This is a genomic window from Collimonas sp. OK307 (assembly GCF_900113705.1).
Taxonomy (GTDB): Bacteria; Pseudomonadota; Gammaproteobacteria; order Burkholderiales; family Burkholderiaceae_D; genus Collimonas.
In genome coordinates this window covers 1-57,097 of sequence record NZ_FOQI01000018.1, presented here as the reverse complement: position 1 = coordinate 57,097, position 57,097 = coordinate 1, and the positions used below count along the sequence as shown (strand labels likewise).

Annotated in this window: 56 protein-coding genes and 1 pseudogene (1 of these 57 cut by a window edge); 33 read left to right on the top strand and 24 right to left on the bottom strand. The window is 56.1% G+C overall.

Annotation, left to right across the window (positions count from 1 at the left end):
• Window positions 1–922, bottom strand: partial view of an aldo/keto reductase gene (locus tag BM205_RS20165; protein ID WP_092416656.1) — the 5' portion only. The gene continues 71 nt to the left of window position 1, outside the view; the window shows 922 of its 993 coding nt (coding positions 1–922); its start codon is at window positions 920–922; the stop codon falls past the left edge of the window.
• A gap of 101 nt (window positions 923–1,023) precedes the next feature.
• Here BM205_RS20165 and BM205_RS20160 point away from each other — a divergent pair, with 101 nt between their 5' ends.
• Entirely contained in the window at window positions 1,024–1,914 is an 891-nt protein-coding gene (locus tag BM205_RS20160) for a LysR family transcriptional regulator (RefSeq protein WP_092416655.1), read from the top strand.
• Window positions 1,915–1,934: 20 nt separating this feature from the next.
• On the opposite strand, the gene BM205_RS20155 is transcribed toward BM205_RS20160, so the two are convergent.
• Window positions 1,935–2,147, bottom strand: a complete 213-nt coding sequence (locus BM205_RS20155) for a hypothetical protein (protein ID WP_092416654.1) — start codon at window positions 2,145–2,147, stop codon at window positions 1,935–1,937.
• 121 nt (window positions 2,148–2,268) lie between these two features.
• On the opposite strand from BM205_RS20155, the gene BM205_RS20150 reads away from it, so the two are divergent.
• The 3 genes from BM205_RS20150 (at window position 2,269) to BM205_RS20135 (ending at window position 5,621) form a co-directional block, all read left to right on the top strand.
• Window positions 2,269–2,631: a transposase gene (locus BM205_RS20150; protein ID WP_092416653.1), complete on the top strand. Its 363-nt coding sequence runs from the start codon at window positions 2,269–2,271 to the stop codon at window positions 2,629–2,631.
• Window positions 2,632–3,179: 548 nt separating this feature from the next.
• Window positions 3,180–4,481 (top strand): C4-dicarboxylate transporter DctA, encoded by a 1,302-nt coding sequence (gene dctA / locus BM205_RS20140; protein ID WP_092416651.1) that lies wholly within the window; start codon window positions 3,180–3,182, stop codon window positions 4,479–4,481.
• A 96-nt stretch (window positions 4,482–4,577) separates the two neighbouring features.
• On the top strand, window positions 4,578–5,621 hold the full coding sequence (locus BM205_RS20135) for a porin (protein ID WP_092416650.1): 1,044 nt from the start codon (window positions 4,578–4,580) through the stop codon (window positions 5,619–5,621).
• A 12-nt stretch (window positions 5,622–5,633) separates the two neighbouring features.
• Here BM205_RS20135 and BM205_RS20130 read toward each other — a convergent pair whose 3' ends face one another.
• Window positions 5,634–6,557 (bottom strand): LysR substrate-binding domain-containing protein, encoded by a 924-nt coding sequence (locus BM205_RS20130; RefSeq protein ID WP_092416649.1) that lies wholly within the window; start codon window positions 6,555–6,557, stop codon window positions 5,634–5,636.
• 147 nt (window positions 6,558–6,704) lie between these two features.
• Here BM205_RS20130 and BM205_RS20125 point away from each other — a divergent pair, with 147 nt between their 5' ends.
• Window positions 6,705–7,574, top strand: coding sequence for an amidohydrolase family protein (locus tag BM205_RS20125; protein ID WP_092416648.1), 870 nt, complete (start codon window positions 6,705–6,707; stop codon window positions 7,572–7,574).
• Window positions 7,575–7,620: 46 nt separating this feature from the next.
• On the opposite strand, the gene BM205_RS20120 is transcribed toward BM205_RS20125, so the two are convergent.
• The 4 genes from BM205_RS20120 to BM205_RS20105 are packed head-to-tail and all read right to left on the bottom strand — an operon-like array spanning window position 7,621 to window position 11,419.
• The gene (locus BM205_RS20120) at window positions 7,621–8,529 is read right to left on the bottom strand and encodes an NAD(P)-dependent oxidoreductase (protein WP_092416647.1); all 909 of its coding nucleotides are present in this window, start codon (window positions 8,527–8,529) and stop codon (window positions 7,621–7,623) included.
• A gap of 15 nt (window positions 8,530–8,544) precedes the next feature.
• Window positions 8,545–9,234 (bottom strand): 4-carboxy-4-hydroxy-2-oxoadipate aldolase/oxaloacetate decarboxylase, encoded by a 690-nt coding sequence (ligK, locus tag BM205_RS20115; RefSeq protein WP_092416646.1) that lies wholly within the window; start codon window positions 9,232–9,234, stop codon window positions 8,545–8,547.
• Window positions 9,235–9,243: 9 nt separating this feature from the next.
• A complete protein-coding gene (locus BM205_RS20110; protein ID WP_092416645.1) occupies window positions 9,244–10,272 on the bottom strand; it encodes an amidohydrolase family protein in 1,029 nt (342 codons plus the stop codon).
• Window positions 10,273–10,285: 13 nt separating this feature from the next.
• A complete protein-coding gene (locus BM205_RS20105) occupies window positions 10,286–11,419 on the bottom strand; it encodes a 4-oxalomesaconate tautomerase (RefSeq protein ID WP_092416644.1) in 1,134 nt (377 codons plus the stop codon).
• Between the two features lie 138 nt (window positions 11,420–11,557).
• Here BM205_RS20105 and BM205_RS20100 point away from each other — a divergent pair, with 138 nt between their 5' ends.
• The gene (locus BM205_RS20100) at window positions 11,558–12,766 is read left to right on the top strand and encodes a LysR family transcriptional regulator (protein ID WP_092416643.1); all 1,209 of its coding nucleotides are present in this window, start codon (window positions 11,558–11,560) and stop codon (window positions 12,764–12,766) included.
• Window positions 12,767–12,789: 23 nt separating this feature from the next.
• Here the strand turns inward: BM205_RS20100 and BM205_RS20095 are convergent, their stop codons facing one another.
• From BM205_RS20095 to BM205_RS20060, 8 genes are all read right to left on the bottom strand, one after another.
• Window positions 12,790–13,707 carry a DUF2145 domain-containing protein gene (locus tag BM205_RS20095; RefSeq protein ID WP_092416642.1) on the bottom strand — a complete coding sequence of 306 codons (918 nt, stop codon included), beginning with the start codon at window positions 13,705–13,707 and terminating at the stop codon, window positions 12,790–12,792.
• Complete coding sequence (locus tag BM205_RS20090; protein ID WP_092416641.1) at window positions 13,704–14,168, bottom strand: hypothetical protein; 465 nt, start codon at window positions 14,166–14,168, stop codon at window positions 13,704–13,706. Before BM205_RS20090 ends, BM205_RS20095 begins: the two co-directional genes overlap by 4 nt.
• Before the next feature lie 123 nt (window positions 14,169–14,291).
• Complete coding sequence (locus BM205_RS20085; protein WP_092416640.1) at window positions 14,292–14,984, bottom strand: PqiC family protein; 693 nt, start codon at window positions 14,982–14,984, stop codon at window positions 14,292–14,294.
• The gene (locus tag BM205_RS20080) at window positions 14,981–16,621 is read right to left on the bottom strand and encodes a PqiB family protein (protein WP_092416639.1); all 1,641 of its coding nucleotides are present in this window, start codon (window positions 16,619–16,621) and stop codon (window positions 14,981–14,983) included. The genes BM205_RS20085 and BM205_RS20080 overlap by 4 nt, the downstream gene beginning before the upstream one ends.
• Entirely contained in the window at window positions 16,614–17,270 is a 657-nt protein-coding gene (locus BM205_RS20075) for a paraquat-inducible protein A (RefSeq protein WP_092416638.1), read from the bottom strand. Before BM205_RS20075 ends, BM205_RS20080 begins: the two co-directional genes overlap by 8 nt.
• Complete coding sequence (locus BM205_RS20070) at window positions 17,267–17,923, bottom strand: paraquat-inducible protein A (protein ID WP_254783971.1); 657 nt, start codon at window positions 17,921–17,923, stop codon at window positions 17,267–17,269. The genes BM205_RS20075 and BM205_RS20070 overlap by 4 nt, the downstream gene beginning before the upstream one ends.
• A complete protein-coding gene (locus BM205_RS20065) occupies window positions 17,920–18,585 on the bottom strand; it encodes a DUF3313 domain-containing protein (protein ID WP_092416637.1) in 666 nt (221 codons plus the stop codon). The genes BM205_RS20070 and BM205_RS20065 overlap by 4 nt, the downstream gene beginning before the upstream one ends.
• A 458-nt stretch (window positions 18,586–19,043) precedes the next feature.
• A complete protein-coding gene (locus tag BM205_RS20060; protein ID WP_092416636.1) occupies window positions 19,044–19,613 on the bottom strand; it encodes a TetR/AcrR family transcriptional regulator in 570 nt (189 codons plus the stop codon).
• A 363-nt stretch (window positions 19,614–19,976) separates the two neighbouring features.
• Between BM205_RS20060 and BM205_RS20055 the strand changes: the two genes are divergently transcribed.
• On the top strand, window positions 19,977–20,573 hold the full coding sequence (locus BM205_RS20055) for a TetR/AcrR family transcriptional regulator (RefSeq protein ID WP_092416693.1): 597 nt from the start codon (window positions 19,977–19,979) through the stop codon (window positions 20,571–20,573).
• A gap of 347 nt (window positions 20,574–20,920) precedes the next feature.
• Here BM205_RS20055 and BM205_RS20050 read toward each other — a convergent pair whose 3' ends face one another.
• On the bottom strand, window positions 20,921–21,481 hold the full coding sequence (locus BM205_RS20050) for a hypothetical protein (protein WP_092416635.1): 561 nt from the start codon (window positions 21,479–21,481) through the stop codon (window positions 20,921–20,923).
• 594 nt (window positions 21,482–22,075) lie between these two features.
• Between BM205_RS20050 and BM205_RS20045 the strand changes: the two genes are divergently transcribed.
• From BM205_RS20045 to BM205_RS19930, 24 genes are all read left to right on the top strand, one after another.
• Window positions 22,076–23,683, top strand: a complete 1,608-nt coding sequence (locus tag BM205_RS20045; protein ID WP_092416634.1) for a carbohydrate porin — start codon at window positions 22,076–22,078, stop codon at window positions 23,681–23,683.
• 159 nt (window positions 23,684–23,842) lie between these two features.
• The gene (locus BM205_RS20040) at window positions 23,843–24,619 is read left to right on the top strand and encodes an SDR family NAD(P)-dependent oxidoreductase (RefSeq protein WP_092416633.1); all 777 of its coding nucleotides are present in this window, start codon (window positions 23,843–23,845) and stop codon (window positions 24,617–24,619) included.
• Between the two features lie 79 nt (window positions 24,620–24,698).
• Window positions 24,699–25,769 (top strand): alpha/beta hydrolase fold domain-containing protein, encoded by a 1,071-nt coding sequence (locus tag BM205_RS20035; RefSeq protein ID WP_217646067.1) that lies wholly within the window; start codon window positions 24,699–24,701, stop codon window positions 25,767–25,769.
• 19 nt (window positions 25,770–25,788) lie between these two features.
• On the top strand, window positions 25,789–27,465 hold the full coding sequence (locus BM205_RS20030; RefSeq protein WP_092416632.1) for a flavin-containing monooxygenase: 1,677 nt from the start codon (window positions 25,789–25,791) through the stop codon (window positions 27,463–27,465).
• On the top strand, window positions 27,462–28,478 hold the full coding sequence (locus BM205_RS20025; RefSeq protein WP_175511334.1) for a VOC family protein: 1,017 nt from the start codon (window positions 27,462–27,464) through the stop codon (window positions 28,476–28,478). The genes BM205_RS20030 and BM205_RS20025 overlap by 4 nt, the downstream gene beginning before the upstream one ends.
• Entirely contained in the window at window positions 28,475–29,668 is a 1,194-nt protein-coding gene (locus BM205_RS20020; protein ID WP_092416631.1) for an NAD(P)/FAD-dependent oxidoreductase, read from the top strand. The genes BM205_RS20025 and BM205_RS20020 overlap by 4 nt, the downstream gene beginning before the upstream one ends.
• An 82-nt stretch (window positions 29,669–29,750) precedes the next feature.
• Window positions 29,751–29,945: a ferredoxin gene (locus BM205_RS20015; protein WP_092416630.1), complete on the top strand. Its 195-nt coding sequence runs from the start codon at window positions 29,751–29,753 to the stop codon at window positions 29,943–29,945.
• 40 nt (window positions 29,946–29,985) lie between these two features.
• Window positions 29,986–31,218 carry a cytochrome P450 gene (locus BM205_RS20010; RefSeq protein WP_092416629.1) on the top strand — a complete coding sequence of 411 codons (1,233 nt, stop codon included), beginning with the start codon at window positions 29,986–29,988 and terminating at the stop codon, window positions 31,216–31,218.
• 32 nt (window positions 31,219–31,250) lie between these two features.
• The gene (locus tag BM205_RS20005; protein WP_092416628.1) at window positions 31,251–31,658 is read left to right on the top strand and encodes a carboxymuconolactone decarboxylase family protein; all 408 of its coding nucleotides are present in this window, start codon (window positions 31,251–31,253) and stop codon (window positions 31,656–31,658) included.
• A 44-nt stretch (window positions 31,659–31,702) separates the two neighbouring features.
• A complete protein-coding gene (locus BM205_RS20000) occupies window positions 31,703–32,443 on the top strand; it encodes an SDR family NAD(P)-dependent oxidoreductase (protein WP_092416627.1) in 741 nt (246 codons plus the stop codon).
• A gap of 11 nt (window positions 32,444–32,454) precedes the next feature.
• Entirely contained in the window at window positions 32,455–33,438 is a 984-nt protein-coding gene (locus BM205_RS19995) for a thiamine pyrophosphate-dependent dehydrogenase E1 component subunit alpha (protein WP_092416626.1), read from the top strand.
• Entirely contained in the window at window positions 33,431–34,402 is a 972-nt protein-coding gene (locus BM205_RS19990; RefSeq protein WP_092416625.1) for an alpha-ketoacid dehydrogenase subunit beta, read from the top strand. The genes BM205_RS19995 and BM205_RS19990 overlap by 8 nt, the downstream gene beginning before the upstream one ends.
• A 58-nt stretch (window positions 34,403–34,460) precedes the next feature.
• Window positions 34,461–35,252, top strand: a complete 792-nt coding sequence (locus BM205_RS19985; protein ID WP_092416624.1) for an enoyl-CoA hydratase/isomerase family protein — start codon at window positions 34,461–34,463, stop codon at window positions 35,250–35,252.
• A 3-nt stretch (window positions 35,253–35,255) separates the two neighbouring features.
• A complete protein-coding gene (locus BM205_RS19980) occupies window positions 35,256–36,533 on the top strand; it encodes a dihydrolipoamide acetyltransferase family protein (RefSeq protein WP_092416623.1) in 1,278 nt (425 codons plus the stop codon).
• Window positions 36,534–36,536: 3 nt separating this feature from the next.
• Entirely contained in the window at window positions 36,537–37,709 is a 1,173-nt protein-coding gene (locus BM205_RS19975) for an acyl-CoA dehydrogenase family protein (RefSeq protein ID WP_092416622.1), read from the top strand.
• Between the two features lie 35 nt (window positions 37,710–37,744).
• On the top strand, window positions 37,745–39,244 hold the full coding sequence (locus tag BM205_RS19970) for an AMP-binding protein (protein ID WP_092416621.1): 1,500 nt from the start codon (window positions 37,745–37,747) through the stop codon (window positions 39,242–39,244).
• Window positions 39,245–39,261: 17 nt separating this feature from the next.
• On the top strand, window positions 39,262–40,695 hold the full coding sequence (gene lpdA, locus BM205_RS19965) for a dihydrolipoyl dehydrogenase (protein ID WP_092416620.1): 1,434 nt from the start codon (window positions 39,262–39,264) through the stop codon (window positions 40,693–40,695).
• A 21-nt stretch (window positions 40,696–40,716) separates the two neighbouring features.
• Window positions 40,717–41,445, top strand: a complete 729-nt coding sequence (locus BM205_RS19960; RefSeq protein WP_092416619.1) for a TetR/AcrR family transcriptional regulator — start codon at window positions 40,717–40,719, stop codon at window positions 41,443–41,445.
• A gap of 43 nt (window positions 41,446–41,488) precedes the next feature.
• The gene (locus BM205_RS19955) at window positions 41,489–42,241 is read left to right on the top strand and encodes an electron transfer flavoprotein subunit beta/FixA family protein (RefSeq protein WP_092416618.1); all 753 of its coding nucleotides are present in this window, start codon (window positions 41,489–41,491) and stop codon (window positions 42,239–42,241) included.
• Window positions 42,242–42,260: 19 nt separating this feature from the next.
• A complete protein-coding gene (locus BM205_RS19950; RefSeq protein ID WP_092416617.1) occupies window positions 42,261–43,190 on the top strand; it encodes an electron transfer flavoprotein subunit alpha/FixB family protein in 930 nt (309 codons plus the stop codon).
• Between the two features lie 110 nt (window positions 43,191–43,300).
• Window positions 43,301–43,606, top strand: a complete 306-nt coding sequence (locus BM205_RS19945; RefSeq protein WP_092416616.1) for a hypothetical protein — start codon at window positions 43,301–43,303, stop codon at window positions 43,604–43,606.
• A gap of 992 nt (window positions 43,607–44,598) precedes the next feature.
• A complete protein-coding gene (locus BM205_RS19940; protein WP_092416615.1) occupies window positions 44,599–45,582 on the top strand; it encodes a DUF1852 domain-containing protein in 984 nt (327 codons plus the stop codon).
• Between the two features lie 27 nt (window positions 45,583–45,609).
• Entirely contained in the window at window positions 45,610–46,638 is a 1,029-nt protein-coding gene (locus BM205_RS19935; protein WP_092416614.1) for a methionine synthase, read from the top strand.
• Between the two features lie 191 nt (window positions 46,639–46,829).
• Window positions 46,830–47,339: a flavin reductase family protein gene (locus BM205_RS19930; RefSeq protein ID WP_092416613.1), complete on the top strand. Its 510-nt coding sequence runs from the start codon at window positions 46,830–46,832 to the stop codon at window positions 47,337–47,339.
• A 209-nt stretch (window positions 47,340–47,548) separates the two neighbouring features.
• Here BM205_RS19930 and BM205_RS19925 read toward each other — a convergent pair whose 3' ends face one another.
• The 7 genes from BM205_RS19925 to BM205_RS19895 form a co-directional block, all read right to left on the bottom strand.
• Window positions 47,549–49,003 (bottom strand): methylenetetrahydrofolate reductase C-terminal domain-containing protein, encoded by a 1,455-nt coding sequence (locus tag BM205_RS19925; RefSeq protein WP_092416612.1) that lies wholly within the window; start codon window positions 49,001–49,003, stop codon window positions 47,549–47,551.
• Between the two features lie 21 nt (window positions 49,004–49,024).
• Window positions 49,025–49,279 (bottom strand): hypothetical protein, encoded by a 255-nt coding sequence (locus BM205_RS19920; RefSeq protein WP_139227339.1) that lies wholly within the window; start codon window positions 49,277–49,279, stop codon window positions 49,025–49,027.
• A gap of 9 nt (window positions 49,280–49,288) precedes the next feature.
• Window positions 49,289–49,960, bottom strand: coding sequence for an epoxyqueuosine reductase QueH (locus BM205_RS19915; protein ID WP_092416610.1), 672 nt, complete (start codon window positions 49,958–49,960; stop codon window positions 49,289–49,291).
• 137 nt (window positions 49,961–50,097) lie between these two features.
• Window positions 50,098–50,988: a LysR family transcriptional regulator gene (locus BM205_RS19910; protein WP_092416609.1), complete on the bottom strand. Its 891-nt coding sequence runs from the start codon at window positions 50,986–50,988 to the stop codon at window positions 50,098–50,100.
• A gap of 786 nt (window positions 50,989–51,774) precedes the next feature.
• The gene (locus tag BM205_RS19905; RefSeq protein WP_217646066.1) at window positions 51,775–52,704 is read right to left on the bottom strand and encodes a diacylglycerol kinase catalytic domain-containing protein; all 930 of its coding nucleotides are present in this window, start codon (window positions 52,702–52,704) and stop codon (window positions 51,775–51,777) included.
• 5 nt (window positions 52,705–52,709) lie between these two features.
• Window positions 52,710–53,729: an SPFH domain-containing protein gene (locus tag BM205_RS19900; RefSeq protein WP_092416607.1), complete on the bottom strand. Its 1,020-nt coding sequence runs from the start codon at window positions 53,727–53,729 to the stop codon at window positions 52,710–52,712.
• Window positions 53,730–53,783: 54 nt separating this feature from the next.
• Window positions 53,784–54,449, bottom strand: a complete 666-nt coding sequence (locus BM205_RS19895; protein WP_092416606.1) for an NUDIX hydrolase — start codon at window positions 54,447–54,449, stop codon at window positions 53,784–53,786.
• A 278-nt stretch (window positions 54,450–54,727) separates the two neighbouring features.
• Here BM205_RS19895 and BM205_RS19890 point away from each other — a divergent pair, with 278 nt between their 5' ends.
• Complete coding sequence (locus tag BM205_RS19890) at window positions 54,728–55,639, top strand: ADP-ribosylglycohydrolase family protein (protein WP_254783970.1); 912 nt, start codon at window positions 54,728–54,730, stop codon at window positions 55,637–55,639.
• 164 nt (window positions 55,640–55,803) lie between these two features.
• On the opposite strand, the gene BM205_RS19885 is transcribed toward BM205_RS19890, so the two are convergent.
• A complete protein-coding gene (locus BM205_RS19885; RefSeq protein WP_092416604.1) occupies window positions 55,804–56,520 on the bottom strand; it encodes a hypothetical protein in 717 nt (238 codons plus the stop codon).
• Window positions 56,521–56,899: 379 nt separating this feature from the next.
• Between BM205_RS19885 and BM205_RS19880 the strand changes: the two are divergent.
• A pseudogene (locus tag BM205_RS19880) lies at window positions 56,900–57,097 on the top strand (IS21 family transposase); the annotation flags it as partial.

Sequence of the window (57,097 nt, the reverse complement as noted above, 5' to 3'; positions counted from 1 at the left end):
CGTCGATGTGCCGCAAGTCTTCGGGGGTGAGAGTCAGATCGGATGCGGGTAGGTTGTCATCGAGATGCGCAAGCTTTGTTGCGCCTGGGATCGGCACGACCCATGGCTTTTGAGCAAGCAGCCAAGCGAGCGCGATCTGTGCGGGCGACGCGTCCTTGCTGGCAGCCATCGTCCGGAGAAAATCAACCACAGCAAAATTTGCCTTAAGCGCCTCCGGCGTGAAACGCGGGAAGGTAGCACGCAAATCCGTCGCGTCGTCGAATTTGGTATCCGGGGTGATCTGGCCGGTCAGAAAGCCCTGGCCGAGCGGCCCCCAAGAGACGAAGCCGATGCCGAGCTCTTCGCAGAGCGTTAGCAGTTCAATTTCGGGTTCGCGCATCCAAAGTGAGTAGTGGTTCTGAATCGCCGCAACGGCCTGAACCGCGTGCGCACGCCGTACGGTCTTAGCGCTTGCTTCAGAAAGGCCAAAATGTTTGACCTTGCCCTCGGCGATCAGTTGCTTGACCGCACCGGCCACGTCCTCAATTGGCACGGCCGGATCAACTCGATGCTGGTACAGCAGGTCAATACGGTCGGTGCGCAGTCGCTTCAGTGAAGCTTCAACGACTTCACGAATGTGTTCAGGGCGACTGTCGAGACCGACCATCGCGCCATTCTCGTCAAGCTTGAACCCGAACTTGGTCGCTATGACGATCTGATCACGGATTGGCTGGATTGCCTCCCCGACGAGGAGTTCGTTGGTAAATGGGCCATATCCTTCGGCCGTGTCAAAAAATGTCACACCGCGCTCAAAAGCTCCGCGGATCATGGTGATGCCTTCCGCCTTATCGGAGGCGGGGCCGAGGCCGAAGCTCAGGCCCATGCAGCCAAGGCCAAGTTCAGAAACGGTCAGGCCGTTGTGGCCCAGTTGACGTGTTTTCATGATGTTTTTCCTGTCTTGCGTTGATTTCATCTAGGTTAGGCCAGTTGACATTCAATGACTAGACTGCTAAAACGACATTCAATTATTAGGAGATCTAATCAATGGCGGTTTTCGACGACCTTGCAGCCTTTGCGGCCGTGGTGCGAGCGAGGAGCTTTACCCGCGCAGCCGCTCAGATCGGTGTCACACAGTCCGCTCTCAGCCAAACAGTCCGATCACTGGAGCACAGGCTTGATCTAAAGCTGCTCAACCGCACGACGCGAAGCGTTGCACCTACGGAGGCGGGCGAGCAGTTGTTCCGAATTGTCGAACCCCGGCTGGCCGAGATCGAAGCGGAACTAGCAGTCCTCGGCAACATGCGAGGCAAGCCAGTTGGCACTGTTCGCATCACTGCGACCGAACACGCGGTACGGTCAATCGTTTGGCCGAGACTTTTGCCGTGGTTGCCAAACTATCCCGAAATCAAGATTGAGATCAGCAGTGACAACCGATTTGTCGATATCGTGGCGGAGCGCTTCGACATTGGCATCCGCCTTGGCGGCGACGTTGCCAAAAACATGATTGCGTTGCGCATTGCGCCGGACATGCGCATGGTTGTCGTGGGAAGCCCTGCTTATTTCAAACGCAATTCGCCGCCGCAGACGCCGCAGGAACTGAGCGAGCACGACTGTATCGGTTTGCGTCTACCGACATACGGTGGTTTGCTGGCCTGGGAATTCAAGCATGGCGAGCGAATCACTACCGCCAATGTCGAGGGTCGCCTCATGTTTAATCGGAGCGACTTAATGGCCGATGCCGCAGTGGCCGGGAATGGGCTGGCCTGGCTGCCGGAAGATATGGTCCGTGAGCATATCGCAGCAGGGCGGCTCGTGACGACTCTCGATGAGTGGGAGATCACCTTTCCCGGATATCACCTCTACTATGCAAGTCGTCGCTCCTCATCAGCGCTGTCACTTGTTGTCGATGCCTTGCGACTTCCAAAGTCGCGCTGATCCAAACTTAAGATGACAGGTCACGCAGGGCATTTGATTTTTGGTATTTGTGTGGAATAAAGCAGCTGCTGTTTTTCCCCGGCAGTTAAAACGTGCACTGCCTTGACATCCATGATGGCGGTAAATTTATCCGATCGATCCAAAAGTAGACCGTCGACGATGCTTCCATCGATAAGCTTTGCTGTCGTGATCAGAGATTTTCCTGCTCTCAATTCGCATATTTGTGTCTTCATGCGGCTGGTATGTTAATTTGCATCGAAAATTGACACCAGATTGGAGTGAACCCCTCGGGCTGGACCAAGGCTATGGGAGGAAGTGATACGCTTGTCGAGCCCTCTCAGGAGGAGCGACACCATGTCAGCAAGAGGACATTATCGGCGGCATAGCCCGCAATTTAAAATCCAGCTTTGCACGGATATTCGCACTGGAAAACTTGGGCGCCGTGAGGCGCTCAAGACCTCTAACCTGTCAGCCAACCTCGTGCAGATGTGGCTGACGCAGTTTGATCGCGGTGAACTGGATAAAGAGGATGCCGCCGCTTCGACAGTTGCAGAGTACGAAGCACAGATTGCGGCCTTGGAGCGCAAAGTCGGCCTGCTCATCATGGAGCTTGATCTCCTTAAAAAAACACCTTGGCTACGACTCGTCAGCGACAGCGAGAACTCATCGATCATCAGCGGCCCGAAGCCTGCTCCATTCGACGGGGATGCCAAATGATCAATTTGCCGCGTAGCACTTACTACTATCGATCAGGCGAGACAAAGAAACAGATCGACGACCTTGCTCTGATTGCGTTGATTGACGACATTCATGACGTATTTCCTGATTATACGCAGCATGTTGCCAAAGTGATGCGGCCCCGCTTTTGTGAATCAATCGATAGTGAAATAGGGGAATTCAATCTCAGTTAATGGTGTTCAGGTGATTGAAGATCCGCGCTACTGTCCTAGCTCCCAGGACGCGCCATCACCTCGCACTGTCGCAGTCATCACCGGCCAACCCGCTGCCCAACTATCGGCTTCCACGGCAGGGACAACTCCGAAGTCACTCCGTTATTCAATATGCGCATAACAGCTAGTGAGATATTGGTATTGTATGTTTCCGGGGCTATGCCAGAATGAAATCCGGTGACTTGCATTTTAATCAGCCACCATCGGAGCCAGCAGCGATCCGCACCCGCGCATGCAGCCCGTCACGCTTCATCCGTAGAGCGCCCCTGTAGCAGCCTGTCTGCCGCAGCCCGAAGAAATCAGGAGACAATAGCAATGGCAATAACCACGTCAAGCACCGATGCTCCGGTGCTGCCCGCCCCACGCCGCTGGTACAAACAGCTCTGGATACAGGTGCTGATCGCCATGGCGCTCGGTATCTCAATCGGTCACTTCTACCCGAACGCGGGTACCAGCCTGCAACCGCTGGGCGACGGTTTCATCAAGCTGATCCGCATGCTGATCGCTCCCATCATTTTCTGCACCGTGATTCTCGGCATCGCCAAGATGGACGATATGTCGCGTGTCGGCCGGGTCGCCATCAAGGGCCTGATCTATTTCGAAGTGATGACCACGCTGGCCCTGATTGTGGCGCTGGTAGTAGTCAACCTGTGGCAGCCGGGTGCCGGTATGAACATCAACGCCTCCCAGCTGGACGCCAGCAGCATCAAGGGCTATGTCGGGCAGCCGCATGACCATGGCATGATTCCCTTTCTGATGAATATCATCCCCTCTACCTTGGTTGGCTCGCTGGCGGAGGGCCAGATTTTGCAGGTGTTACTGGTTTCTGTGATCCTGGGCAGCGCGCTGATCAAGCTGGGCGACTACGGTAAGCCAATGATCGAGGTGCTGGAAGTGGCCTCGAAGATGTTGTTCGGCGCGGTGGGCATCGTGATGTGGGCGGCGCCGTTGGGAGCATTCGGCGCGATCGCCTTCACCGTCGGCAAATACGGCGCCGGCGCGCTGCTGTCGCTGGGTAATTTGCTAGCCTGTTTCTATGTCACCTGCCTGATTTTCATCTTTGGAGTGCTGGGGCCGGTGTCGCGCTTGTGCGGTTTCAGCCTTTTCAAGCTGATGCGTTATCTGCGCGAGGAAATCCTGGTCTGCCTGGCGACCACTTCATCCGAAGTCGTGCTGCCGCGTACACTGATCAAGCTGGAAAACCTGGGATGTAAACCCAGCGTCGTGGGCCTGATCATCCCGACTGGCTACTCGTTCAACCTTGACGGTACCTGCCTGTATCTCGCTACCGTCACCGTGTTCCTGGCGCAGGCCACCAATACGCCGCTGGACCTGTACCAGCAATTGGTACTGCTGGCCGTGTTGTTGCTGACTTCGAAGGGAGCAGCCGGTGTCGCCGGCGCCGCTTTCGTGGTGCTGGCTGCGACGCTGTCGACGGTGGGTGGCATCCCGGTTGCCAGCGTGGCGCTGATCCTCGGCGTGCACCGCCTTCTGTCCGAAGGACTGACGCCGACCAACCTGATCGGCAACGCAGTGGCGACCATCGCCATTTCGAAATGGGAAGGCGCGCTCGATACGGAAAAAATGCATCGCGTGCTGAATCGAGAATCCGCCTAACCCTTAGTCAGACATTCCCCAGTATGACCAATCAGGCTGGACCGGCCAGGATAGCGCTCGGCCAGAAAATTTAATAAAAATCAAAGGAGACTGAATATGTACTATGTTGAACAACGCACTGTCGGCCGGCTGGTCGTGGGTATGCTGCTGGCCGGATGCGGCAGCGGTATCGCGGCCGATGCTGCTGCAGAAGATCAGGTGCAGGTCTACGGTCTGATCGGCACCTATGTCGGCAGCATGAAACGCAGCGACAACGTGGCTCGCACTGTGCAGCTCGGCTCTGGCGGGCTGAACACATCCTACTGGGGCTTCCGCGGCGGCGAAGATCTGGGCAACGGGCTGAGCGCCATCTTCCAGTTGGAGTCTTTTTTCCAGCCCGATACCGGCGGCGCCGGCCGCAACGCCAGCGATCCGACTGGATTCTCGCGCAGCGGCTGGGTCGGCCTGAAGGGCGCTTTTGGTCAACTGACGCTCGGACGAATGATGTCGCCGTTTTACGCTTCGATGCAGATCGTCAATCCATTTCAAGCGTCGGTGGTGTTTTCGCCGCTTGTGGTGCAGTCCTATGTGGCGTCGTTCAACAACACCATCATCGGCGACACGGTATGGAACAACGCAATCCAGTACGTCACGCCGCAGATGGGTGATCTGAGCGTAACGGCCATCTATGCACCGGGCGAGGTGGCGGGCGACAGTGCTGTCAGCAACTACGGATTGCACCTGCGCTACCAGCACGGGCCGTTGGCTGCGGTGCTGTCTGCGCAACGCTTCCGTAGCGGCGCGGTGGCGCCGTCGACCGGACAGTACGCTTATCTGACCGGCTTCAGCTACGACTTCGGTCCCGTGAAGCTGTACGGCTCGGCCCAGGCCACCGACAGCGCGGTGACTGCGATCAGGTCGCACACCTACCAAACTGGCGTCTCGGTCCCGGTCACGACAACCGGCTCCTTGCAGTTTTCCTGGGCTCGCACTAACGTCGATAATCCCAAGGCTGTTACCGGGACTCGCAATACGGCCGGACTTGGCTACGATTACTTTCTGTCGCGCCGTACCGACATCTACGTCAATTATCTGTACGATCACGTCGCCGGCCACGAGGTCGGCAATAGCTACGCACTTGGCATCCGGCATCTGTTCTGAGGCTGCGGCCGTTCAGGACAGATAGTCGTCGATGTTCTTCTGGCGAGCCTGATACAGCGGCAGGATTTCACTTTCCAGCATCTGCACTGCCAGCGTAGCCAGCTTCGACATCGGATGCTGGTTGCTGGTGGCGATCGCCAGCCTGCTGTGAATCACCGGATCCTCGATGCGCGTGATGCGGAACTGGCGCTGCATCGGGTCGGCGATGATGGCATTTAGCGGCAGCACCGCGTGGCCATAAGCCTCATGCACCAAGTCCAGCACGGACGGCACGGCATCGACTTCCAGCGTAATGTTGAGCTTGATGTTGCGCTCGGCCGCCTGGCTTTCCACTAGTGTGCGGATGGCGTGCGGCCGGCCCGGAATGATGAGCGGGTATCGCACCAGATCCTTGACCCGTATCGACGATGGCGTCGGCGCGTCCAATTTGCTGATCAAAAATAGTTCTTCAGTGAACAGTGGGCGCTTGTCCACTAGCGGCGTATCAGCGGTGTCATACAGGATCGCTGCATCGATGCGACCCATCATCAGCCATTCGGCCAGATTGGTCGACAAGCCTTCCGAAACCGTGATACGGGCCTGGGGAAACTGCTCCTGGAAGCTACGCACCAGAGCCAGCGTGGCAAAGCGCGAGACGCTGGGCGCCAGCCCGATCTTGAATTGCCCATCCAGCGTCCCCTGCAAATTATTCAGCGCGTGCTTGGCGCTGTCCACTTGATGCAAGATGCCCTTGCTGTATTCCAGCAGCACCTTGCCGGCTTCGGTGAGCGCCACGCCGCGGCCGTTGCGCCACAACAAATTCTGCCGTAGATCCACTTCCAGTTGCCGCACCAGGCGGCTCAGGGCCGGCTGATTGCGCCCAAGGATAGCCGACGCCCGGGTAAAGCTATTTAGTTCGGCAACGTGTACAAATGCTTCCAGCTGATCGAGATTCATAGCGAGCCCGTTATGTGAAAACCGCATATTAGGTAGTCTGGTATTGCCATTGTATAGCTCCGTAGCAGTGGGCACAATTGATCTAACGATGGCCCGCAGCACCCGCAGCGGGCGCCGATGGACTTACACATCAAAGGAAGCCGTTCCATGAAATCCTGTTTGCCTCCGGACCCTGATCCCGTAAAACCCAAGCACATTCTGCCACTCGGCGCCTGCGACGCACACTGCCACGTGTTCGGCCCGGCTGCGGTATTTCCGTACGCCGCCGACCGCACCTATACGCCGTCCGATGCACCGGTGGCCATGCTGCGCGAACTGCATGCGCACTTAGGCGTATCGCGCGCCGTCATCGTGCACGCCAGCTGCCACGGCACCGACAACACAGTCACGCTGGATGCCATCGCCTCCAGCAACGGCGCCTATCGCGGCGTGGCCAACGTCGAAGCGAGTATCAGCGACAGCGCATTGGCTGATCTGCATGCCGGCGGCATTCGCGGCATCCGCTACAATTTCGTCAAGCATCTGGGCGGCGTGCCGGACCTCGCCGTCATCGACACCATGGTACGTCGCATCGCGCCGTTAGGCTGGCACGTCGTGCTGCACCTTGATGCGGAAAATTTGCTTGACCACCAAGATCTGCTTCGCAAGATCGACGTACCCTTCATTATCGACCACATGGGGCGCGTGAAAGCGGAGCAGGGCCTGGAACAAAAGTCGTTTCAGCTGCTACTGCAACTGATGCGCGACAATCCGCTGGCCTGGGTTAAGATCTGCGGCGCCGAGCGTGTGTCGGCCGGCAGGAGGCCGTTCGCAGATGCGATTCCGTTTGCGCAAGCACTGATCGCCACCGCGCCGGAGCGCCTGTTGTGGGGTACCGACTGGCCACATCCGAACATTTCCAAGGACATGCCGAACGACGGTGAATTGGTCGACCTGTTTTACGCCTACACGGAAGATGCCGCGATCCAGCAGCAGATCCTGGTCGATAATCCGGCACGCTTGTACGGCTTCGAGTAGTTGGAGGCAAGGCATCGCCGCACGGCGATGCCTTGAGATACCATTTTCAATCAGGGCTGAACTGCGCCAGCAGCCGGTCTGCATAGTCCTGCCACGGCGCCTTGGGAGAGATGTCCGCAAACAAGCCTTGCGCGGCCAGGGTAGCCATCCAATCTTGTTTGTCGGCGATGGCAGACGCCATCAGCGGTGCCACGCCGGCCTCGCGCACGGTGCGTGCCGCTTCGCGCATTTCCTCGGCGCGCCGCTTGCCATGCTGGACTACGCGGCTGAAAAAATAGGCACCCTGTGCAGACCAGTCGATCTGCGGAAAAGTTTCGGCCAGCGTCGGTAGCACCAACTGCTCGACGCCATAGTGGCGTGCCGTGGCATAGCTTTCGACCACCAAAGCTTCCAGACCCTTGATCATGATGCTGCGACACATCTTGACCGCCGATGCCACGCCGATCCGCTGCGCCACCGGCTGTACGTTCATGCCCCAGCCGCGCAAGGTCTGCGCCAGTGCTTCGGCCTGCGCGCCGCCCAGCAGCATCGGTACCGCGATGCCATATGGGGGCACGGACGTCATGACGCCGGCCTCCACATAGTGTGCACCCGCCGCCTCGATGACGGCGGCGGCCTGCTGCTTGGTGCCGGGCGAGGCCGAGTTCAAATCCAGAAACACGCTGCCAGGTCTTATGTACAGCGCTGCCTGCTGCGCCACCTCTAGCGTACTGGAGGCGGTGACGGCGGAAATGATCAGCGTGGCCTGGTCGCACAGGGCAACGATACCGTCGCCCAGCGTCACACCGGCGTGGCCGGCTGCCGCCCGCAATACGTCGGCGTCGGCACTGGCCGGATCTGTCAGCTTGCGATCCCAGGCCGTTAGCGCCCCGACACCAGACACCGACTGCAAACCTGCGGCAAAGATACGGCCGACTTCACCATAGCCCAGTATGCCGATATGGATAGTTTCCATGGTTGTCTCCTGATCTCAGTCGATGTAGCGCAGGCCAGCCTTGGCCAACGTCTCGCGCATGTTGTAGATGTCCAGTCCAAGCAGGCCGGCGGCCAGTTTGGTGCGCTTGGCGTGCTCGTTCGCTTCGCGCTCAGTGGCGGCAGCGGCCACTTGCGGGGCGAGCGCGGCCGGCACTACCACCACGCCGTCGTCGTCAGCCAGGACCACGTCGCCCGGATTGACCAGGGCTCCGGCGCATACCACAGGCACATTGACCGAGCCGACGGTGGCCTTGATGGTGCCCTTGGCGCTGATGGTCTTGGAAAACACAGGGAACTGCATCGCCGTCAGGTCCCGTACGTCGCGCACACCGGCGTCGATCACCAGGCCATGAGCGCCGCGTGCCTGGAACGAGGTCGCGAGCAGGTCGCCGAAATAGCCGTCGCTGCATTCGGCCGTAATGGCGGCCACCACCACGTCGCCGGGCTGGATTTGCTCCGCGACAACGTGCATCATCCAGTTGTCACCGGGATGCAGTAGCACGGTGACTGCGGTGCCGCACAGCCGGGCGCCGGCATACACCGGCCGCATAGTTGGTTGCATCAGGCCGAGGCGTCCCAGCGCCTCGTGCACGGTGGCCACGCCGAACTGGCTCAGGGCATCTACTGCGGCGCGGTCGGCGCGCACGATATGGCGTTTTACTACGCCCAGATTGTTGTCGATCATGTTATCTCCTTATTTGCCTTTGGCGGTTAGTGCGGCATCGAGGCGCGGGAACACGTGCCGCGCATTGCCTTCGTAGATCTGGTAGCGTTGTTCGGCGCTAAGCTGGGTGGATGCTTCGATGTAGCGTTTGGTGTCGTCATAAAAATTACCGGTCTCTGGATCTATGCCGCGTACTGCGCCTATCATTTCGGAGGCGAACAGGATATTTTCGACTGGGATCACCTTGGTCAACAGGTCGATACCCGGTTGATGGTAGACGCAGGTATCGAAGAAGATGTTTTTCAGCAGGTGCTCCTGCAACAGCGGCTTTTTCATCTCCTGCGCCAAGCCACGGAAACGGCCCCAGTGATACGGCACGGCGCCGCCGCCATGCGGGATCAAGAATTTTAGCGTCGGGAAATCGGTGAACAGCTCGCTGGTCAGGCACTGCATGAAGGCGGTGGTGTCGGCGTTCAGGTAATGCGCGCCAGTGGTGTGGAAACACGCGTTGCAGCTGGTGCTGACGTGTATCATCGCCGGGATGTCCAGCTCTACCATTTTTTCGTAGATCGGATACCAGTGGCGGTCCGACAGCGGCGGCGAATTCCACATTCCGCCCGACGGATCGGGATTCAGGTTGATGCCGACGAAGCCGTATTCGCGGACGCATGTTTCCAGCTCCGGAATGCAGCTGGCCGGATCGACGCCTGGCGATTGCGGCAGCATGGCGGCGCCGATGAAATGGTCGGGAAACAGCTGCGCCACGCGGTGGCATAGTTCGTTGCAGATGGCGGCCCAGGTGGCGCTGGCATTGAAGTCGCCGATGTGGTGCGCCATGAAGCTGGCGCGCGGCGAGAAGATTGTCAGGTCGGAGCCGCGCTCCTTCATCAGGCGCAACTGGTTGGTTTCGATTGACTCGCGTAGTTCGTCGTCGCTGATCTTCAGCGAGGCTACCTTGGGGCCGAGTTCGGGGGTGTTGAGATTAGCGATCTGTTGTTTGCGCCACTCTTCCAGCGCCTTGGGCGCGGTGGTGTAGTGGCCGTGGCAATCGATGATCATGGGGTCTCGCATTTTATTGTCCTTTCCAGGCGGTTTCGGGGATCATGACTTCGCCGCGCATGATGAGGCGGGCGGTGCGCAGCAGTGCGGCGCGAGTGACTTGCTGCGGGTTTTCGGGATCGAGTCCCAACTCGACGCTGAATTCCCCGCTCGGATGTTCTACCGACACGGCCTTTTGAAGTCCGGCCGACAGTGCGGCCATCCCTTGGGTAACCGCGCCTTCCAGCACGCAGGCGGTGGCGACTGTCACCGCAGCCAGTACGCCGATCGAGTCGTGGCACACGTGCGGAATAAAGCAACGGGTAGCAATGCTGCCGCCGTCGCGCGGCGCCGCCACCAGGCACATCTTCGGATAATTTTTTTTTGTCACGTCGCCCAACCCCATCATCGGGCCGACCGCCAGACGGAGCACCTCGAGGCGGGTTTTCAGGTCGGCGTCGACGTTCAGTTCGGCCACCGTTTCGTAACCGGTGCGTCCAAGATCGGCGGCGCGCACCAGCACCATCGGCATACCGTTGTCGATTAGCGTGGTGTCGATGGTGAAGGGCGCGATGCCGGCGCCTTCTACCTGTACCCGGTCCAGCACGCGCCCGGTGGGCAGCAGGGCGGGGCAGACCGAGCCTGCCGTGTCGAGGAAGTTGATGGTGATCGGTGCCGCCGTGCCCGGCACCCCGTCTATCCTGGCGCCCCCGCCGTATTGCAAGCGGCCGCCAGGCGTCGGCACGGTGATGTCGCACTGCATGCCGGTGTTCAACGTCAGCACGCGTGCAGTGGTGGTGTCGCCCTGTGGAGCGATCAGGCCTCGTTCCAGCGCAAACGGCACCACCGCAGCCAGCATATTGCCGCAGTTGGGCGTGGTGTCGACAGTGTCGCTGTCTGGCTGCAACTGGGCGAACAAGAAGTCCAGCGCTACGCCAGGCGTACTGCTGGTACGCACGATGCCGGCCTTGCTGGTGAGCGGATGGGCGCCGCCCAGGCCGTCAATCTGGCGGCGGTCCGGCGAACCCATCGCCGCCAGCAATACCCGGTCGCGCGCGGTCTGGTCGGCTGGCAGGTCCGATTCGAGGAAAATTGGGCCGCGCGAGGTGCCGCCGCGCATCAGCAAGCACGGCACAGGGCGCAGGTCGGAATTGATTTCAGTGAACATGGCAAGCTCATTCAGGTTGTGAACGTGCCATAAGTATCGCCACCGGCGCCGCTGCGTGGGTTGCTTTCTGTCGCTAAGACTGTTCTAATTTACTTATTAATGATATTAAACGGCAGCGCCGGAAAGGTGCGTTCTCATATGTCCGGCATCAGTCTTCACCACCTGCACGCCTTTATCTCCGTGGCCGCCACCGGCGGCGTCCGGCGCTCCGCCGAGGTCCTGTATCGGGCCTCCTCCGCAGTGGCGCGCTCGGTGACGTCACTGGAACAGCAACTGGACGTGGCATTGTTCGAGCGTAAGGGCCGCGGCATGCTGCCGACCGCGGCCGGCGCCACCGTGTTGGTGCGCGCCCGGCGCATCGAGGTGGAATTGCAGCAGTTGCGCGACGAGGCCTTGCGCTCCGGGAGTCGTGTAGGGCAGGTCGGTGCGCTGGATCTGTTGTTTAGCGAGCGCCGGCTGCAGGCGGCGGCACTGCTGGCCGACCTGCATCACATGCCCAGCGTGGCGCGTGCTACCGGCGTATCGCAGCCAGCGCTGAGCCAGGCCATCGCACGACTGGAGGATACGCTCGGCCAGCCGCTGTTCCAACGCAGCGCGCGTGGCATGATGCCGACCGAGACTTGCCTGCGCTGGGCAGTGCGCTTCGAACGTGTGTTGGCGGAACTGCGGCATATCGAAGCCGATGTTGCCGCCCTCAACGGCGTGCTGCAGGGCAGCGTAACGGTGGGCGCGCTACCGTTGGCGCGGACGCTGCTGTTGCCGAAGGCCATCGGCACGGTGCTGGCAAGCCATCCGAAACTGCAGGTGCATTCGTTGGAAAGTCCTTACGAAGAACTGTGTGCCGGGCTGCTTAGCGGTCGTATCGATTTCATCCTTGGCGCCTTGCGGCCGGCTGCCGGCAGCAACTTGACTGTGCAACCCCTGTTCGAGGACCAGACGGTGCTGATCGCCGGCGCCACACATCCGCTGGCCGGCAGAACTACGCTGACGCTGGCCGACCTGGCGCCGTATCCATGGGTGCTGTCGCGCGCCGGAACGCCCCTGCGCGACGCGCTGGAACGGTTTTTCCATGGCAGGGGACACACTCCGCCGGCGCCTGCCGTGGAGACTGGCGACTTGGCGCTGTTGCGCGGTCTGCTGATTGATGGCCGAATGCTGACGGTACTATCGGCCCATCAGCTGCATTACGAGATTGCGGCAGGCTTGCTGGTGGTGCTGCCGCTGGCGATGCCGGGCATGGAGCGGCAGATCGGCATCACTGTGCGAGAAGGAGCGCATCTTGCACCAGGCGCCCGGCTGTTGCTGGACGAAATACGCCGCCTGTGCCGAGCGCAGGAAGTGGCATAGCCATTTGTTCAGCAACCCGATTGTCAGCCTAGCGGATAGACGCGATCGCCTTCGCCTGGCCGACAGCCGTCGGCGATCGGTGCCCAGCCACGGTGTACGACGATCTGCCGATCGTCATGACACACCTCGATGCGCTCACTGCCGGGCAGGCGCTCCCGAACGAAGGTCTCTACCGTTGATGGCAGGCTGATCTTCAGTTTCATTGCGAAGAGATCGTCGTCCGGATGATCGTCGAGATGCAGCAATGGTACAAATGTCGACGCGAACATCAGCGCGTGCGAGCCGACGTCCACCGGTTCGGGCGCGTAGTTTTCTTCTTGAAGCCAATGTTGCGCGCGCCCGCGCAAATCGTCGCCGTCGCCCAGATCACCCCAGGCTACCGCGAGCATTTCCACCACCCACTGATTGCAATTCTGGTAGCGAGTGCTGAACGGATAGGCGTTGGCACTGTAGCTCGTAGCCAACAGGTGCTGGACGCGCGATGTGTCGAGCGATGCATACCGCAACGACTGGGCAGCACCTGCCGGCAGCCGCACGATCGAGATGTAGCCGAGCGCAGGATCGTCGGTACCCATGACGAAACCGGCGAGGCCTTGATCGTAGATCCGGGGTCGCGCTTCATCGCAGGCGTAGTAGAGCTGACGCGCTGACCATGTACCGGTTTCGTCACGCCGGGCCACGGCGGCGTGCGAGTAACGGATGTGGAAGCGCGAGAGATCGAGTCCTGAGCGACTGATCAACGCAGTGTCGCCGTCCATTGCATCAAGCTCATTGCGAACCACGGCGGCAAAGCGCAGCAATCGATCTTGCTGGCTAGCTGTAAGCTGCTGCGGGCTGTCGCAGAAGGCTGAAGAAGTCGAGTAACCGGACGAACCGGGCTGCGCCTGGGCGGTACCCGTTGCGATTGTCGCTGCTACAGCCAACGCGAAGAAGGCCTTCAAAGAGTCACCGGCCGCGCTGCAAGTTCGTTGTACCACTCGTCGGCGAGCACGAGATAGAACGCTTCTCGCGTGTCGGCGCGAGCGAACTCAAAACCGTACTCACGGTGTTGTGCGAGCACGGTATCGCCTAAGCCAAGTTTCTGCTTCTCGACAATGGCCTGTGGCAGGTCGAGCACGATGCGCTGCCGCGATTCCTCGATTTGCATCGTGACGCGCGTGACGCGCGTGACGCCAGCGCGATCGGGTGCCGCGGCTACCTCGATGACGCGATAGTTACCATCGGCAGTCTTTTCGTCACCGGTCGAACTGTTGCTCGAACCATGCAGGGATGCAGACATGCTGCCGCTAGACGCCGAACCGGTGCTGACGGCCGAGGACGTGAAACTTTCTGCGTGCGCGTGCAACGTGACACTGGCGACTGCGGCGAGACAGATGAGACGAAAGGTGGTGGGGAAGATCATTGAATGCTCCTTGGTAGTGTGAGATGGGTTGATGTGCGGTGCAGCCAGCGTTCTGTCTGTATGCAAACTGCATGTGTTGAATAACCGTCCTACTAGCTGGGGCCGGCCGAAGCTGTATTAATGTCAAGGAATTCCCTGCTTCTCGGGAGAGGCGTGATATTGGTTGTAGCGTGCCAATGGGGTCTCCGTTTCCGAGGGAGCAGGTGATACTTGTTGCAGCGCGCGTATGGCCGTTGCGATATCGTCGGCGGCGCTGATGACAATGTGCTGATATGCGGCCACAACGCTACCCACCCCGCCCGGCGTCGGTAACTTTACCTGCGTGCGGCCCGACGTCGCTTTGCGGTCTGGCAATCGCTGCACTATCCAGTTGATGATGGCGTCAGCGTTTCCGCCGAGTTCGGCATTTATGCGCACCACTTCGACGGTAACGCGATACAACGGTGCTGCGCCAGACGTGCCCTGGCGGTAGGTGTCGACGGCGCCCAGACTGGTTTGCAGCCGCTGCGACAGCGCGTCGCGCAATTCATCGGGAAGCGGCGCTGACCAGCGATCAAGTTCCATCAGTCTCAGCCGGCCGCCCCCCATGTCCAGAAGTAAATTGGTGCGGTTGAGACCTTCTGGTACATGAACGGAAGATATTTCGATCAATGCCGGGTCTTTTATCCGGATCACGGTTGGCGCGGTGGCAGTATCGATGACTGCCGCCTGTGCCAGTGTGTAATAACGTGGCTCGGGCGACGCGCATCCAGCCAATATGGCAGCAACGAGTATCAGTTCGGCAGACAGAACAGACAGATTGGGAGAGGTGTTCATGGTTTCTCCGAATTCACTTTCCCGCGCACCAATGCTTCGGGATGGCGCCCCAGGTAATCGGTCAAGGCGCGCAGGGAGGCGGCGCTGCGCGTCAATTCTTGCATCATGCGACGCGCGTCCTGTTGCATTGGCGCATTTGGGGCAAGCGTATCGTTAGCCGCCTGCAGTGTCTTGTGTGCATCCTGCAACGCGGTGGTGAATTGCGGCACCACGTCGCCGTTGATTTTGGCCACCAGCTTGTCGGCGTTATTCAGCATCGTGTCCAGCGCCGCCATCGAGGTACGCATTTCCTGGCCAATTTGCTCGAACGGCACCTTGTCGATTTTGTTAACGATGCTGCCTAGCTTGGCCTGCAGCTCGTCAAGCGTGCCGGGCGTGGTGGCCAGTTCGGGCATGGGGCCGTCGACGTTGATCTTTACCGGCGGCGCCTTGGGGAAGAAATCAAATGCGACGTAGAGCTGGCCGGTCAACAGGTTGCCGTTGCGCAGCTGCGCACGCATGCCACGCTTGTTCATCGTTTCAGCGATATCGTATGCTTGCTGTTTATCCTCCAGGTCGCGTGGACTGAAGCCCATGCGGGATGGATAGAGTTCCACTATCACGGGAAACCGGAAGGTTTTTTTGTCGCGCTGATACTCGATCCCGATCGAGCGCACCTGCCCTACCACTATGCCGCGAAAATCTAGCGGTGCACCCGGCGCCAGGCCGCGCACGGACTGGTCGAAATTGAGTACGGCAAGGGCTGGCTTCAATTCTTCAGGAGCCTTCATGGCTTCGGTCTGGTCGCTGGCAAGCATGAATTGTGTGTTCTCGCTGGCCGTGGCAACGGGTTTGGAATCATCAGGATCCTGGAAGGCCACGCCGCCAAGCAGCATGGTGGCAAGCGCCTGCGTATTGACCTTGAGGCCGCCGGCGTCCAGCTTGATGTCTATACCGCTTGCGTGCCAGAAACGCGTGTTGGCAGTAACCAGCTTGTCGTAAGGTTTATCGACAAACACGCGCAAGGAGAGATCCCGGCCGTTTGGCGCGAGCTGGTAAGCCACTACTTGCCCTACCCGCACGCGCCGGTAGTAAACCGGGGAACCAATGTCGAGTGAGCCGAGATCCGCTGCCCGCAGTACGAATTGCTTGCCGGAGGCATCAGTGGCTACCGCCGGCGGTACTTCCAGTCCGGTAAAGGTGTGGATGCGAGTTTCCGACATACCGGCGTCTACGCCGATATAGGTGCCGGACAGTAGTGTCTCCAGGCCTGAAATGCCGGAGAAGGCAAAACGCGGACGCACTACCCAAAAGCGCGTGTCCTTAGCCAGGAAACTTCCCGCATCGTTGGTCAGCGCTATGGTGGCGATCACGTGCGAACGATCCGGCGCAAGGCGCAAGGACTTGACCATACCGATATCCACGGCCTTATAGCGTACCGGAGTCCTCCCGGGTGCGAGCCCATCCGCGGTACGGAAGGTCACGGTGATTTCCGGGCCACGTTCGGACAGCGTGTGTACCAGCAGCGATAAGCCGACGACTGCGGCGACGATAGGGATCAACCATACGAGCGAAGGCAACCAGCGCGCCTGGTGACGGAGTTCCGGACGCGGTGGCGAAGGCGGTGCAGAAGGATGTGGCGAGTTCAGGTCAGTCATTGTTTGCGTCCAGCGAATCCCACAGCAAGCGGGGATCGAAACTCAGGGAAGCGAGCATGGTGAGTACGACCACAGAGGAAAAAGCCAGGGCCCCCGATCCGAGGCTGATAGTGGCCAGCTTGCCGGCGCGTACCAGCGCGGCCAGTATGGCTACGACGAAGATATCGAGCATGGACCAGCGTCCGATCACTTCCAGCAGACGGTACAGCCGGGTCTGCTGCCGGATACGCCAGGTGGAGCGGAAATGTACCGAGAGCAGCAGGACCGTCAAGGCCATCATCTTTAATAGCGGCACCACCACGCTGGCAATCAGCACCAGGATGGACAGCGCCTTGGAACCCGAAATCCACAAATAGACGATGCCGGTGAGAATGGTGTCGTGTGAGATCTCGAAAACAGACTGCGTGGTCATCATCGCAGACTGCGTGATCATCATTGGCAGCAGGTTAGCGGGGATGTAGAAGATCGCGGCAGCGATCAGAAAGGCCCAGGTACGCGCCAGACTATTTGGCTTTCGACGGTGCAAAACGGCGCCGCAGCGTGGGCAGGGAAAGCCATCAAGCAAGCGCGGGTTAAGCAGGCTGCAGGCGTGGCAAGGCGTCAGCCGCATTGACGCAGTTGTCGGCCCGGCAGGCAGCGACACGTTCATCGCGGCTGCCCCTTCTTTACGTATTGCCACAGGTCGCGCGAATCGAACGACAGCATGGTCGCCAGCACGATCACTAGTACGCTAAACGACCATAGGGCGACGCCCGGCAGTATATCGGCTACGCTGGACAGCTTGACCAGCGTCACTACCACGCCGAGCAAATAGACCTCGATCATGCCCCAAGGCCGGGTCATCTGGATACTGCGCACGATGTGCGCAAAGCCAGTCGGAAAACGATGTCGTCTCACCTGCACAAGCAAGTAGAGCATCATCAGCATCTCTGCCAGAGGGAACAGGATGGTGGTTGCAAACACCAGCAAGGCAACCAGCGACATTTGATCTGCGTACAATGCCGCCACTGCTCCCCATAATGTGGTCTGGGTACGGATGCCCTTGAGATCCATCTCGACGATTGGAAAGACGTTGGAGATTAAAAACAGGATGAGCGCGGTCACGACTAGAGGCAGCAGTCGACGATAGGCGCGACTGCTCTCGCGGTATAGCGTGCCACCGCAGCGCAGGCACAGTGCTTGCTCACCTTCGGCAAGACCGGCGCGCTGGTAAACGGTGTCGCAATATTCGCAAGCGATCAGGTGCTGACCGTCAGCACCTGACGTCGACGTATCCCGCGCAACGTCCTGGTTTGGCATCATTTCAGCTGTTCAACCAGCGCATCTGCTCCTTTTTCGATGCCGGCTTTCGATGCCGCCAGCGATCCCATGCTGGCCCCCAGGTTCCAGGGGCGAGGATACTGCTTCGTAATAAAGGCGCTGAGAAGGCGATCGCTCGCCGCGTCGTAGACCTCGACAGCATAGATGACAGAACCTGTCAGCGTTCCTTCTCGATTACGTGCATTCTGCACCCCGTTGTAGATACCTCCAGCAATGTCAAATCGTGAAAGAGTGGCAAGGACCGGAGTGTTCGTTTCCGCACCGGTCAGTGTCAATTTCAGGCGCAGCGTGTTTGGAGCCTGATCGCGGGAGAGCGTGAAACGGGTCGTCAATTTTTCTGCGAACTGAGTTTGCATGTAGCTGGCAAGAGCAGTCTTGTCTTTTTCTGACATGTCCCCGAACTGTTGATCCGGTCCCCGGTAAACCACGACCGGATCAATGATGATCGCGTTATATTTTTTCCAGTTGGCAGAAGTCGAATAACTGTACGGAACACGTCCGGTATCATTGTTCTGATTTGGCATTAGCTTAGATGACGACGAGATTCCCGAATACGAATTCGGTTGCGTGGTCCCACATGCGGCAAGCGCCATGCAGAACGCCGCAATGGCCGCCAGCCGGCCTGTCTTGATGGATATGTACATTTCAATTCCTCTTCAGATTTTCCAAGGGATGACTGTCATCGCCTGGCACAACTTGGTAGACGAGCGGGGCATGACCGTGACGGAGATCAATACCTGGCGGTTTGGACGGACCTGGATACGACATTCAACTGATAACGAGATCAACTCCCGGCCGCCCCTTTCGCACTAGCTCAGGGAGCGAATATAGCATTGAATATTGAATTGGCAAACCGGTTGGTCGGTTTTCTTTTGATTTATAAAATCTGCTGAAATTTTGCAACAGAGGAAAAAGGGCAGGTCATTTATAGCAAAGGAGCGAGCCTAACCCCGTTCAGCGGGCTATGCTCTGTGGCGCTGCGTCAGCTATCGAACAACCTTTGAGGAGTGTCCGATATGTGGAGATCAAAGCAGAAGATGGTCGGGCTATCACCACCGAGCACACGGCCTCCTGCGAGAGGGCGTGTACGAGGAGCGTTCTTCTAGGTCTTGCTATGAGCCAGCCATTGCTGGCTGTCGAGCAGGCGCTCAAAAAGGCGCTGGCGCTCATCCTCCGAAAGGGAGCATTGCCCGAGCAGGGCACTCAGAAGCATTCCCCTGGCGGCATACCAGCGCAGGGTCGCTAATTCAGGATCAACGGCCTCTGTCTTGATGGATGCAATTTTCTTGGCATCAATCTCTTTAAACATGGACAAGAGCCCGGGTTCTTCACTGATGGCGCCGAGCATTGCAAACGCAACCGATTTTTGTGTGGTGACGGCTTCGCGGGCCACCGCGATCTGTGTCGACAAGTTGGCTTCGGGCGATGTAGCACCTGCTTTGGTCATGTAGTGCTGAGAAAATGCATCGAAGTATTCGGCTTGATATTCCAACATCGCCCTTAGCACAGCCTCTTTCGACCGGAATTGATGCATTAGCCCGCCTTTACTGACGCCGGCTTCGCGTGCAATGGCATCAAGCGTCAATCGACGAGGGCCATCGCGTCCGATGATGGTCAGGGCCGCCTGAATGATGGCGTTGCGTGATAGCTTCGATCGAGTAGTGTTATCCATTATCTATTTCCATTGCGGGATGGAGAGCTCCCAAACCAGTGAAGATAGCTCGGAATGACGGAAAAAACAATCTTTCTGGTCTGTTTTTGAATTGCCATGGTATCCATCTGCCGTTTACGTTATGGCGAGACTTTGAATAGCGCGATGAGGATCTAGGCTTCCATCGTTGCATCCAAATGCCACAGCAATCCTTGATCCAATTGAGTTGGTTTTTCGACTAAATCCAATGCAGAAATGATAAGGGGTATCTTCGCACCGAAAGTAATGTACTCTATCGATTCTGATAACTCACTAGAGCTTGCCGTCATGTGTGTAGCACCGACGGCCCATAGCCAGCTTCTACGTCACACAAAAGTATTTACAATGGACAATCCGACCCGTTCCGAGACAACCCGTAGAAAAGCAATCGACGCCGCATTTGCAATCCTTACCAGAGAGGGCGTGAAAGGGTTAACTTTCGATTCATTGGCGCAGGAAAGCGGTATAAGCAAGGGCGGGCTTATGCACCAGTTCCGTACGAAGAACGGGGTGCTGAAGGCCTTGCTCGACTTTCAGAGACAGGACTTCGATCGCATTGCACGAAACCATCTGGCTAGTGAGGGAGCATCAAAAACTGAGCAGGTCCTCTCTATGCAGATCGCTATGTATAGGGCCGCCTCCAACCAGTCACACTCGGTGGCGCGCGCTATATTGGCAGCTCTGGTCGAAAATCCAGAATTACTGACTGAATCCCGGGAATCGGAGATCGCCAAGATGAAGAAGCTGCAAGACGACGCAGTCGATCCGGAGCTTGCTCTGGTTCGTTATTTTGCCGCTAGCGGTATTGCGTTCAACGTTTTACTCGGACTATCACCGATTTCAAAAGCGGCGCGCGAACGTTTGTTCGCGAGGCTGATGGACGACAATAGCTGGAAAAGAGAATCGCAACAGGAGCAGCCGAGGAAGCGGTCAGCCCGCTGATGGCCGAAACTGAGGCATGGTGACACCCGTGTCTTGAGTGTGGGTCAAAGGCAGCGACACGGTAATAAGCCCCTCATGCCCGACTGTTTTGGATCCAAGAACCGCTACTCCGCACGACGTTGCTTTACTGCAACTTGTTGAATGAAGGGGGCAGCGCTGCTGCTTCTCCGCCTCACGCCATGCTGTAGATCCCCGAAATTTTCCTCTAATTCGACCGTATGAATGGTCGCTGACCACGCCCGGCGACGTCTTGCGACGCTCCCATGTTTCTAACGAAATCGCCGAGATGCACTGGCTGTTTCGTATACACGGGTTTCTTCGATAAGGCGTGGTCAAGCTTGATCCTTTCAGTGAGTAGATGAGGTCAAACGGGTTGTATTCGCAAGGCGGCGTGAAATTTGATTAGCGATCCAGACGACGATCGAAAAATACAATGCGCCGAGTGCCATGGAGATCATTAGCTGCGGGTATTGGCTACTTGCCTGGATCGAGGGGATCGTCGCAACCGTCAAGAAGAGCATGGTGGTCATATTGATCGCCACCACGAACCAACCCATGATCTGGAAAAATACCAAAACAATCACGCCGGCAATGCACGGCGCCAGTGCAGCTGCTCCAAAAGCCAAGGGCAGTGCATGCAAGAAATAGGCTGCCGTCAAGCCAACGGCGGCGCCTACGATGCAATTAGGTAGCTTCTTGAAATTGGAACGCTCAAGTCCGCCCCAATAGAGCGCAAAGAGAAACCCGACCCACATATCAGCGATTGCCAACGCATAGTTCAAAGCTATAAACGATCCCACTACGACGACCGCGGTGATGAGGGTAAACAGCCCCTTGCCAACCGAAGCTCTGCCGACATGGTCGTTCGTCCGGGCATCCTTGTGTGCCGTATCTTGCTGCTGTGACATTTTGTCTCCTTTATTTGTTTGCACATCAAAAATTTTTTTGTGGACTGCTGATGTGTGAGGTGCAGCGTAGCATTGAATTTTAATAAGGTAAACCGCCTATACGGATTGTTTTGTGTTAGCTTTGCATGAATCACAGCTGTGCAAAACATGTTGACTGAAATTTTCTCGAGAAACTTGTATCAGTGCTTGACGCCGCCGGGTTTCAGCATTTATATTAAATGAACGCTGGTTCATGAATCATAGTTCATTAACGGCCTTGCCCTATTTTGTCATTTGATTTCCTCGAAAAAAAGAAGCGTCGTCAACGGCGCACAAGACGGAGACACTGAATGATTCGACTGCCTGGAACAGCCGCCATTTATCCAGTTTCTGGCAATGGGGCGACAGAAGCAGTTCTGAATCTATCGAGAGTGAAAGCCACGTATTCATTCTCATCGAAACATCACCACGCCAGCGTGGAGCAGAACATCGCGGTCTCCGGGTACGTCGAATCCGAAGGCAAACCGCGGTTGCAGATCTTAGAAACCTAAGCCTGCGGAAGTCTAGAGATTCGACGGAAATAATAGAAAACAAAATAATTTAGGAGACGAGCAAATGAGTTTCAATACTATTGGTATCGCCCATAAGATCCGCTTATCCGGGCGGAGTTCTGTCGATGTGATTTCTGGGCGAAAGAAAGTCGAACGCTTTCGATGTCGATCTCTCGCGTATTCCGGAGTCGCGCTGAGTGCACTTGCCATCAGCGCGTGGCCGGCCAAGGCTGCTGAACAATCTGTCACAACGCAGGTTTCCGAGCTTCAGTCACCTGTCGTCGTGGTACCGGAGTCGCCTGTTGCAATGAGCATGTCGACGCCGCCGACCTCTGCTGAGCGAGGACGTGCTTTGGACGCGAAGTATGGATACAAAGGATGGAATGTGATGTTTCCATCCTACGGCGACAGCTTGGTGGCCGATGATGGAAATTGGCGGACTAACCTGGCTTCGCATGGCTTTGGTTTTTCGGTGCAAGGTTCAGCAATATTTCAGAACAATCTTCTCGATACGCCTGGCCGGATTCCTTCATCGGGCTATGCGCCTTGCGGGCCGAATAGTCTCAACTACAACTGCGCGGGCGGCCGTTCGTATTTTGGTCAACGCCCCAGCATCATGGTGGCGAACTCCGCATTTTTGACGTACGACATGAGTCAGTACGGGGTGCCTGATGGGCAGATCGCGGTTGGAGCGAATTTCGGTGCAAGTACAGACCAACAGTACAACCCAAATACATTTCGTTTCAACGGTATATCGTGGTACCAGACGTTTCTCGACAAAAAGCTGGAAATCAAGGCAGGCTATTTTGCAAACCTACCGGAATTCGCTGGGACCTTCGTCGGTGGGATGGTCGTCAATCCATTCGGCCCGTCGGCGTCTATCCCAATTGTTTTGGGCATGTCGCCAAACAGCATAAGCACGCCAAACTTGCGTATTAAATGGAACATCACAGACAAGCTGTATGCGCAGGCAGCAGTTCAACGCAGTCTGCCGGTCCTTGGACCTACGGGGAACTCAATTTATGACGAGGTGCATGCGAATCCCTCCGGCCTTGCCTTCAATTCGTCAGTTCCAGGAACGCGCGATTTGTATCTCAGCGAGATTGGCTATAAGCGGCCATCTGCGACGAATACACCATTTACCTGGCTTCGCGCCGGGTATATGTACAACACATCGACGTTCGCGGATTACAGCCGCATGCTGCAGGATCCCCACGCAACGAAGAACGGAGCGTATGGACTTTATGCTCTCGCTGATTATCAGTTGACCCAGTCAGCTCCTGCGTCACCATACACAGCGTACAGAGGCCTGTATGTAGGTGGAAGTTTTATGTATGGCGATCAAAAATCAACCCCTTTTACTCAGTACGTTGAGGCGCGCACCTACTTGGTCGGGCCATCTGCGAGTCGGCCAAGCGATATGCTTTCGTTCGTCTATAGCCACAACAAGGCAAACAAATATCTTCAGAAAGCCTTGAACGTCTATTCCACCTTTACAAACTTCTATCCCATTGGCGAATCCAACAGCATCACTGCCGCCTATACGTATCACGTCATGCCGGGCCTTTATGCCACTGCGGGACTGGGCTATACGGACAAGCCAAGCTTGTCGCAATTTAAAGGAGAGGGAAGTTCGTTCAGTGCCCTGCTCAGTTTGTATTGGATCTTTTGAGAAAGGAAGCTCCGTTGCTTCGAGACCGAAGCAACGGAGCACTGCACTATCGCTTCATATGACTACCCGCTTAGCTCAGAAATTGGAAAAACAACATGAGCTAAGCAACGAAATTCGCGGTCAAGCATGAATGGTTGAGTATCAAAAAGGAGAAGATTTATGACTAACACGTTCGACAAAAACATATCGCTCGCCGGGAGAACTGCCCTGATCACCGGGGGGGCTTCCGGGATGGGCCTTGCGTCAGCGCTGCTCTTCGCTGTTCAAGGCGCACATGTCGTCATCGTCGATAGAAATGGTTTGGCTGCAGATGAGGCGGTCGCCGAGATTCGACGTGCGGGAGGTTCGGCTGAGTCGCATCATGTGGATCTGATCAACCAGGCCGCCCTCAATGATTTCGTTGACGCATTCCTGCGTGAGCACGATGTTTTGGACATCTTGTTCAACCATGCCGGATTGCCGGCGCCGGCCGGCTTCGACTACGACGCACAGAGCTTTAATACCTGCATGACGATCAATGTCTGGGTTCCGATGATCTTGACCAAGCGGTTTTTGCCGCTGCTACGCAAGTCACGTTCAGCGTCGGTCATTTGTACTTCGTCGATTGCGGGTCTGAAGGCGGTGTCGTTCTTCCCGACGTATTCAGCGAGCAAGGCCGCCCTGATTCAGTACGTTAAGTCGATCGCTCAACTGCTAGCTCCCGAGGGTATACGGGTGAATGCGATCTGTCCGGGCGCGACAGACACACCTGCGTTAAGACGTGACATTTCAGACGGAATTGTGAGGGCGACGATGGAGGAGATCTCGGCCTCCGTTCCGCTACGGCGAATGGGGACTCCAGAAGACATGGCGCATATGGCGCTGTTCCTGGCATCTGACGCGTCGAGTTTCATGACAGGAGTCGCGGTGCCTGTGGACGGCGGTGCGACTGCTTGATACCACCTTGAATTCGTGCGGAGGACGGGCTTACCCACTTCCGCAGAGTAATGAGAAACCAATATTAGAGGATAACAACATGGCCGATATTCAATTACAGCGCCCGGGAAAGCTGGGCAACCCGGATCTCGTAATCAAGGACGACCCGCGCGCAGACAGGCGTCTCGTCGCCGCGCTGGACGCAATGCAAATGGGTGGAGATCCGCCGGTCTATATCAACGCAAGTACGCCGCTTGACGGTATTCGCCAGTATCTCAAAGCGGCCGAGGAGGGTTCTGTCGAGTTTTTCGCGTTCTCGGTCGCTGGCATGCCGCCGGTACAAGGCGTCACTACCACGGTCGAGAAGATCATCGGCGTTGACGGAAACGAAATTACCCTGTTCATCCATCATCCGGCCGGTGTCGACGGTCCGGTGCCCGGCGTGCTGCATTTGCACGGCGGCGGTATGTGCATCCTCGATGCCGAAGGCCCGCTTTACACCCGTTGGCGCAATGACCTCGCTGCCAAAAAGATGGTTGTCATTGGCGTCGAATTCCGTAATGCCACGGGGCGATTGGGCGTACACCCATTTCCGGCTGGTCTCAACGACGTCTCCTCCGCGCTCCGGTGGGTGAGCAAACACAAGGCGAGGCTTGGCATCACAAAACTGGTCATGTCGGGCGACTCCGGCGGGGCCAATCTCGGCCTGGCAGCCACCCTCAAGGCCAAGCGTGACGACAGGCTGCATGAGATCGACGGCGTCTATGCCCTTTGCCCGTACATTTCGAACTCCTACGTCAACAAGCGTCCCGAACTGCAGTCGCTCTTCGAGAATGATGGTCTTTATACGCCGTTGGCCGTGGTCGCCGCGACTGCCATCGCGTATGACCCGGACGGTGAAAATGCCACCAATCCGCTGGCATGGCCCTATCACGCAAGCCAAGCCGACCTGGAAGGGCTTCCGCCCCATGCTATATCGGTAAACGAACTGGATCCGTTTCGCGACGAAGGCCTCGCTTATTACCGCAAGCTCCAAGCCGCCGGCGTTCCATCCAGAGCGAGGATGGTCATTGGTACTTGCCACGCTGCCGAAATCAATTTCATGAAGGCGATCCCGGACGTGTACCACGCTACGCTCAGCGACATCGCCGTTTTCGCCCACTCACTCTGACAGTCAAAAAGGAAAAATCATGACATCACTAGTTACTCATGACTCTTTTGCCCCGCCTCGCGTAGAAATGCTGATCGTCGGAGCAGGCATTACCGGACTCTACCAGTTGTATCGGGCGCTTGAAGCCGGCCTCAGCGCCGTGCTGCTGGAAGCCGGCGAGGGTGTTGGCGGCACGTGGTTTTGGAATCGTTATCCGGAGGCCCGGTTCGATTCGGAGAGCTATACCTACGCCTACCTCTTCTCGAAGGAACTCTACGACGAGTGGCGCTGGTCGGAGCATTTTGCAGGGCAACCCGAGATTGAACGTTATCTTAATCATGTCGCTGACCGATTCGACCTGCGGCGTCACATCCGGTTGGGTACGCGCGTCACTTCCGCGGTGTTTGACGAAAAAAGTGGAAGCTATACCGTCCAGGTCAGCGATGGAACGAACTATCAAGCCCGCTACCTGGTGGCCGCGACCGGAGTGCTGTCGGTGCCGTATTACCCTGCCGTCCCGGGTCGCGAGGACTTCACCGGAGAGTCTTACCACACCGGGCTATGGCCTACAACGCCTGTGGACTTCAAGGGCAAACGCGTTGCCGTGATCGGTACTGGATCCAGCGGAGGCCAGATCATTCCCGCGATCGCGGACGAGGTAGCTTCGCTGACCGTCTACCAACGCTCGCCGAACTGGTGCACACCGCTCAACAATCGACCCATCACTGAAGAAGAACAGCAGGAATTGCGCGCCAATTTCGATGCGATCAAGCAGACACTGGACACCAGCCTCAGTGGTTTTTTGCATCAGCCGTACGACCGAGCCTCCACCGACGACAGTGTTGAAGATCGTCAGGCTTTCTATGAAAAATTATGGAACAGTCCCGGTTTTTCGAAGATGACTGCCAATTACAGTGACTTCTTCACCAATCCGGACCTCAGAAAGGAGTTCTCAGACTTCATCGCCGGCAAGATTCGCAGCATCGTCACGGATCCGGTAACGGCAGACAGACTGATCCCCAAAAGTCATATTTACGCCCAGAAACGCCCGCCCTATGCCACCGGGTTCTACGAGGCGTTTAACAAGCCCAACGTCAAGCTGATCTCACTCAAGGAAACGCCGATTCAGAAGGTGACGGCAAAGGGCATTGAGACCGAGGATGGTTTCCAGGAATTCGACATCATCGTATGGGCAACCGGCTTCGATTTCGCGCGTGCGCTTCAGCGCATGGGTATTCGCGGCAATAACGGCGTCGCGTTGGAGAATGCATGGAAGGACGGGCCGCACACGTTCATGGGGATTCAGGCCGCTGGCTTTCCCAATCTTTTCTTCCCCGGCGGGCCGCATGGCGCCGCAGCCAACAACCCTCGCTATAACGGCGACCAGGTCGACTTCACCATGGAATTGCTCGCCTACATGCGCGAGCATGGCCACAACGTCGTCGAACCGAGTCGGGCCGCAGAGGATGAGTGGAGCAACATGGTCAGTGCCATGGCCGCCTATTCGCCCTTTAGCCCGGAGCACAGCTATTACTTTGGCAGCAACATCCCGGGAAAACCGCGCACGTTCTTGATTAATCCGGCAGGGCGGGGCGTACTGTTCGACGTCATGACGAAGAGTCGGAGCAGTCAATTCAGTAATTTCACCATGTCGCAAGCTGGTCATGATGGTGCCGACGATAAAGTGGCGCTGCGCACCGGAGAGTATTCGTTATGAACAATTCTGCCGGCAAAGAGCCAACCGATTTTCGCGTCGCGCGGCTGTTCCATCCGACGGCGCAAACGCCTGACCTGGCACAAACCGAACAATGGTTTGCACGTGCCTTCGGGCGCAAGAGTACGCCGCTAACGGCGATCCTGCCCTCAAAGCCCGAGTATCCCACTGAGTACTCGAACTTTACGGTGATCCGCGACGTTTTTTTTGACAGCATCGACCCGAAGCTGCACTTCATTAACGGCCGACAGCGCTATCCGACTGTACAGACGCCTGGCCTCAGGGGACTGGGCTGGTACATCGACGGCATGGAAAATTTCTATCACACGCTGCGGCGCAATGGCATCCGCTGCATGGATCTGTCGGATAAGGTCGCAGAAGGCGACGAACCGCCGCTCTCACCGGGCGGAGGCGTCGTGACCTTCTTCACGGTTCCAGAGGACGCCGGGATGCAATACCAGTTCTTCCGCGAAGGTCCGTTCCCGCTTGATCCGCGGGCGACTCCAGGCTGGACGTTGGGTCCGGTTGAAGCGGAAGATCCGCTGGCTATAGAGCACTGTTCGCACCATACTATTTTGACTAGTCAGCCCGAGCGCGCGCTACGCTTTGCAGTGGACGCACTTGGCGGCACAGTCGTGCATCGAGGCCGCAACGAACTTCTTGGCACCGCAAGCATTTTTATCACTGTCGCTGACGTGTTACTCGAATACGCCGTACCTGATCCAGGAACCCCCGCCCATGCGGATCTGGCAAAGCACGCGCCGAACGATTCTTACTATGCCATTACCTGGAAGGTGTCAGACCTAGGTCGGGTAGAGCGTCATCTCGCCACATTGGGTGTCGGCATCCGCGAGCGATCTGAGCGGACCATTGTCACCCGTCCGGACAGCAGCCACGGCATCCCATGGGGATTCACCACAGCGCTGCAACCGGGCGATCCCCGGGGAACCCCTTCCGGAGCGAGCGCGTTCAGCCCGGTAGGCGATGCATCCGAAGGCGGTGAGGTGAGCCAATGAGTGCACCTGATAGCGTACTGATCGTCGGCGCGTCGGCCGGCGGCCTCTGCACTGCAGAGGCGTTACGACGTGGAGGCTACAAAGGGAAGATCACCCTGATAGGCGATGAGCCACATGCGCCCTACGACCGTCCGCCTTTGTCAAAACAAGTCCTTCATGGCGCCTGGGAGCCGGAACGGGCAGCACTACGGCCCTCGCAGGCTTTGTCCGCGCTCGATGCGGACTTCGTCTTGGGTGACGCGGCGGTGGCGCTTGACGTAGATACCCGAACCGTACGTACGGTGTCGGGACGTCTTTTTGAGGCGGATGCGATTGTGATTGCGACTGGTGCCCGCGCGCGACATTTACCGGGACAGGAGCCTCTTGTCGGCGTGCATGTTCTTCGCTCGCTCGACGATACGCTAGCGCTTCGTGCCGAACTGCTTTCGGCCTTGCGGGTTGTTGTGGTGGGAGAAGGTGTGCTCGGTTCGGAAATCGCCGCCACGGCGCGCACGTTGGGGTTGGATGTGACTCTCGTAGGGCCGCTCGCCGCGCCGATGGCACACCAGATTGGGCCACTTGCTTCAGGGTTGCTTGCACAGGTGCACCAGGAACACGGCGTGCGGCTGCGCATGGGCTCAAGCATCACGGGCCTGACCAGTCATCGCGGGCGTGTCACCGGCGTATGTTTGGCAAACGGTGAGGAATTGCCTGCCGATGTGGTGGTCGTCGCGATCGGAGCGTCGCCCGCGACCGGTTGGCTCGAGGGTAGCGGGTTGCGCATCGATAACGGCATCGTATGCGATTCCCGCTGCCGGGCGGCTGACGGAATTTATGCGGTTGGGGACGTCGCGCGTTGGCATCACGAGAAGCTGGGCCGTCTGACTCGCTTCGAGAATCGGACTAATGCCACTGAGCAGGCTGAAGCCGTCGCGGCAGGGATCCTTGGCAACGACGCGCCATATGCTCCGGTGTCCTATTTTTGGACGGATCAGTTCGACGTCAAGATTCAGGTGTTCGGTGTTATCACGGCTGGGGTTGAGGTGGAAGCAGAAATTATCGGGGGCGACCTGTCAGCGCGCCGGTTCGTCGCGCGATACACGAGCGCCGGAGTCGTGACAGGCGTCTTGGGTTGGAACATGCCAAAGCAAGTTCGTCAGCACCGGCAGGATGTGATTAACGCGATGGACGCAAATCGAATCAGTCATTGAGCATGTTCGCAGGAGGGCAGGGCTGGTTCAGCATGCGAAATTTTTTTCGAGCAGTTTAAAGCAACTATAAAAGGAGTTTGAAATGAAGATTTTCATCGACCAGGAAAAATGTGTCGCAGCAGGGCAATGCGTGCTCTACGCGCCTAATGTTTTCGACCAACGCGAGGAAGACGGCATTGTCTTTTTTGTGAACGAGAACCCTCCGCCGGAAGAAGCTGCGAACGTTCGTCAGGCTGCCGCAGCATGCCCGGCGCTCGCAATTCGCATCGAGGAATGACCGTCGCTGGCTGAATTTATCAAGTAAATAGGGAGACAACATGAGTGCCACCGTAAGCAATTCATCCGAGAAAATTCTCGACTATCCGACTCCGAGGGATCCGGCTGCCCCTTTTATGCCGTCGCCTGAACTGCGCGCGCTGCAAAATGCCGGGGTCGAGATTACCCGGGTCCGCATTTGGGACGGCAGCACGCCGTGGATTATTCTGTCGCATGCGGCACAGCGTACGATCATGTCTGATCCACGGGTCAGTGCCAACGATCATCTGCCCAACTTTCCCTTCATGAACCGGGCGATCGCAGAAACCATCCACGACCGGCCGAAGACGATATTCGATACCGATGGCGAGGAACATTCGCGCCTGCGCCGGATGATGACAAACTCGTTCACGCGCCACCGGATGGAAAAGATCCGCCCAAAGATCCAGCAGACTACCGACGATCTGATCGACAAAATGCTCGCGGGGCCGAATCCGACCGACCTGGTCCAGGCGTTATCGCTCCCGTTACCGTCGCTGATGATATGCGATCTGCTCGGTGTTCCTTACGAGGACCATGATTTCTTCGAGAAACATTCGAGAGTTGCCAATGCCCGTGACCAATCTCCGGATGACAACCGCGCCGCGACGCAGGCCCTTGGGACATATATTGGCAAGCTGATTCAAGAGAAGATGAATAGTCCCGAAGAAGACGTGGTTTCCGATCTTGGGCAACGTGTGAAAGACGGCGATCTTGAGATGGCGGATGCGGTGCAGCTAGGTGTCATTCTTCTCATCGCAGGACATGAAACCAGCGCCAACATGATCTCGCTGGGGACGGCGCTGCTGCTCGATAATCCCGACCAGATGAAGCTGCTGCGCGAAACCGACGATCCGAAGATCGTAGCCAGCACTGTCGAGGAGCTGTTGCGCTATCTGACCATTCCTCATCTGCTGCAACGACGTATCGCACTTGAAGATATTGAATTCAATGGCGAGGTCATCCGCGCCGGCGAGGGTATCGTATCGTCGCTGCCCGCAGCCAATTTCGACCCCGAGGCGTTTCCCAACCCGACCAAGGTCGATATTACGCGTGACGCGCGTCATCACCATGCCTTCGGCTGGGGACCGCACCAATGCATCGGGCAGCAGCTTGCGCGCATCGAGCTTCAGGTCGTTTATCCAACCCTTTTACGTCGTATTCCTACACTGAAGTTCGCTGTTCCGTTTTCCGAGCTGCGGTTTAAGCACGATTCGCTGGCATACGGCATCGAAGAACTACCAGTGACCTGGTGAGACGGAAGCGTCTCTAGCATAGGAGAAGAAAGATGACCATTAAAAAGGACGCGATTTCAGGCGTCAAAGCAACCTCCGATCTGCGCGCGGAGGGAATTGCGGCGCTACGTGCGGCATTGCCGGGTGTTTTCCCGGACGGCGACATTGATCTGCGCGACGGCAAGTTCGGAGAAGACCTCGTCGAGATCGGCCTCGTGAGTGTCTGGGGGGCGTTATGGGCACGGGATGGACTGAGCGCCCGTGACCGTAGCCTGGTCACGCTGGGGATCCTTATTGCCCTGCATGCTGACGTAGAACTGCGCACGCACGTCAAGATTGCCCTTACGAATGGCCTGACCGAGGATGAAATCGCCGAAGTGATTTACCACTCATCTGGCTATGTCGGCTTTCCCGCCGCGGTCGCCGCCCGCACTGCAGCTCGCGAAGCACTGGGCTCCTGACCAGAGCGCATGCCCGAGCATCATCATTAAATGGAAAAATAAAAATGCTACTTAACGGAAAAAATGTTGTTGTTACTGGCGGCGGTCGTGGAATTGGTCGCGGAATCGCGACAGTGCTCGCCGCTCGAGGCGCAGCTGTTGCCGTCTGGGATCTCAATGCAGAGGGTGCCGAACAAACGGTCGACATCATTCGTAAAGCGGGCGGCAAGGCTATCGCCGTAGTGGGAGACGCTGCGGACGCTGGCGCCATCGCCACCTCCGCGGCGCGCACTCGCACAGAACTCGGTGCGGTCTCGATTCTTGTCAACAATGCGGGAATCAGCAGCTACGTGCCCTTTACCAGCCTTACCGAGGATGTGTGGGATCGGATCATGGGCGTCAATCTGAAGGGACCATTCCTGGTGACGAAGGAATTTATTCCCGACATGCTGGAGGCTGGTTGGGGCCGAATTGTCAACATTTCATCGTCTTCCGCGCAGACCGGCGCACCCGCGATGGCGCATTACGCAGCGTCCAAGGGCGGGGTGATCGGGCTCACCAAGGCTCTTGCGATCGAATTCGCCGACAAGGGAATCACTGTCAATCACGTTCCGCCTGGCTTCGTCGACACGCCGCTGGTACGCGAGGGTCCCATCGACGTGGACGCAGTGGCCAAGGGGATGCCAATGAAGCGTGCCGGGCAGCCGAACGATATTGCCTACGCGGTAGCTTATCTCGTGTCCGAAGAGGCTGGCTATGTGACCGGACAGACACTCAGTGTCAACGGTGGGCGTTACCTTTTTTAACCGGAAACACAATGACAAAACGTATCAAACAAGACGGACTGTTGCAGCGCTATCGCACCATGCGCCTGATTCGCACGGTCGAGACTCAGCTGTCACGACTGTTCGCAGACAGTGAAGTGCCGGGCTTCATTCACCTGAGTATCGGCCAGGAAGCGATTGCAGCCGGAGTCATGGCGGCGCTCGACGAGAGGGATTCGATGGCCACTAATCATCGCGGCCATGGCCACGTGCTGGCACGCGGAATCGATCTCGATATGTTCTTCATGGAAATCATGGGCAAGGCCGGCGGCATCTGCGGCGGACGCGGAGGTTCCATGCATGTGGCCGACATGGCGCTGGGCATCATCGGCGCCAACGGCATCGTCGGCGCCGGCATCCCGATTGCACTGGGCAGCGCGATCGCGCATTCGGTGCGCAAGACCGGTGGCGTGGCGGTCGTGTTCTTCGGCGACGGCGCGATGGCGGAAGGGGTATTGCACGAAAGCCTGAACATGGCTTCGCTGTGGGCGCTGCCGATCCTGTTCGTGTGCGAAAACAATGGCTGGTCGGAATTCTCGCCGACCAAGGACCAGTTCGCTGCCGAGCTCGGCAAGCTGGCACAGGCATTCAAGCTGGAGCACGTTTTAGTCGACGGTAACGATGTCGAAGCGGTCGCAGCGGCCGCACGGAAGGCGGCGAACCTGGCCCGGACCGGGCAGCCGCAGGTACTCGAATGCAAAACACATCGTGTGCGCGGTCACTACGAAGGCGACCCGCAAAAGTACCGTCCGCAAGATGAAGTGGCGGCGACCGGTGATGTCGATCCGCTCAAACGCGCTGAACAGCTTCTTCTCAAAGGCGGACTTGGCGAGACCGAGCTGCAGCAAGTCATCGATGAAATCGAACAACGTGTGGCGGCATCAATTGAAATCGCCAGGGCCGCGCCGCAACCTGATTTCGAGCTGGCGCTGCAAGATGTTTATACCGTAGCAGAAAAGGAGTTGCAGCATGTCTGAGTTACGTTTTGCCCAAGCCGTCAATCTGGCGTTGACCGATGCGATGCGCAGCGATGAGAGCGTGATCGTGCTGGGCGAGGATGTTGCTGCTGCCGGCGGCTCCTTTAAAGCTACCCGCGGCCTGGTCGAGCAATTCGGCGTTGCACGCGTTCGCGACACCCCGATTTCCGAATCGAGCATCGTATCGGCCGCCGTCGGCGCCGCCATGGGCGGTCTCAAGCCGGTGGTCGAAATCATGTTCATGGATTTCATTACATTGGCCATGGATGCATTGGTCAATCAGGCAGCCAAGGCGCGTTTCATGTTCGGCGGCCGCAGCCATGTGCCGATGGTATTGCGCACCCCGCATGGCGGCGGCTTGAGCGCTGGCCCGCAACATTCGCAATGTCTGGAAGCGTGGCTGGCGCATGTGCCGGGCTTGAAAGTGGTTTGCCCGTCGACACCGCAGGACGCCTATTCACTGCTGCGCGCCGCTATCGACGATCCCGATCCGGTGATCTTCGTCGAGCACAAAGGTATGTACGGCAAGAAAGGCGAAGTCGACCCGAGCCAGAGCGCAACCATTGGCAGCGCCCGCATCGCGCGTGCCGGCACCGATGTCAGCATTGTTACTTACGGCTCGACGGTTGATCACGCATTGGCGGCGGCAGCGCAGTTGGATAGTGATGGCATCAGTGTCGAAGTGCTTGATCTGCGCTCGATTCAACCCTGGGATCAGGCTGCCGTGCTGGCCTCGGTAGCACGTACGCATCGGGTGGTGGTGGCGCATGAGGCGGTACAAGCGTTCGGCGTCGGCGCCGAGATTGCAGCCTGGATTGCGGAGCATGGCTTTGATGAACTGGACGCGCCAGTCGTACGGGTGGCAGCGCCATTCATGCCGGTACCGTTTTCCGGCGCATTGGAACAGCACTACATGGTTACCCCGGCGCGACTGGTAGCGGCGGTACAGAAGACGCTGGCCTGAGCGCATCGGCTCAGCGCTGCAGTTTAGCTATTCAACTTAGTCTGGAACGGATACTCACATGACCCTGCATACCGACAACATATTGACTGAAATAAAACAACGTATCGGCATCATCACCATCAATCGGCCGGGCCAGCTCAACGCCCTCGACGTCGCCACGCTGGAACAAATGGAACAGGCATTGACCACGCTGGAACGCGATCCGGGCGTGCACGTGATCATGATCACCGGCGCCGGCGACAAGGCCTTTGTAGCCGGCGGCGATATCGTCGATCTCAACAGCCGTCAGGGGCTGGCGCACTACAACGAATTCGCTGAAGTGATACATCGCGTGTTCCGTCGTTTTGAAAACAGCGATAAGCCGACCATCGGTGTGATCAATGGATGGGCGCTTGGCGGCGGCACTGAATTGCTGCTGACACTGGACATTCGCCTGATTGCCGAAGAGGCGCGTATTGGCTTGCCGGAAATCACACTGGGCCTGTTTCCCGGCGCGGGCGGCACACAACGCGTGATTCGGCAGATGCCACTGTGCCGGGCCAAGGAACTGATGTTTACCGGCGATCAGATCACGGCCCAGGAAGCAGTGGCGCTGGGTTTATGCAATCGCAGTGTGCCGCGTGCCGCTCTGATGGATGAGGCCTTGGCAATGGCAGCCCGGATTGCCGACAAATCGCCGCTGGTTCTGAAACTGCTCAAGCGCAATTTGCGGCACGGCGCTGAAATGCCGCTAGGCGCGGCGCTGGCGCATGAGCAGGCGATGATCGGATTAGTGCTCGATACCCGTGATGCGCATGAAGGTTGCAGCGCATTTCTGGAAAAGCGCAAAGCCGATTTCAAAGGAGCCTGAGCGATGACCAATGCATTGCTCATGCCCAAACTCGGCCTGACCATGACCGAAGGGTTTTTGGCGGAATGGAGCGTCAAGCCGGGCCAGGCGTTCAAGGCCGGCGACAGCCTGTTCGTGGTGGAAACCGACAAAGTCGCCACCGAAATGCCAGCCGAAGCCGATGGCGTGCTGGACAGCATAGCAGTAGAAACCGGAGCTACTGTGGCCGTCGGCGTGATCGTTGGTTATTGGCGCGGCACCGGCGTTGCTGCTGATGCGTCCGCAGCAACGCCGCCACCGACGAAATCTGTTGCGACCGTTGAGGCGAAGCCGGCAACGAGTGCAGGTATTGCCGGCGCGCGGGCGCAGCTATCGCAGCATGTCGTGGTGGTACCGGCAGCCGCAGGCCGGATCATATCGACTCCGTTGGCGCGTCGCATCGCGGCTGAACGCGGCATCGCTATCGCTAGCGTAACGGGATCGGGACCACGCGGCCGCATCAAGGCCGCTGATATACCGGCACAGGCCAGCGCACCGAAGCTAGTGGCGGTCCCCGCAGTTGCAAGCGCGGCGGCTGGTCGCGATATGGGAATCAGCAGCAGCCCGGATTCGATCCAGCAAACCACCGCACGGCGCCTGACCGAAGTTAAACAACAAGTGCCACATTTCTATCTGGCGGTCGATGTCGAGGTTGACGCCTTGCTGCAGTTACGCAAGGAGCTCAATGTCGTGCAACAGGCCGCATCGCGCCTGCCATTCACGCTCAATCACTTTGTGCTGGCGGCAGTCGGGCGCGCGTTGGCAGATTTGCCGCAAGCGAACCGGATTTGGGCCGATGGCAAGATCGTCAGTTTCCGCAGCACAGACGTTGGTGTTGCCGTCAATACCGACCGCGGTCTGCTGGTGCCGGTGCTGCGCGATGCCGGTCGCCAGAGTCTGGATCAGCTCGGAGACCAGGCGCGGCGGTTGGTTGATGGCGCCCGTAACGGCAAGCTGACGCTGGCCGACACTGGCGGCGGCGCTGTCACGGTATCGAATGCCGGCATGCATCAGGTGCGTTACATGACACCCATCATCAATCCTGGCCAGGCCATGATCCTCGGCGTCGGCGCTATTGGCGGCGTGTTTCGTCCCGACGCCGAAGGGCGGCCGTCGCTACGGCAGGAAATGGGGCTGGTGCTGGCGGCCGACCATCGCATTCTAGATGGCGTATCCGGTCTTACTTTTCTTAGTCGCGTCACTGCTTACCTGGCGCAACCGATGACGCTGCTGGTCGGTGTTTCACATCCAAACGGAGAATAAAAAATGGATTTTTCTTTATCAGACGAACAGCAGATGATGGTCGAAACCGCACGTCGTATCGGCACCGAATTCGGCGTCGAATATTGGCGTGAACAAGATGCTGCGAAGGCCTTTCCGCATGCCATCTGGAAGGCCATCTGCGATGCTGGCCTGTGCGGCGTAGCATTGCCGGAACAATATGGCGGCAGTGGTCTCGGCATGTTCGACATGGCGCTCATTGTCGAGGCGCTGTCGGAAGCCGGGGGCGGGGCCACTTTGGGCCAGTTGTTCATGGTCAACCCGATTTTCGGCGGCGTTTCGGTCTCGCGTTTCGGTTCCGAGGCACAAAAGAGCGAATGGCTGCCGCAAATTATTGCCGGCAAGATGCATTGCTGCATGGCGCTGACGGAACCGGACGCAGGCAGCAATACGCTGGAGATCCGTACTTTCGCGAGCCCCGACGGCGATGGCTGGCGCCTCAACGGTCAGAAGATCTGGATCACGGCGGTACCGACTTCTCACAAGATGCTGGTGGTAGCGCGTACGCTCAAACAAGATCAGATCAAGCGCCGCACCGAGGGCATCAGCATGTTCATGATCGACACCGACCGCGCCGGCATTAGCCATACGGCCATCGACAAGCTGGGTACCCATACCTTGCCGTCGAGTTCTGTGTTTTTTGATAACGTCAGAATCAAGCCGGATGAATTGCTCGGTACCCTGGACCACGGCTGGAATGAATTATTGGATGTCCTCAATACCGAACGCATCGTGACCACCGCCGGTCTGGTGGGGGCGGGCAGGCTGGCAATTAATCTCGCGGTGGAATATGCCAATCAGCGCAAAGTATTCGGCGGCAAACCGATCAGTTCCTATCAGGGACTGCAGTTTCCGTTGGCGCAGGCGTATGCCGAACTGGAATGTGCACGTCTCATGAACCGTCGCGCAGCCACCTTTTGCGATGAGGGAAAACCGTATGGCAGCGACGCCAATATTGCCAAGCTGATCGCAGCGCAAGCCGCCGCCGACGCCACCGAACGTTCCATGCAAACCATGGGCGGCATGGGATATTCCAAGGAATTCCACGTTGAACGACTGTGGCGCGACGCGCGCTTGTTCCGGTTTGCACCGGTGGCGGAAGAGATGGTGCTCAATTTCATCGCCATCCATGATCTGGGCATGCCAAAGTCATATTAATAAAAAAATAATAATTCGGAGACAAAGACACTGTCATGGTTAATCTCAGCGCCCATATTCTGTATCACGCCAGCCGCACGCCGGATCGGCTGGCGATCATTTACGAGCGGCAACGCGTCAGTTATGCCGATCTGGCCGATCGGGTATTGCGCATGGCGGGCTGGCTACAAGCACGCGGCGTAGCGCCTGATCAGGTCGTGGCCGTGGCGATGAAAAACAGTACGGCTTTCATCGAGATCGCTTTGGCCGTCAGCCATATCGGAGCCATTTTCCTGCCGATCAATTTCCGGCTGTCCGCCGGGGAAATCGAATACATCGCCGACAACGCCGAAACAGTGTTGCTGTTTGCCGACGAAGAATATGCCGCGGTCGTTGCGGGCATCACAGCGGCCGTGCTGGTCGATGCGGCGGCACAGAGCGACAGCCGGGTCCTGTCGCAGGACGCTGCCACGGCGCCGATGGTGATACGCGGTTCGCAAGATCTGTTTCGCCTGATGTATACCTCGGGGACGACCGATCGTCCCAAGGGCGTGATGCATACCTATGACAACTACTACTGGAAATCGCTGGATCACATCGCGGCGCTGTCTCTGACCGCCGAGGAGCGCTTGCTGGTGGTGGGGCCGCTTTACCATGTGGGCGCTTTCGATCTGCCCGGCACGGCGGTGCTCCACCTCGGCGGCATGATACTGATCCAGCGCAATTTCGATGAGGCGGATGTTTTTTCCGCCATCGAGACGGAGCGGCTTACCGGCGCATGGTTTGCACCGGTAATGGTCGGGCGTTTGCTGGCGCACGAAAAATCTGGCGACTACGATCTGAGTAGTTTTCGCTGGGCGATCGGCGGTGGCGAGAAAACTCCCGAAAAACGCATTCTGGCGTTCAGCGAACTGTTCCGTAGCGGCCGTTACGTCGACGCCTATGGACTGACAGAAACCTGCAGCGGCGACACCATGATGGAAGCCGGCCGCGAAATAGAAAAAATCGGATCGACAGGTCGGGCCATGCCACATACGGCTATCCGTATCTGCGACGAGAGCGGCAATCCGGTAGTCAGCGGCGAGGATGGTGAAATCTGCTTGCGGGGCCCTAAAGTCACCCCGGGGTACTGGAAGGAAGAGGCCAAAACGCGTCAAAGTTTCTTCGGTGACTGGTTCCGCACCGGCGACCTTGGCCATCTGGACGAAGAAGGATTTCTCTACCTGACGGATCGCAAGAAGGACATGATCATCAGCGGCGGTGAAAATGTCGCCTCGTCAGAAGTCGAACGCGTGATTTTCATGTTACCGGAAGTTGCCGACGTCGCAGTTATCGGTTTACCCGACCCTCGATGGGGAGAATGCGTGGCGGCAGTCGTGGTGCTGCAAAGCGGGCGCAGCCTGGATCTGCCGACGTTGGCAGCGTTCTGCCGTACGCACATGGCAAGCTTCAAAGTGCCTAAACATCTGATCCTGCGCGAGCTGCTGCCGCGCAATCCGAGCGGCAAGATTCTCAAGCGCGTCTTGCGCGATGAGCTGGCCACCACCGCGACATGAAAAGTAAGGAATACAACATGAGTTTGACTACGCAACTGGCTGGGCAGTTTGATCTGATTGTGCTGGGCGGTGGACCGGGTGGCTATGTCGCCGCGATTCGGGCTGCGCAACTGGGATTGAAGACGGCGCTTGTCGAACGTGAGCATCTAGGCGGCATATGTCTCAACTGGGGATGCATCCCGACCAAGGCATTGTTGCACACCGCGAGCGTGTACCGTCAAATGCAGCATGCAGAGGACTTGGGCCTGCGCGCCAGCGGCGTGTCGTTCGATTTCAAGCGCGTGATCGGGCGTTCTCGCGAGGTTGCTGCGCGCCTCAATACAGGCGTTGGTCATCTGCTGAAGAAAAACAAGGTTCAGGTTTTCATGGGACAGGGGCGTCTTCTTTCGGCCGGCGTACTGGAGGTCAGCCAAGTCGACTCGTCGGGTGTCGCCGGTGGTAAACCGCTGATGCTGCATGCATCTCATATCATTCTGGCGACGGGAGCGCGAGCACGTGATCTGCCGGGCATGGCCGCCGACGGCGATCGCCTCTGGAATTACCGGCATGCATTAGCTGCCGATACGCTCCCCGAATCTTTGCTGGTCGTGGGCGGCGGCGCCATAGGTATGGAATTTGCCAGTTTCTATAGCCATATGGGCAGCAAGGTAACGGTAATTGAGGCAAAAGATAGAATTCTGCCGATTGAGGACGAAGATATTTCCGTCTTTGTGCAGAAGGCGTTTGAAGGGCAGGGCATGCGTATCTTGAATAACGCCACAATGACCAGGCTGACGTCGCATGCGAATGGGGTTCAGGTATTATTGCAACACGACAAAGAGCATATCGAGATTGACGTTGAGCGGGTGTTGCTGTCGGTCGGCATTGTCGGCAACACTGAGGGATTGAATCTCGCAGATGTTGGCGTGAAGGTGGAAGCCGGGCATATCGTTACCGACGCCTGGGGTTTTACCGGTGTTCCGGGGCTGTATGCTATCGGTGATGTTGCCGGGGGGCCGTGGCTTGCGCACAAAGCCAGTCACGAAGCTGTGGTCTGTATCGAACGTATTGCAGGGTATGGAAATGCCCATCCATTGCAGGCGACGCAGATTCCGTCTTGTACATATTGCCATCCGCAAGTCGCCAGTATTGGTCTGACCGAAGCGCAAGCCAGACTTCGTGGCGGCAAGCTGCGGATAGGACGGTTTCCGTTCGTGGCGAACGGCAAGGCGATTGCGCTGGGAGAAGCAAACGGCTTTGTCAAAACCGTGTTCGACGACGCAACCGGTGAACTGTTAGGGGCGCATATGTGCGGTCCGGACGTCACCGAACTGATTCACGGTTTTAGCATCGCTCAGACGCTGGAAGCGACAGAAGCGGAATTGATGGAAACAGTGTTTCCGCATCCAACCTTATCGGAAGCAATGCATGAAGCGGTATTGGCCTCTTATGACCGTCCTTTGCATTTTTAAATAAACTGATCGTGAATAATAATGGAAACAAAAAAGAAGCCAGGCCGTAAATCAACCGCCAGTTCCGCCGTCCCGGATCAGACACCGGAACATTGGAGCAAGGGGCGCAACCGCATTGAAAAATCAGAGTTGATTCGCAATGCCTTGTTGCAGGCGGCCGCTGAAGTAGTGGGCGAGCTGGGCTATGCTGAAGCATCAATTACGCGCATTACGCAAAAGGCTGGTGTGGCGCAAGGCACCTTCTACAATTATTTTGAAACTCGCCAGGATATTCTGGACGAGCTGCTGCCCGCCCTGGGCGCCAAGATGCAGCGGCACGTCAAAGATTGCGCATTAGGTGGACATAATTTTGCGGAGCTGGAAGAGCGCGGGTTTCTCGGATTCTTTTCTTTCCTCGAGCAAGAACCGCATTTTTTTCGCATCCTCAACGAAGCCGAAAGTTTCGCTCCAGTCGGCCATAAATCTCACTTCGATTCCGTGGTCAAGCAATACACGCATTTTTTGCAACATTCGCAAGAAGCGGGCGAATTTGCCAATTACGAATCCAAGGAATTTGAGGTCATCGTATTCATGTTGATGGCTGCACGCAGCTATCTCGCGATGCGCTATTTCTATGACGACACAAAGAAGCCGGGCTTGCCTGCGTGGGTCACGGAGACGTACATGAAGTTTGTCCGTTATGGACTGGAAGGCGTTCCGCAAAGCAGTGAAACCAAGCCAGCCGTGAGCAAAAAGAAAACGCGCAGCTGAGGTCTGGTTTCCAATTTCCCTTTTTTTTCTGAATGAGACTGACATGAAAGTATTGGTCCCCGTCAAGCGGGTAGTAGATTACAACGTCAAAGTACGCGTCAAATCCGACGGTAGCGGTGTGGACATCGCTAACGTCAAGATGTCGATGAATCCGTTTGATGAAATCGCGGTTGAAGAAGCTACGCGCCTGAAAGAGGGCGGTAAAGTCAGTGAAGTGATCGCTGTTTCCTGTGGCGTGACCCAATGCCAGGAAACGCTGCGCACCGCGATGGCGATTGGCGCCGACCGCGGCGTGTTGGTCGATACCGGGGACACCGATCTGCAACCGCTGGCGGTGGCCAAGTTGTTGGCGGCCGTAGCTGATAAAGAGCAACCGCAATTGATCATCCTCGGCAAGCAGGCGATCGACGACGATTGCAACCAGACCGGCCAGATGCTGGCTGCGCTTCTGGGCTGGCCGCAAGCGACCTTTGCTTCCAAGGTGGTGTTGGAAGAAGGCAAGGTTACAGTCACGCGTGAAGTGGACGGAGGCCTAGAAACCATCGCCCTGACGCTGCCAGCGATCATCACCACCGATTTGCGCCTGAACGAGCCGCGCTACGTGACGCTGCCGAACATCATGAAGGCCAAGAAGAAAAGCCTGAACGTGTTCAAACCGGCCGATCTGGGTGTGGATGTCGCGCCGCGCCTGAAGACGTTGAAAGTGGTGGAGCCAGCCAAGCGCAGCGCCGGCATCAAAGTACCGGACGTGGCGACGCTGGTAGCGAAGCTGAAGAACGAAGCCAAAGTAATCTAAGAGAGACTGGGGAACACACATGACCGCACTCGTCATCGCAGAACACGACAATGCCAGCCTCAAGGGCAGCACACTGAATACCGTCACCGCAGCCGCACAAGCAGGCGGTGACGTCCACATCCTGATTGCAGGCCACAATGCCAAGGCGGCTGCAGATGCAGCTGCCCAAATCGCGGGCGTGTCGAAAGTCTTGCTGGCCGACGCGCCGCAATTCGCCGACGGCCTCGCCGAGAACGTTGCAGAACAAGCGCTGGCTATCGCTAAGGACTACAGCCACATCCTGGCCCCGGCAACCGCCTACGGCAAGAACATCCTGCCGCGCGTGGCCGCCAAGCTGGATGTGGCGCAGATTTCGGAAATTACCAAGGTCGACAGCGCCGATACGTTCGAGCGTCCGATCTATGCCGGCAATGCTATCGCTACGGTGCAATCGACCGACAGCATCAAGGTCATCACCGTGCGTTCTACCGGTTTTGACGCTGCAGCGACCGGCGGCAGCGCAGCAGTTGAATCGCTGACCGCCGTGGCTAATTCCGGCAAGTCCAGCTTCGTCTCGCGTGAAGTGGCCAAGTCGGATCGTCCTGAACTGACTGCTGCGAAGATCATCGTCTCCGGCGGCCGCGGCATGGGTTCGTCGGAAAGCTTCAAGATTCTGGAGCCGCTGGCAGACAAGCTCAACGCCGCCATGGGCGCATCGCGCGCTGCAGTCGACGCAGGCTATGTGCCGAACGACTGGCAGGTCGGCCAGACCGGCAAGATCGTTGCGCCACAGCTGTACTTCGCCGTCGGTATCTCCGGCGCGATCCAGCATTTGGCCGGCATGAAGGATTCCAAGGTGATCGTGGCGATTAACAAGGATGAAGAAGCGCCGATCTTCTCGGTAGCTGACTACGGCATCGTCGGCGACTTGTTCGAAGTTGTCCCAGAGCTGGTCAAGCAATTGGGATAAGTTAAAAATACTGAACTCTTTGATTGACGGCGCCATTGAGCGCTGTCCGGTCATAGTGCAGCCTTGTAATAGTTTTCCCTTTAGATGGATTGATCCGAGGAGATCTCGTCATGTTCGCAGTCAACGCAATTGGATGGTTTATGTCAGGAGTATTTCTTGTTAACGTGCTGCCCCATTTAATTCGAGGCATATCTGGAGACAGATTTCCGTCCCCCTTCTCTAAGCCGCACGGAAAGAAACTTTCCCACCCAACACTAAACGTCATATGGGCGTTCATCAATTTGTCAATTTTTTTGACGATTTTCTATTTTAATCATTTTTCATTTACGGCGATTTACGGTTTAGTTATGTTGATCGGTGGATTTGCTATGGCAATCTATCTTTCTAGATACTTTGCAGGGAAAGACAAAGAATAGAGTGTGTTGATTTGCGGAGATGGGCCCGACACCTCCAGTGGGATCAAACGGTGTTTCATCCAATTTATGTGTGAAGGTTTGTCTGGACTGCCCCCTCGGGGGGGGGGCAGTCCACGATTTGGTTCGCGCTTTCAACGAACTTATCCGTAACCGCATTATCCTATGTGACCTAATGGCGCAAAAATGGCGCAAGAGCCGTAAACGGAAAAGGGCCAGCACGTAGCTGGCCCTTTTGTATTCTGGCTCTTCGCCCTGGACTCTAGCCAGAGATCTGCGGATTAACAGTTTTCCAACAGACATTATTGTTTCGGTTGGTAATGCCGATCGTTTGTTTTCGACTTTAATGACCTGTTTTCGACTTTAATTGTAAGGAATAACTGCCGCCGTAGTTAGCATCTTTGTTCTACGAGTCGGCGCGCAGTTAGCAACTTTGTTGGCCAGTTAGTATCTTTGTTCTGAAGGACCAAAGATGAAAGCGAACAATAAAGTCTGTCGGAAACGCGTTTCATAAGTATCTGATTTTTCTAGAAAAGAAAAATCAAGAAATCGACCGCAAAGTCTGTCGGGGCAACCTCGATTTTCAAGTTTTTAGTCGAAACGGACAACATAGTCTGTCGAGCCCTTTGTGGGCGCGGCTGACAGGGGTATTGCGCACAACTGCATTTTGAGCAGATTGCGTATGCCCGACTGGACTTCAAGGAGTTTTGTTAGCTGCTCTTGAATGAAGCTGCCTTCACGACAGCCAAGAGATTCAGAGAATCCTGCGGGACAGAGATTTCTGCAGCCGACCGCACATTGTATTATGAGCATAACTAATGATTCTATGAGATCAAATCATTTTTATTCATCGATGGCGCAGCATAAAATTCGTCTCCGCTCTCGACAATGTCAAGACTGCTGAATCAAAAAACCAGAAAAGAACACTGGAAAGTACTGAAAAAAACAAGAAATAACCGCAGGTTTTATCTCAGAAATTAGGGCGCCAGATCACAATGAGTAAAGAGTTTACATTTGCCATCAAGAGCATTTGTTTCGATGAAGATTATCGTCCTTCAGACAATACGCGTATCACAACCAACTTTGCTAATTTGGCTAGGGGAGAGAGTCGCCAAGAGAACTTGTGCAACACCTTCAGGATGATTGACAATCGTTTCAATGCCTTGGCGCATTGGGATAATCCCAATGGCGATCGCTATACCGTCAAACTTGAAATCATTTCCGTTGAGATGAATATTGATGGTGAAAGCAGTGGCAATGCCCTTCCTTTGATTGAAATATTGAAGACGAATATTGTTGATCGAAAAACCAACGAACGCATTGATGGCATCGTAGGGAATAATTTTTCCTCTTACGTACGAGATTATGACTTTAGCGTGCTGTTACTGGAGCACGCCAAGAATCAGCCCGAATTCAGCACGCCAGATAATTTTGGAGGCCTGCATGGAAAGCTGTTCAAGTGCTTCGTGAATTCAGACACTTACAAAGATCATTTCAATAAGCCGCCCGTGATATGTCTGAGTGTTTCGAGTAGCAAGACTTATCATCGGACTGAAAATCGGCATCCTGTATTGGGCGTTGAATACCAGCAAGATGAATATTCTTTAACTGACGAATATTTCAAAAAAATGGGGCTGAAGGTTCGCTACTTCATGCCTCCGAATAGTGCCGCGCCCTTGGCTTTTTATTTTGCTGGTGATTTGCTGGGTGATTACACCAATCTTGAGCTTATCAGCACCATCAGCACAATGGATACCTTCCAAAAGATTTACCGGCCTGAGATTTACAACGCGAATTCTCCAGCAGGAAAATCCTATCGACCAAGTTTGAAGCACCAGGATTATTCATTAACTCGCATTGTCTATGATCGGGAAGAGCGTAGCCGGCTGGCGATTGAGCAGGGAAGGTTTGTTGAGGAGAACTTTATCAAACCATACCAAGCTAGTCTTGAGCAGTGGTCCGTTAATTACGCTCTTTGAAGAATCAAAAACATAAGGTCATCTACTGTGAAAAAATTGTTACCCACATCAACTGCTGGCAGCTTGCCTAAACCCTCTTGGCTTGCACAACCCGAGACACTTTGGTCACCTTGGAAATTGCAAGATGAGGGATTGATCGAGGGCAAACAAGATGCTTTGCGTTTGTCACTGCAGGAACAGCAACACGCAGGTATTGATATCGTCAGTGATGGCGAACAATCGCGCCAGCATTTTGTTACTACGTTTATTGAACACCTCAGCGGCGTTGATTTTGAGAAGCGTGAAACCGTTAGAATTCGTGATCGCTATGATGCGAGCGTACCGACGGTCGTTGGTGCTGTTGCTCGCCAAAAGCCGGTCTTTGTTGAAGATGCCAAGTTCTTACGCCAGCAAACCAGGCAGCCCATCAAATGGGCTTTGCCGGGTCCCATGACGATGATCGATACGCTTTATGACAGCCATTATAAAAGTCGCGAAAAACTGGCTTGGGAATTCGCCAAAATCCTCAATCAAGAAGCCAGGGAGTTGGAGGCTGCTGGTGTCGATATCATCCAATTTGATGAGCCCGCATTCAATGTGTTCTTTGACGAGGTGAATGATTGGGGTGTGGCCACCTTAGAAAGGGCCATTGAAGGACTGAAGTGTGAAACTGCTGTCCATATTTGCTATGGCTATGGCATCAAAGCCAATACGGATTGGAAAAAGACGCTGGGGTCAGAGTGGCGACAGTATGAAGAAGCTTTCCCCAAGCTGCAAAAATCCAGTATCAATATAGTCTCACTGGAATGTCACAACTCTCATGTTCCAATGGATCTGATTGAACTCATTCGAGGTAAAAAAGTGATGGTAGGGGCCATTGATGTGGCAAACGACACCGTTGAAACACCCGAGGAAGTGGCCAATACCCTAAGAAAAGCACTTCAATTTGTAGATGCCGACAAGCTCTATCCTTGCACCAACTGTGGCATGGCTCCCTTATCTCGCGAAGTGGCAAGAGGCAAGCTAAATGCTTTAAGTGCAGGCGCAGAAATCGTCCGCAGAGAACTCTCGAACTAATTCTGAGGCGGGAAATGGCCGTCGTGAGCTGCTCGCGACGGCCAAACGCGGAGAATGGCGTGGGCGATTTGGCCGGCTTTGATCGATGGCTCGCTTTCAACATTGGCCAAGGCTGAAGTCAGGAAAAACTACCGGACTACTTTAGGCCTTCCTTAACACTTTCGAGCTGCACTCAGTATTTAGTACCTACTATGCCACTTTCTAGTTCTGCTATCGAGCCATTGCGCTTTCGCGAAGCGCTGGGGCACTACGCATCCGGTATCACGGTGATTACATCACACATGGATGGCGAGCCGATTGGCTTCACCTGCCAGTCGTTCCATAGCGTGTCGATGAGTCCGCCGCTGGTGTCATTTAGCGTAATGACCAGTTCGGTCAGCTATCCCAAAATTCGCCAGGCAGGTCGATTCGCAGTGAATATCCTGTCAGATGAGCAAGTCAGGATTTCCAACCAATTCGCTCGGCGAGGCACGGACAAGTGGCTCGGAATCGAATGGCAGGAATCGCCGCTGGGGAATCCGATCATTGTCGGTAGCCTGCACTGGCTTGATTGCGAAATTCATGCCGAACACGCCGCAGGCGATCACCTGATCGTGATTGGTGAAGTGAAAGCGTTAAACCTGCAAGAAGCTGCTGCTACGCAGCCATTGCTGTATTACAAAGGACAATATTGCAACCTCGCCGCGCATAGCTCGGTTTGAGCACTTATGTCCGCGCCCTCTTTTGGGCTTCAATCCATCGAGAGCCTTACCATCTCCGTGATTACTCCTGGCGCCGAAGCCGAAGTGCCACTACCTAGATGGGACGAGGTGGCGATCACCTTTAGTATTCCGGCGGCCTTATTTATCAGTCCGGGCTACTCGGTGGAGGTCATTGGTACCTGGCCAGCTATCATTCTCTGGAGCTCGATTCAGCGCCCTGCCGTCGAATCTTCCGGCTCGAACCATTCAGGCCAGGAACTGCGGTGCCTGTTGCCCGCTTCGATGCAAGGAATCAAGGTCTGCGCCAGCACAGGTAACTGATTGGCAGATTTGGCAATCCGGTATTTGACACTGTGCACGCACTCGCGGTCGGCAAATTCGCAACGGTTGAGCCGGGTACCGCCACAGGGGCCGTTCGCCAGGCCTTTAGGGCATGTCTCGGGGCACACGTAGAGGGTCTCCTGCAAGCGGCAGCTGCCGCAGGTATCACAGCCGACCAGCGGCCGTTTGACCGTCCGTTCGACAGCATGTAGCGCATCCGCAGCCACGCCGACCTTCCAGATCGGTCGCGTCATACCCCAGCCCAAAGCTCTGCTGAGCCATCCCGTGCGGCTGAAGAACTGGCCATGTACCATAGAGAGTAGCGCGTATCGCAGGCGCTCCCGGGGCGTGGCGGCGACATTGGATTGCCCCATTTCCCAGGCGCCGATTGCGGGGACGAAGCATACCTCGGGCGCCCCAGGCATCTGCCAACTTGCATGCCATCGTTCGATCCAATCGGTCAGTGAGGTCATGCTCTCCCGCTGCTCGGCGATCGCCTGCTCCAACGACAGCAGTTCGTCCAGCGTATGCACACCGCACACATGAACACCGGCATAGCCCATCAATTGCAGGCCCACTATCTGCAGAGCCAGGCGCTCGAGGCTTCGTGCGCTGGCATAGGCCTGGGATACCTGCTGCTCCCTGCCCAGCAGCTTGCGCATGGATTCGGTGATGACGATGCCGGGCACGGCCTGCAGAACGGCCGCGCGCTTGTCGCTCAGGCGCATCACGCAGGCCAGCATGGGTTTCATACGTACCTGAGCACGCATCCAGGTCTGGGCTTCAATATGCTTGGCGGCGTCGAAATCCAGTTGCAGGGTAAAGAAATCAGCGCCAGCCAGAAGTTTTTTCTGCCCCTTCAGATACTGTGCGCCGCCTTCTTCTTCGCGGTATTTGAACGGGTTCAATGCGGCGCCCAACAGCCAGTCCGGGCAGTGCTCGCGGGCGATCTGCAGCGCGGGTACCGACTCCAGATAGCGCACTGGCGCCTGATCAGGATGATGGCCTGGCAAGCGATCGCCACTGAGCAGCAACAATTGCTCCAGGCCACGAGCCTTCATCGACTCCATCTGGAGCAGCAAGTCTGCACGCTCGCGATCCTTGCCTGAAAAGTGCAGCAAGGATGAGGCTGGATCCCCCAATGCCCCAGCGCCTTCGAAGGGGCTCAAGTCCGAATGCAGGCCGACACGATCGGCGAAGGCTGGCAGTAACGGCCAGCCTGCCAGGTGCCCGCGTTGCACGATTTGCTCAAGCGCGACCAAGCGCACAGGGGACTGTTGAGGAACGACCTCTAGCACGCAGACGAAGCGTCTTTCGTTCAGCGCCTGTTTTAATTTACTCAAGACAGCTCGATACCTTGTAAATCAGAGGGGCGTCGTTGCCGCGACCTCTTGGCGACAGTACCGAGCAACGACGGCGATGATAGCCAGCAGCAGGCTGGCGGCATAGAAGAGGAGCAGCTGCGAGGCTGCCTCCATCTCAGCGCGGGAGCTCGCAGTACGGACACGCCCATAGCGACGTGCAATGCGGTAGCGGATAATTTTGACCCGTTGAATGATTTCCGGAGGCTGCGCGGGTAGCAAATCCATCTCGACTACGCAGACGTTTCCTGAAGACATGGCCGAAACTCAGTCTTCGGCCGCAGCATCTTCATCGCCGTAAAACTTGACGCCCAGCTGGATGCGTTCACGGCCGCTTTCCAGACGGTGCCGATTTGTGTCGCGCAAGGAGTAGACGCAACCGCAATATTCCTGTTGATAGAAGTTCTCGCGTTTGCTGATCTCGATCATGCGCGCCGACCCGCCGCCTTTGCGCCAGTTGTATTCCCAATAAAGCATGTCCGGATAGTGCGAAGCTGCACGCACGCCGCAATCATTGATCTGCTGCATGTCCTTCCAGCGCGAGATACCCAGCGAGCTGGTGATGATCGGGAAACCATGTTCATGGGCATATAGCGCCGTGCGCTCGAAACGCATGTCGAAACACATGGTGCAGCGGATACCGCGCTCCGGTTCATTTTCCATGCCTTTGGCGCGTTCAAACCAATTGTCGCGATCATAATCGGCGTCGATGAAGGGAATACCAAATTCTTCGGCAAAGCGGATGTTTTCCTGCTTGCGCAGTTCGTATTCCTTCAGCGGATGGATGTTGGGGTTGTAAAAGAAGACCGCGAAGTCGATGCCGGACGCCTGAATGGCTTCCATTACTTCGCCCGAACAGGGAGCGCAGCAGGAATGCAGCAGCACCTTCTTGTGCCCGCCGGGCAAGGTCAGCGGCTTGCGTTCGGTTGTGGATGCCATGAGAACTCTCCATGAAATTCGCCCGCCATCGCCGGACTGCGTAACCCAGCATTATCGCCCGTGGTTTGTCCTCATGAAAATGGATATGTTTTCATGGTTTTATGAGTAATATTCATAGAGCTTGCCACCAGGACGGATCAAGCGACGACGGGCCTCTTCGCCTGCTCGATGAAAGCCCGCAGATAATCGATGCTCACATCAGCCTCGCGCGCACCCAGGTAGATGTTCTTGGCAATGCCGTTCTTGCCGAGCCGAACCGGAACCACATCCATCGTGTCCGCGTATTCCTGCACCAGCCAGCGCGGCAGCGCTGCCACGCCGCGTCCGCTGGCGACCATCTGCAACATGATGTCGGTGGTCTCGATGGCTTTATGGCGCTTGGGCGTGATGCCTGCTGGCGTGAGGAACATGGTGTAGATGTCAAGACGATCCAGCGGCACTGGGTAAGTCACGAGTACCTCGTTGGTTAACTGTTTGGGCTTGACGTACTCTTCCTTGGCGAGCTTGTGGCTGCCAGCCACGACCAACACTTGCTCGTAGTCGAACACCGGCTCGAACACCAGGCCGGGCTTGTCCAGCGGATCGGGCGTGACCAGCAAGTCGATTTCATACCCGAACAAGGCGCCGATGCCGCCAAACTGGAATTTCTGCTTCACGTCCACGTCCACATCCGGCCACGCCGCCAGGTAAGGCGACACCACCTTCAGCAACCACTGGTAACAAGGGTGGCACTCCATGCCAATGCGCAGCGCGCCACGCTCGCCCTGAGCGAACTGGCGTAGGCGTTCTTCCGCCAATGCCAACTGCGGCAGCACCCGGTTGGCCACGGCCAGCAGGTATTGCCCGGCCTGGGTCAGGCGCAGGCTGCGGCCTTCGCGCAGCCAGATGTCGGTGCCCAGCTGCTGCTCCAGCTTCTTCATGCTGTGGCTTAAAGCCGACTGCGTCACGTGCAGTACGCCTGCAGCTGCGGTCAGCGAACCTTGCTTTTCCACCTCTTGCACGATGGATAAATGAATACGATCAAGCATAATAAATGAGTAAAATTCATGTTTTTCTAAGATGAAGCCATTTTACTTCATCATTTATTCTGCAGTAAAAAGAGCCCCCAATGCAGTAAAGACTGAGCGATTGGCTCTCAAGCTAACGGGAAGAAGAAATCTGCTATCGGTCGAGACTGTGTGCAAACACAGCGAGCTAGTCAGCTATTTTTCGATACAAGCGCCAAATCAATATTGCATATTTGACCGAGGTTTCGATGAAACGCTTTGTTCAGGGAATGGATCGCACGCAGAGCATCCTGCTACCAGAGCAGCTCGAAGAGTACGTCAGTGAAGATATCTGGTAGGAGTAACAAGCTTCAGCTATGGATAATAGACTGGCCCTCATGGCGGCGAGTCCTAAAAAAAGCCAACCGATGATGGTTGGCGTTTGGGAGACCACTCTAGATGGACGGAGGAAGTCGAGCTATTGTCACAAGGCTTTTTATTCTCTCTGTTCGCTGATCGGATATTCTTATAAGATCAGTCTTAAAGAAAATAAATGTCTCAGACTTTATTTGAATGTCTCAGACATTAATTGAATGTCTCAGACTTTATTTGCACGAAACAAAGATGAAAGCGAACAATAAAGTCTGTCGGAATCGGATTTCGTAAGTATCTGATTATTATGGGAAAGAAAAATCAGAAGATTGACGGCAAAGTCTGTCGGGGCAACCTCGATTATTAAACTTTTAGTCAAAACGGATAACATAGTCTGTCGAGCCCTTTGTGGGCACGGCTTTGCTAGGGTAAGCCGGTGGGGTGACAAGACAAATATCAGACTACCAAATGCCCCTTTTTCTCAGCAATACCGAGCTCCGCTACGATCCCAGAATTGAACTCAAGGTAATCAGCTTCGATCCCATCGCTGAAAATCACGCCGTTCTCTGGCATTAGTGATGTCATGCACAGCTGAGAATGCTGGGTAATCTTGCCGAATACCAGTGATGCAGCAGATGTATTGCTGGGAAACGGCTCACGTACTGTGAAATATAGAAAATCCGCATCCCACGGAGACTGTGTATTTTTAGCGTTCTCTGCCTTTTGTTTATTCGCAATCGCATTAGCACCGGCCAGCAAACTTTTCAGCCAGCCGGTTGAGCCCAAACCGGTTGAAACAATCACGCCGCTCGACGAGTGCTGCTCCTGTTTGTCATGCAGCTTGATTGTGTATCTGGCGGATGTATGTGATTTCGGTCCGATGAAAATATCATTCACGCCATACAGCGACTGGCCATTATTGAGTTGCGCCTTCGCCATGGTGACTTCCTTTATCTGGCGTTTTCCGCTAAACACTTCCGGTATGATCGTGCCGATATCGTTCACGTTGAACGGCAGCAGCACGCCGTCCCATCGCTTCGGATCCGGGTTGACGCCAATCAATGGATGGCCGTCCAGATACTTGAGCGTGTTGGCTACCAGTCCGTCTTGCCCAAGCGCCACGACAACGTCGCGCGGGCCGAACAGGAAATTGGAGAGAAAACCGCGATCGACAATCTGAACCCGGCCCAAGCTCTGCAATGTTGACTCTGTCTGACGCACGCAGCGCTGATAGTTCTCATGTTCGTTGAGATAATCCGAGAAGTCAGCACCTAGATGTTCGACGTAGAATTTAGCCTGGCTGATGGTATTGTATTTCGCAATGAGTTCTTCCAGCCTGGTCTTTCTTACGACCAGGATGAGTTTGTTTTCGGTTAGCCGTTCCATGATTTTTATCTCACAGGGCTGTCGATCACTTCGCGGAGCAGATCTGGCGTGATATTGAGTTGGCCGATCTTACCGGCTTTGTCGGCGAGCTCCTGGAACGCCATCGCAATCATTTGTCCAGGTTGCATGCCAGCCATCGCGAGCGCCTGTAGCAATTTGGGATCGACACCCTGGTACGCTTGCATTAATCCTTTTACTGAATAGGATTTTACATCTGCCTCGCGCTTGGCATTTTCCATTGCCAGCGATACCAGTTCGGTATTCTTGGCTTCCAGCGCAATTTTCGCTTCCATCTCGGATTGCTGCAGCTCGTGCTGCTTTTGTTGGATACTTTGTTCAGCATCCATTTGCGTTTCGCGAATTTGGCGCTTCTTAGCTTCCACTGCGATTTCCGTGTTCAGTTCATTTTCCTTGATGCGACGCTCCTGCTCAACGGCAGAATTGCGACGGGCATAAACTGCCTCGTCCGCCACCTTCAGAATTTGCTCACGCGCTTCAGCTTCCAGAGCCCTAGCGGTTTCTGGCGTCGGTTTGATTGCCAGGAAAGACAACCCAAGAATCTCGACGCCGAGTGCCTGCAGCTCACTATTGTCTTTTATTGCGGAGGCAACTTGCGTTGTCATGGTATCCGTCGCCCTCAGCGCATCACGCAGCGGCAATCTCTGTAAGCCCTTGCGGGTCAATACTTTTACCGCATTGATAATGCGTTGCGACAGTTTCGTTGGATCCTCAGAGATGTATTTCTGCGTGACCGGATTGATTGAGAAATCTAACAAAGCCCCAATTTTTTTAGGATCGCTAATACGATAGGTGACCTGTCCCTGGACAGTAATCTGCTGGAAATCAGCGGAGTTCTCGTCAAAGATAAAGGGAACGTCTTCACTCCCCATTGGGACCGCAACCATGGAGGTCGTCGGCGCATAGTAGAAAAAAGCCAGACCAGCGCCTTCGCGTTTAACGAGCCCGTTCTTGTATTGCAGTACATATGTTGTTGGCTGAACCTTGATGAACTTGACGCTGAACATGTTGAATCTCCCCTTATCAAATAAATCGACTTTGCTAATTGATGGCGATGTTGATCACAAGCCACGCTCTAGCAGTTGCAACTGCTGTTTAAATTTCGACTTCAAGCGGTAAAGCTGGGCGGGACGATGTGCACCGGCAGCTTCGAATTTCCCCTCGATCGCTTCCAGCATGTCCATCTCAGTGATCTTTCTGCGGAAACTGACCTTATTGATCGGTTCACCCATCAAGGCTTCATAAACACGCTGCAACTGGGGTAGGGTAAACGTCTCGCCGGCGAGGTAGCAAGGCAGCGACGAATACTGGCTCTTGCTGCGAAGGCGCGAGACGGCGGTTTCCACAATGAGGCGATGATCGAACGGCAATTTCACTTGCCGATCGACGCTGGTGAGCTTGACGTCGGGATGATTTGCGCGCTCGATGACATCGGAGGATACCAGTGCGTAGTACGTCACCGAAATCGACCATCCTCGTGGATCGCGTGCCGGACCAGAAAATGTCGCCAATTGCTCCAGATATGGCGCTTCAATCCCGGTTTTTTCTTTCAATACCCGCAATGCCGCGTCGCGCGCATCCCGATCCCCGTCGGCATGGATATACCCGCCTGGCAGCGCAATGACGTCTTTGAAAGGCTCACGATCTCGCTTCAAAAGCGCCACTTTGAGACCGTCATCCTGTAATGTCAGCAGAACCACGTCTACTGTGCAAATAACCTGATTCACTTGTTTCTCCTATCGAGTACCTGCTCCGTACGCTGATCGTGAAACCTTGGCTGGCATTATTGAGAATCCAATTAAGCTGGATGAAACAGCCAAATGAGTGTTGATGCTATTACTCGCAGCGAGCATTTGAAATCACTATAGCATAGTTAGTTGCAAAATTAAATTAAGTAATTTAGAATTGAATTAACTTATCGAGTTGAATAAGTCGAGGAGGATGAAAGAGCCGTTCCTAGGGTATGGCGCATCCAAGACTTGGGTCGTTTGGACATGGAGGGTACTTGAATCTCTCGCTAAAAAGTCGATACATGGGCGCGCTGGTCGGACTCGCGTGCGGCGATGCAGTGGGTACGACCGTCGAGTTTTCGCCAAGGGGCAGCTTTCAGCCGGTAACCGACATGATCGGAGGCGGCCCGTTCGGCTTGAAACCAGGACAATGGACCGATGACACATCCATGGCGCTGTGCCTGGCTGAAAGCCTGCTTTCTAAAGGCGCGTTCGATCCTGCGGATCAAATGGCCCGTTACCTCAACTGGTGGCATTGGGGTTACCTGAGCTCTACGGGTGATTGCTTCGATATAGGTATGACGGTGCAACGTGCCTTGGCACATTTCCAGATATCAGGTGATCCGTTCAGCGGCTCTTCAGATCCTGCCAGCGCGGGAAACGGTTCTCTAATGCGTCTGGCTCCAGTGGTCTTGTTTGCTTACCCGAATTTGCATTCTGTGCTTACGTATGCCGCCGACAGTTCTCGTACCACTCACGCGGCCCCGGAAGCCGTCGAAAGCTGCATATTGTTTGCGGAGATACTTCATGGAGCTTTGTCTGGTCGTGGAAAAGAAGAATTGATCAGCGAAATCAGTTTTATCCCATCAGAACCAAAATTGACCGCGTTGGCGACAGCGTCTTTCATTACCAAAGCTGAGGCAGATATCAGAGGCAGCGGATACTGCATTGATTCTTTGGAAGCTGCGCTGTGGTGTTTTTTCAATACAGACAGTTTTGACGATGCAGTACTACGAGCTGTCAACTTAGGCGATGACGCCGATACTACCGGTGCCATTACTGGGCAGATCGCGGGCGCATATTACGGTATTGAGGCGGTACCGCTCGCATGGGTTGAAAGACTCACTATGCGTGACGACATTGAAGGAATGGCGAATAATCTGTACGAACGCTTTTCCGGCAAGTGATGCATAACACTGCAGGTAAAACACAACTGAGTGTTACGTTGTTATACCCATGAGCACGAGTCTGTCTACGCCATTAATGTTCATCAATTGACCAAGGACGAAAGACAATGACGCAGACGGTCATGGCTGGCTGTATTTCTCGTCACGATGCCGTGTTGACCAAATTAATTAACGGAGTTGACTTCTTCAAGTTTAAGAGTTGTCGGTTTTGCTGGCGTTGCGGGAACTGCTGCATCAGCCGCAGCTTTCGTTGCAGTATTGGCTATTACCGCTGCCTTTGTAGCCGTATCGGCCGCAACAGCAGCCTTTGTAGCCTCAGTAGCTTTTGTAGTGGCCGTAGCAGCATTAGCCTTCGCTGCCGCATCAGCCGCTACTTTTGCAGCATTGGCAGCCGCAGTAGCAGCCTTCGCCGCAGCATCCGATTTCGCTGCCGCATCAGCAGCCGCCGTCGCAATTATTTGTGGGGCAGCGTTAGCATTTCGATCAATTTCATCTTTAGCATTTTGAAAACCATGATAGACGTTGACAATGTACGTCGGCTGGCCGATCTGTGTGCCTGAGATATCGCTAAGCATTAGCCCTGGTGTCGTCAAGCCGTAACCAAGGTATTGAACAGCGACTTTGTTTTTTGATCCGTTCAGACTGAAAAGGGCACTTGCAATTGATGTAAGGTCTGCGGTATTGCTAAGCCCGCTCAGATACATTTTGGCTCCAAACAAAGCAATGCTGCCGTATTCAGCTCCGTCTGCGTTACCCGCATCGTATCTGTACCTTCTGTACTCTTGAAACACGGTATTGGCGTTCTTGTTTGCGTCAATGTTTCCGATGCCCATTCCGTCTACCTTACTGGTGACCGATGTCACATCGTCGGTAAATCGCATTGTGGCATTTGGAAATCTGTTTGGACATATTGTATTCAAGTCGTTTTGCAATTTCAGGGCGCGTGCTCTTAGCGCATTATTGCTAGCTTCACTGGCTATTTTCGGGCGTATATCAACTATTTGCGGGCAAATATGCAGCGTTGAATTGTCTTGGTCGGATAACGCAACTTTGACTTTCTCCGAAATCGAATTGCCTAATTTTTTTATGGAATCTGAATCGAGTTCGATAGCAATCGGTATTGCCTATAAATGCCGCGTGAATAATGTACCGGAAAGCGCACTTGGAACGGCCATGAATGGCGCGTTAAAAGTGTACCAATCCTAGCCTGTAGTCTTATGTGCCTGAAGGTGCATAAGAAAGGCGGAAAGGATGTTTCCCGTGGACTTATACGTCAAAGTACGTCGCGCCGTGATGGTCGAGAACAAGAGTGAGCGTGCTGTTGCGCGCTACTTCGGCATCCATCGCAATACTGTCCGGAAGATGTGCCAGTTCGCAGCGCCACCCGGTTATCGGCGAACGCCGGCCCCGGTTTCTCCGACGCTAGCACCGTTTGTGGCGATCATCGACGCCATTCTG

Excerpts from the sequence above, each read along its gene's own strand:
- BM205_RS19945 (WP_092416616.1), top strand. The coding sequence starts at position 43,301 with ATGTTCGCAGTCAACGCAATTGGATGGTTTATGTCAGGAGTATTTCTT.
- BM205_RS19975 (WP_092416622.1), top strand. The coding sequence starts at position 36,537 with ATGGATTTTTCTTTATCAGACGAACAGCAGATGATGGTCGAAACCGCA.
- ligK (WP_092416646.1), bottom strand. The coding sequence starts at position 9,234 with ATGATCGACAACAATCTGGGCGTAGTAAAACGCCATATCGTGCGCGCC.
- BM205_RS19960 (WP_092416619.1), top strand. The coding sequence starts at position 40,717 with ATGGAAACAAAAAAGAAGCCAGGCCGTAAATCAACCGCCAGTTCCGCC.
- lpdA (WP_092416620.1), top strand. The coding sequence starts at position 39,262 with ATGAGTTTGACTACGCAACTGGCTGGGCAGTTTGATCTGATTGTGCTG.
- BM205_RS20050 (WP_092416635.1), bottom strand. The coding sequence starts at position 21,481 with ATGTCACAGCAGCAAGATACGGCACACAAGGATGCCCGGACGAACGAC.
- BM205_RS19910 (WP_092416609.1), bottom strand. The coding sequence starts at position 50,988 with ATGCTTGATCGTATTCATTTATCCATCGTGCAAGAGGTGGAAAAGCAA.
- BM205_RS19900 (WP_092416607.1), bottom strand. The coding sequence starts at position 53,729 with ATGTTCAGCGTCAAGTTCATCAAGGTTCAGCCAACAACATATGTACTG.
- BM205_RS20035 (WP_217646067.1), top strand. The coding sequence starts at position 24,699 with ATGGCCGATATTCAATTACAGCGCCCGGGAAAGCTGGGCAACCCGGAT.
- BM205_RS20060 (WP_092416636.1), bottom strand. The coding sequence starts at position 19,613 with ATGGATAACACTACTCGATCGAAGCTATCACGCAACGCCATCATTCAG.
- BM205_RS20075 (WP_092416638.1), bottom strand. The coding sequence starts at position 17,270 with ATGAACGTGTCGCTGCCTGCCGGGCCGACAACTGCGTCAATGCGGCTG.
- BM205_RS20150 (WP_092416653.1), top strand. The coding sequence starts at position 2,269 with ATGTCAGCAAGAGGACATTATCGGCGGCATAGCCCGCAATTTAAAATC.
- BM205_RS19950 (WP_092416617.1), top strand. The coding sequence starts at position 42,261 with ATGACCGCACTCGTCATCGCAGAACACGACAATGCCAGCCTCAAGGGC.
- BM205_RS20110 (WP_092416645.1), bottom strand. The coding sequence starts at position 10,272 with ATGATCATCGATTGCCACGGCCACTACACCACCGCGCCCAAGGCGCTG.
- BM205_RS19920 (WP_139227339.1), bottom strand. The coding sequence starts at position 49,279 with ATGTCTTCAGGAAACGTCTGCGTAGTCGAGATGGATTTGCTACCCGCG.
- BM205_RS20070 (WP_254783971.1), bottom strand. The coding sequence starts at position 17,923 with ATGATGCCAAACCAGGACGTTGCGCGGGATACGTCGACGTCAGGTGCT.
- BM205_RS19905 (WP_217646066.1), bottom strand. The coding sequence starts at position 52,704 with ATGGAACGGCTAACCGAAAACAAACTCATCCTGGTCGTAAGAAAGACC.
- BM205_RS20090 (WP_092416641.1), bottom strand. The coding sequence starts at position 14,168 with ATGATCTTCCCCACCACCTTTCGTCTCATCTGTCTCGCCGCAGTCGCC.
- BM205_RS19985 (WP_092416624.1), top strand. The coding sequence starts at position 34,461 with ATGACCCTGCATACCGACAACATATTGACTGAAATAAAACAACGTATC.
- BM205_RS20010 (WP_092416629.1), top strand. The coding sequence starts at position 29,986 with ATGAGTGCCACCGTAAGCAATTCATCCGAGAAAATTCTCGACTATCCG.
- BM205_RS19990 (WP_092416625.1), top strand. The coding sequence starts at position 33,431 with ATGTCTGAGTTACGTTTTGCCCAAGCCGTCAATCTGGCGTTGACCGAT.
- BM205_RS19955 (WP_092416618.1), top strand. The coding sequence starts at position 41,489 with ATGAAAGTATTGGTCCCCGTCAAGCGGGTAGTAGATTACAACGTCAAA.
- BM205_RS20135 (WP_092416650.1), top strand. The coding sequence starts at position 4,578 with ATGTACTATGTTGAACAACGCACTGTCGGCCGGCTGGTCGTGGGTATG.
- BM205_RS20085 (WP_092416640.1), bottom strand. The coding sequence starts at position 14,984 with ATGAACACCTCTCCCAATCTGTCTGTTCTGTCTGCCGAACTGATACTC.
- BM205_RS20040 (WP_092416633.1), top strand. The coding sequence starts at position 23,843 with ATGACTAACACGTTCGACAAAAACATATCGCTCGCCGGGAGAACTGCC.
- BM205_RS20045 (WP_092416634.1), top strand. The coding sequence starts at position 22,076 with ATGAGTTTCAATACTATTGGTATCGCCCATAAGATCCGCTTATCCGGG.
- BM205_RS20120 (WP_092416647.1), bottom strand. The coding sequence starts at position 8,529 with ATGGAAACTATCCATATCGGCATACTGGGCTATGGTGAAGTCGGCCGT.
- BM205_RS19980 (WP_092416623.1), top strand. The coding sequence starts at position 35,256 with ATGACCAATGCATTGCTCATGCCCAAACTCGGCCTGACCATGACCGAA.
- BM205_RS20125 (WP_092416648.1), top strand. The coding sequence starts at position 6,705 with ATGAAATCCTGTTTGCCTCCGGACCCTGATCCCGTAAAACCCAAGCAC.
- BM205_RS20005 (WP_092416628.1), top strand. The coding sequence starts at position 31,251 with ATGACCATTAAAAAGGACGCGATTTCAGGCGTCAAAGCAACCTCCGAT.
- BM205_RS20160 (WP_092416655.1), top strand. The coding sequence starts at position 1,024 with ATGGCGGTTTTCGACGACCTTGCAGCCTTTGCGGCCGTGGTGCGAGCG.
- BM205_RS20020 (WP_092416631.1), top strand. The coding sequence starts at position 28,475 with ATGAGTGCACCTGATAGCGTACTGATCGTCGGCGCGTCGGCCGGCGGC.
- BM205_RS20080 (WP_092416639.1), bottom strand. The coding sequence starts at position 16,621 with ATGACTGACCTGAACTCGCCACATCCTTCTGCACCGCCTTCGCCACCG.
- BM205_RS20025 (WP_175511334.1), top strand. The coding sequence starts at position 27,462 with ATGAACAATTCTGCCGGCAAAGAGCCAACCGATTTTCGCGTCGCGCGG.
- BM205_RS19995 (WP_092416626.1), top strand. The coding sequence starts at position 32,455 with ATGACAAAACGTATCAAACAAGACGGACTGTTGCAGCGCTATCGCACC.
- BM205_RS19930 (WP_092416613.1), top strand. The coding sequence starts at position 46,830 with ATGCCACTTTCTAGTTCTGCTATCGAGCCATTGCGCTTTCGCGAAGCG.
- BM205_RS20065 (WP_092416637.1), bottom strand. The coding sequence starts at position 18,585 with ATGTACATATCCATCAAGACAGGCCGGCTGGCGGCCATTGCGGCGTTC.
- BM205_RS19970 (WP_092416621.1), top strand. The coding sequence starts at position 37,745 with ATGGTTAATCTCAGCGCCCATATTCTGTATCACGCCAGCCGCACGCCG.
- BM205_RS20105 (WP_092416644.1), bottom strand. The coding sequence starts at position 11,419 with ATGTTCACTGAAATCAATTCCGACCTGCGCCCTGTGCCGTGCTTGCTG.
- BM205_RS19885 (WP_092416604.1), bottom strand. The coding sequence starts at position 56,520 with ATGCGATTTACCGACGATGTGACATCGGTCACCAGTAAGGTAGACGGA.
- dctA (WP_092416651.1), top strand. The coding sequence starts at position 3,180 with ATGGCAATAACCACGTCAAGCACCGATGCTCCGGTGCTGCCCGCCCCA.
- BM205_RS20100 (WP_092416643.1), top strand. The coding sequence starts at position 11,558 with ATGTCCGGCATCAGTCTTCACCACCTGCACGCCTTTATCTCCGTGGCC.
- BM205_RS20030 (WP_092416632.1), top strand. The coding sequence starts at position 25,789 with ATGACATCACTAGTTACTCATGACTCTTTTGCCCCGCCTCGCGTAGAA.
- BM205_RS20155 (WP_092416654.1), bottom strand. The coding sequence starts at position 2,147 with ATGAAGACACAAATATGCGAATTGAGAGCAGGAAAATCTCTGATCACG.
- BM205_RS20130 (WP_092416649.1), bottom strand. The coding sequence starts at position 6,557 with ATGAATCTCGATCAGCTGGAAGCATTTGTACACGTTGCCGAACTAAAT.
- BM205_RS19940 (WP_092416615.1), top strand. The coding sequence starts at position 44,599 with ATGAGTAAAGAGTTTACATTTGCCATCAAGAGCATTTGTTTCGATGAA.
- BM205_RS19915 (WP_092416610.1), bottom strand. The coding sequence starts at position 49,960 with ATGGCATCCACAACCGAACGCAAGCCGCTGACCTTGCCCGGCGGGCAC.
- BM205_RS20015 (WP_092416630.1), top strand. The coding sequence starts at position 29,751 with ATGAAGATTTTCATCGACCAGGAAAAATGTGTCGCAGCAGGGCAATGC.
- BM205_RS20055 (WP_092416693.1), top strand. The coding sequence starts at position 19,977 with ATGGACAATCCGACCCGTTCCGAGACAACCCGTAGAAAAGCAATCGAC.
- BM205_RS20000 (WP_092416627.1), top strand. The coding sequence starts at position 31,703 with ATGCTACTTAACGGAAAAAATGTTGTTGTTACTGGCGGCGGTCGTGGA.